47 protein-coding genes and 1 riboswitch (2 of these 48 only partly in view) are annotated in these 57,671 nt (G+C 63.1%); of the genes, 19 read left to right on the top strand and 28 right to left on the bottom strand.

The annotated features are described in order from the left end of the window. From SKZ59_RS14115 to SKZ59_RS14100, 4 genes are all read right to left on the bottom strand, one after another. Positions 1-1,612 carry the 5' portion of a response regulator gene (locus SKZ59_RS14115; protein ID WP_319992114.1) on the bottom strand. The gene continues 35 nt to the left of window position 1, outside the view, so 1,612 of the gene's 1,647 nt are visible here — the first part of the coding sequence; its start codon is at positions 1,610-1,612; the stop codon falls past the left edge of the window. A gap of 133 nt (positions 1,613-1,745) precedes the next feature. Further along, positions 1,746-3,341 (bottom strand): DUF3369 domain-containing protein, encoded by a 1,596-nt coding sequence (locus SKZ59_RS14110; RefSeq protein WP_070304557.1) that lies wholly within the window; start codon positions 3,339-3,341, stop codon positions 1,746-1,748. A 63-nt stretch (positions 3,342-3,404) separates the two neighbouring features. Continuing rightward, positions 3,405-4,496 (bottom strand): J domain-containing protein, encoded by a 1,092-nt coding sequence (locus SKZ59_RS14105; protein WP_319992113.1) that lies wholly within the window; start codon positions 4,494-4,496, stop codon positions 3,405-3,407. A 149-nt stretch (positions 4,497-4,645) separates the two neighbouring features. Then, entirely contained in the window at positions 4,646-5,797 is a 1,152-nt protein-coding gene (locus SKZ59_RS14100; protein ID WP_319992112.1) for a class I SAM-dependent methyltransferase, read from the bottom strand. Positions 5,798-5,871: 74 nt separating this feature from the next. Between SKZ59_RS14100 and SKZ59_RS14095 the strand changes: the two genes are divergently transcribed. The 3 genes from SKZ59_RS14095 to ttcA are packed head-to-tail and all read left to right on the top strand — an operon-like array spanning position 5,872 to position 8,071. Further along, entirely contained in the window at positions 5,872-6,660 is a 789-nt protein-coding gene (locus SKZ59_RS14095) for an SDR family oxidoreductase (RefSeq protein WP_230518174.1), read from the top strand. 53 nt (positions 6,661-6,713) lie between these two features. Further along, positions 6,714-7,112, top strand: coding sequence for a dihydroneopterin aldolase (locus tag SKZ59_RS14090; RefSeq protein ID WP_070304550.1), 399 nt, complete (start codon positions 6,714-6,716; stop codon positions 7,110-7,112). A gap of 5 nt (positions 7,113-7,117) precedes the next feature. Continuing rightward, positions 7,118-8,071 (top strand): tRNA 2-thiocytidine(32) synthetase TtcA, encoded by a 954-nt coding sequence (gene ttcA, locus SKZ59_RS14085; protein ID WP_413774559.1) that lies wholly within the window; start codon positions 7,118-7,120, stop codon positions 8,069-8,071. Between the two features lie 52 nt (positions 8,072-8,123). On the opposite strand, the gene SKZ59_RS14080 is transcribed toward ttcA, so the two are convergent. After that, positions 8,124-9,821 (bottom strand): methyl-accepting chemotaxis protein, encoded by a 1,698-nt coding sequence (locus SKZ59_RS14080; protein ID WP_319992111.1) that lies wholly within the window; start codon positions 9,819-9,821, stop codon positions 8,124-8,126. A 196-nt stretch (positions 9,822-10,017) separates the two neighbouring features. On the opposite strand from SKZ59_RS14080, the gene SKZ59_RS14075 reads away from it, so the two are divergent. Then, a complete protein-coding gene (locus SKZ59_RS14075; RefSeq protein WP_070304548.1) occupies positions 10,018-11,346 on the top strand; it encodes an amidohydrolase in 1,329 nt (442 codons plus the stop codon). Between the two features lie 147 nt (positions 11,347-11,493). Continuing rightward, positions 11,494-13,374: an oligoendopeptidase F gene (gene pepF / locus SKZ59_RS14070; RefSeq protein ID WP_319992110.1), complete on the top strand. Its 1,881-nt coding sequence runs from the start codon at positions 11,494-11,496 to the stop codon at positions 13,372-13,374. Between the two features lie 93 nt (positions 13,375-13,467). Here the strand turns inward: pepF and kefC are convergent, their stop codons facing one another. From kefC to hppD, 11 genes are all read right to left on the bottom strand, one after another. Next, positions 13,468-15,282: a glutathione-regulated potassium-efflux system protein KefC gene (gene kefC / locus SKZ59_RS14065; RefSeq protein WP_319992109.1), complete on the bottom strand. Its 1,815-nt coding sequence runs from the start codon at positions 15,280-15,282 to the stop codon at positions 13,468-13,470. Positions 15,283-15,366: 84 nt separating this feature from the next. Beyond that, on the bottom strand, positions 15,367-15,951 hold the full coding sequence (locus SKZ59_RS14060; RefSeq protein ID WP_051991363.1) for an SRPBCC family protein: 585 nt from the start codon (positions 15,949-15,951) through the stop codon (positions 15,367-15,369). Continuing rightward, positions 15,948-16,523: a dual specificity protein phosphatase family protein gene (locus tag SKZ59_RS14055; RefSeq protein ID WP_034753105.1), complete on the bottom strand. Its 576-nt coding sequence runs from the start codon at positions 16,521-16,523 to the stop codon at positions 15,948-15,950. Before SKZ59_RS14055 ends, SKZ59_RS14060 begins: the two co-directional genes overlap by 4 nt. Next, the gene (locus SKZ59_RS14050) at positions 16,520-16,990 is read right to left on the bottom strand and encodes a hypothetical protein (RefSeq protein WP_139143478.1); all 471 of its coding nucleotides are present in this window, start codon (positions 16,988-16,990) and stop codon (positions 16,520-16,522) included. The genes SKZ59_RS14055 and SKZ59_RS14050 overlap by 4 nt, the downstream gene beginning before the upstream one ends. Before the next feature lie 8 nt (positions 16,991-16,998). Next, a complete protein-coding gene (locus SKZ59_RS14045) occupies positions 16,999-18,126 on the bottom strand; it encodes an MGDG synthase family glycosyltransferase (RefSeq protein ID WP_319992108.1) in 1,128 nt (375 codons plus the stop codon). A 111-nt stretch (positions 18,127-18,237) separates the two neighbouring features. Next, the gene (locus tag SKZ59_RS14040) at positions 18,238-19,398 is read right to left on the bottom strand and encodes an ankyrin repeat domain-containing protein (RefSeq protein ID WP_319992107.1); all 1,161 of its coding nucleotides are present in this window, start codon (positions 19,396-19,398) and stop codon (positions 18,238-18,240) included. 119 nt (positions 19,399-19,517) lie between these two features. Next, positions 19,518-21,317, bottom strand: a complete 1,800-nt coding sequence (locus tag SKZ59_RS14035) for a M14 family metallopeptidase (protein ID WP_319992106.1) — start codon at positions 21,315-21,317, stop codon at positions 19,518-19,520. 127 nt (positions 21,318-21,444) lie between these two features. Continuing rightward, a complete protein-coding gene (locus SKZ59_RS14030) occupies positions 21,445-24,168 on the bottom strand; it encodes a TonB-dependent receptor plug domain-containing protein (RefSeq protein ID WP_319992105.1) in 2,724 nt (907 codons plus the stop codon). Positions 24,169-24,330: 162 nt separating this feature from the next. Continuing rightward, positions 24,331-25,842, bottom strand: a complete 1,512-nt coding sequence (locus SKZ59_RS14025; protein ID WP_319992104.1) for a S41 family peptidase — start codon at positions 25,840-25,842, stop codon at positions 24,331-24,333. A 123-nt stretch (positions 25,843-25,965) separates the two neighbouring features. Next, on the bottom strand, positions 25,966-29,562 hold the full coding sequence (locus SKZ59_RS14020; protein ID WP_070304537.1) for an indolepyruvate ferredoxin oxidoreductase family protein: 3,597 nt from the start codon (positions 29,560-29,562) through the stop codon (positions 25,966-25,968). Between the two features lie 300 nt (positions 29,563-29,862). Continuing rightward, positions 29,863-30,990 carry a 4-hydroxyphenylpyruvate dioxygenase gene (gene hppD, locus SKZ59_RS14015; protein ID WP_034753093.1) on the bottom strand — a complete coding sequence of 376 codons (1,128 nt, stop codon included), beginning with the start codon at positions 30,988-30,990 and terminating at the stop codon, positions 29,863-29,865. 125 nt (positions 30,991-31,115) lie between these two features. Between hppD and SKZ59_RS14010 the strand changes: the two genes are divergently transcribed. Continuing rightward, entirely contained in the window at positions 31,116-31,640 is a 525-nt protein-coding gene (locus SKZ59_RS14010) for an Lrp/AsnC family transcriptional regulator (protein ID WP_034753092.1), read from the top strand. Here SKZ59_RS14010 and SKZ59_RS14005 read toward each other — a convergent pair. The 4 genes from SKZ59_RS14005 to SKZ59_RS13990 are packed head-to-tail and all read right to left on the bottom strand — an operon-like array spanning position 31,632 to position 36,184. Beyond that, on the bottom strand, positions 31,632-32,345 hold the full coding sequence (locus tag SKZ59_RS14005) for a GNAT family N-acetyltransferase (protein ID WP_319992103.1): 714 nt from the start codon (positions 32,343-32,345) through the stop codon (positions 31,632-31,634). The genes SKZ59_RS14010 and SKZ59_RS14005 overlap by 9 nt on opposite strands. Next, a complete protein-coding gene (locus SKZ59_RS14000; RefSeq protein WP_319992102.1) occupies positions 32,342-33,454 on the bottom strand; it encodes a multifunctional CCA tRNA nucleotidyl transferase/2'3'-cyclic phosphodiesterase/2'nucleotidase/phosphatase in 1,113 nt (370 codons plus the stop codon). The genes SKZ59_RS14005 and SKZ59_RS14000 overlap by 4 nt, the downstream gene beginning before the upstream one ends. Positions 33,455-33,466: 12 nt before the next feature. After that, positions 33,467-34,183 carry a glutathione S-transferase family protein gene (locus SKZ59_RS13995; protein WP_058051110.1) on the bottom strand — a complete coding sequence of 239 codons (717 nt, stop codon included), beginning with the start codon at positions 34,181-34,183 and terminating at the stop codon, positions 33,467-33,469. 12 nt (positions 34,184-34,195) lie between these two features. Next, positions 34,196-36,184: a lytic transglycosylase domain-containing protein gene (locus tag SKZ59_RS13990; RefSeq protein ID WP_319992101.1), complete on the bottom strand. Its 1,989-nt coding sequence runs from the start codon at positions 36,182-36,184 to the stop codon at positions 34,196-34,198. A 104-nt stretch (positions 36,185-36,288) separates the two neighbouring features. Between SKZ59_RS13990 and SKZ59_RS13985 the strand changes: the two genes are divergently transcribed. Then, complete coding sequence (locus SKZ59_RS13985) at positions 36,289-36,816, top strand: 5-formyltetrahydrofolate cyclo-ligase (protein ID WP_319992100.1); 528 nt, start codon at positions 36,289-36,291, stop codon at positions 36,814-36,816. Between the two features lie 14 nt (positions 36,817-36,830). Here the strand turns inward: SKZ59_RS13985 and metF are convergent, their stop codons facing one another. The 4 genes from metF to metK all read right to left on the bottom strand — a co-directional run bounded on the left by metF (position 36,831) and on the right by metK (position 41,000). After that, a complete protein-coding gene (gene metF, locus SKZ59_RS13980; RefSeq protein ID WP_034753084.1) occupies positions 36,831-37,661 on the bottom strand; it encodes a methylenetetrahydrofolate reductase [NAD(P)H] in 831 nt (276 codons plus the stop codon). Beyond that, entirely contained in the window at positions 37,648-38,004 is a 357-nt protein-coding gene (locus tag SKZ59_RS13975) for a phage holin family protein (RefSeq protein WP_034753082.1), read from the bottom strand. The genes metF and SKZ59_RS13975 overlap by 14 nt, the downstream gene beginning before the upstream one ends. Before the next feature lie 188 nt (positions 38,005-38,192). Beyond that, on the bottom strand, positions 38,193-39,617 hold the full coding sequence (gene ahcY / locus SKZ59_RS13970; RefSeq protein WP_092713571.1) for an adenosylhomocysteinase: 1,425 nt from the start codon (positions 39,615-39,617) through the stop codon (positions 38,193-38,195). A gap of 24 nt (positions 39,618-39,641) precedes the next feature. Further along, positions 39,642-39,710: riboswitch (S-adenosyl-L-homocysteine riboswitch) on the bottom strand. Positions 39,711-39,833: 123 nt separating this feature from the next. Next, positions 39,834-41,000: a methionine adenosyltransferase gene (gene metK / locus SKZ59_RS13965; RefSeq protein ID WP_070280038.1), complete on the bottom strand. Its 1,167-nt coding sequence runs from the start codon at positions 40,998-41,000 to the stop codon at positions 39,834-39,836. A 188-nt stretch (positions 41,001-41,188) separates the two neighbouring features. Here metK and SKZ59_RS13960 point away from each other — a divergent pair, with 188 nt between their 5' ends. Genes SKZ59_RS13960 through dapF form a run of 3 tightly spaced genes read left to right on the top strand, consistent with a single transcriptional unit; the run spans position 41,189 to position 43,805 of the window. Then, on the top strand, positions 41,189-42,058 hold the full coding sequence (locus SKZ59_RS13960; RefSeq protein ID WP_034753077.1) for a lysophospholipid acyltransferase family protein: 870 nt from the start codon (positions 41,189-41,191) through the stop codon (positions 42,056-42,058). Continuing rightward, positions 42,055-42,930 carry a lipid A biosynthesis acyltransferase gene (locus SKZ59_RS13955; protein WP_319992099.1) on the top strand — a complete coding sequence of 292 codons (876 nt, stop codon included), beginning with the start codon at positions 42,055-42,057 and terminating at the stop codon, positions 42,928-42,930. The genes SKZ59_RS13960 and SKZ59_RS13955 overlap by 4 nt, the downstream gene beginning before the upstream one ends. An 11-nt stretch (positions 42,931-42,941) precedes the next feature. Continuing rightward, positions 42,942-43,805, top strand: a complete 864-nt coding sequence (gene dapF, locus SKZ59_RS13950) for a diaminopimelate epimerase (RefSeq protein WP_319992098.1) — start codon at positions 42,942-42,944, stop codon at positions 43,803-43,805. 11 nt (positions 43,806-43,816) lie between these two features. On the opposite strand, the gene SKZ59_RS13945 is transcribed toward dapF, so the two are convergent. Then, on the bottom strand, positions 43,817-45,319 hold the full coding sequence (locus SKZ59_RS13945; RefSeq protein WP_319992097.1) for a hypothetical protein: 1,503 nt from the start codon (positions 45,317-45,319) through the stop codon (positions 43,817-43,819). A 415-nt stretch (positions 45,320-45,734) separates the two neighbouring features. Here SKZ59_RS13945 and SKZ59_RS13940 point away from each other — a divergent pair, with 415 nt between their 5' ends. From SKZ59_RS13940 to SKZ59_RS13905, 8 genes are all read left to right on the top strand, one after another. Beyond that, a complete protein-coding gene (locus SKZ59_RS13940) occupies positions 45,735-46,805 on the top strand; it encodes a porin (RefSeq protein ID WP_034753069.1) in 1,071 nt (356 codons plus the stop codon). Positions 46,806-46,983: 178 nt separating this feature from the next. After that, positions 46,984-47,661, top strand: a complete 678-nt coding sequence (locus SKZ59_RS13935) for a DUF484 family protein (RefSeq protein ID WP_319992096.1) — start codon at positions 46,984-46,986, stop codon at positions 47,659-47,661. A 7-nt stretch (positions 47,662-47,668) separates the two neighbouring features. After that, entirely contained in the window at positions 47,669-48,616 is a 948-nt protein-coding gene (locus SKZ59_RS13930) for a tyrosine recombinase XerC (RefSeq protein ID WP_319992095.1), read from the top strand. A gap of 138 nt (positions 48,617-48,754) precedes the next feature. Next, positions 48,755-49,843 (top strand): GTP-binding protein, encoded by a 1,089-nt coding sequence (locus SKZ59_RS13925; protein WP_319992094.1) that lies wholly within the window; start codon positions 48,755-48,757, stop codon positions 49,841-49,843. A 481-nt stretch (positions 49,844-50,324) separates the two neighbouring features. Beyond that, complete coding sequence (gene dksA, locus SKZ59_RS13920) at positions 50,325-50,777, top strand: RNA polymerase-binding protein DksA (RefSeq protein ID WP_034753066.1); 453 nt, start codon at positions 50,325-50,327, stop codon at positions 50,775-50,777. Between the two features lie 223 nt (positions 50,778-51,000). Then, positions 51,001-51,537 (top strand): ATP-dependent protease subunit HslV, encoded by a 537-nt coding sequence (gene hslV, locus SKZ59_RS13915; protein ID WP_034783551.1) that lies wholly within the window; start codon positions 51,001-51,003, stop codon positions 51,535-51,537. A 134-nt stretch (positions 51,538-51,671) separates the two neighbouring features. Beyond that, positions 51,672-53,024, top strand: a complete 1,353-nt coding sequence (hslU, locus tag SKZ59_RS13910) for an ATP-dependent protease ATPase subunit HslU (RefSeq protein WP_034753607.1) — start codon at positions 51,672-51,674, stop codon at positions 53,022-53,024. An 18-nt stretch (positions 53,025-53,042) separates the two neighbouring features. After that, on the top strand, positions 53,043-53,237 hold the full coding sequence (locus tag SKZ59_RS13905) for a hypothetical protein (protein WP_034753063.1): 195 nt from the start codon (positions 53,043-53,045) through the stop codon (positions 53,235-53,237). A 69-nt stretch (positions 53,238-53,306) separates the two neighbouring features. Here SKZ59_RS13905 and SKZ59_RS13900 read toward each other — a convergent pair whose 3' ends face one another. Next, positions 53,307-53,921, bottom strand: a complete 615-nt coding sequence (locus tag SKZ59_RS13900; protein WP_319992093.1) for a porin family protein — start codon at positions 53,919-53,921, stop codon at positions 53,307-53,309. Between the two features lie 168 nt (positions 53,922-54,089). Here SKZ59_RS13900 and SKZ59_RS13895 point away from each other — a divergent pair, with 168 nt between their 5' ends. Continuing rightward, positions 54,090-54,875 (top strand): helix-turn-helix transcriptional regulator, encoded by a 786-nt coding sequence (locus SKZ59_RS13895; protein WP_319992092.1) that lies wholly within the window; start codon positions 54,090-54,092, stop codon positions 54,873-54,875. Here the strand turns inward: SKZ59_RS13895 and SKZ59_RS13890 are convergent. Together SKZ59_RS13890 and SKZ59_RS13885 are read right to left on the bottom strand one after the other, a co-directional pair. Continuing rightward, positions 54,848-57,106 carry a patatin-like phospholipase family protein gene (locus SKZ59_RS13890; RefSeq protein WP_319992091.1) on the bottom strand — a complete coding sequence of 753 codons (2,259 nt, stop codon included), beginning with the start codon at positions 57,104-57,106 and terminating at the stop codon, positions 54,848-54,850. The two genes, SKZ59_RS13895 and SKZ59_RS13890, sit on opposite strands and share 28 nt — an antisense overlap. Before the next feature lie 58 nt (positions 57,107-57,164). Continuing rightward, positions 57,165-57,671, bottom strand: the 3' portion of a protein-coding gene (locus SKZ59_RS13885; RefSeq protein WP_080698615.1) for a type II secretion system protein N. The gene runs 60 nt beyond the window's last position; only the last 507 of its 567 coding nucleotides appear in the window; its start codon lies off the right edge, out of view; it ends in the stop codon at positions 57,165-57,167.

Below are 57,671 nucleotides of genomic sequence, written 5' to 3'. Positions count from 1 at the left end.
CCAGGGGCTTATATTTACGCAACAACTGCTGATGCAGGCCCGACAGCACGGGCAATTTTGGGTTGCGCGGGTCCAAACGGCGCACGCCGGCGATAAATGTCAGCGCCTGCTGGCCCATGCGCTCATCCCAGCCCTCGTGCTCCAGGCATTTCAGCACAGCCACGGCCGCATTGAAGACTACTTGCGGATTATCGGGCAGGCGCGTGACGGCCTCGCCCATCAGGTCGACGGCGCCGCGGAAATCGCCCTCTCCCGCGCGGGCGGCGCCGGCCGCTACCATGTCGGCCACTTCCTGGCGGCTTTGCCGCGCCAGCGCCTTGGCCAGCTCTTCGCGTCCCGCCTGTTCGAACACGGCCATGGCGCGCGTCATGGCGGCGCTGTCGGGCGCGTTGCGCATGACTTCGCGCATCACCTCGGCCGCGCCATCCTCGCGCCCATGCGCCAGGCAGTGGCGCGCCAGTTCGGTTTTCAGCATGTTCGAGCCGCCCACGCTGTGGCGGTTGGCGGCCAGGGCCGCGTCCAGCGATTGCTGCAGGCGCTCTTCGTTGCCCGTATGCGCATGCAGCATGGCGCTGCACAGGGCGCTGCACAGTTCCGCATTCTTTTGCCCGCCCATCGACTTGTCGAGGTCGCGGATCACGGCGCCCGCCTGCAGCGGATCGCCCTTGCGCACCAGGGTCTGCACCAGGCGCACATGGTCTTCCGGATCGCGGAATTCCGAATACTTGGCCTTGCTGACCACCAACTTGAGGGATTTTTCCGCCATCTCGATATCGTCGGCCGCCAGGGCCGCCTCGCCCAAGCGGCGCAAGCGGCGCACGGCGTGCGGCGACAGGGCCACCGCTTCGCTCAGGGCCGCCTGGGCCAGTTCCGGCTTGCCTTGCGCCAGATGCGTACGCGCCAGCCAGTCATAGGCGTCGAGAAAACGCTTGTTGTTTTCCAGCAGTCCTTCCAGGGTGGCCTGCGCCGCTTCGTACTCGCCCAGCAGGAATTGCGTCTTGGCCTGCCCCAGGCGCGCCCAGCCGATGGACTTGCTCTCGTACAAGGCTGCGTAGATCGGTTCGGCGTCTGCCGCCTCGCCCAGCAGCAGATGCAGTTCCGCGCGCAGGCGCAGGAAATCCGTGGCGTAGCGCGGATACAGGCTGGCGCCCTCGGCGCAGGCGGCGATCGCCGCGCGCTCGTTGCCCACGTCGATCAATTCATACACGGGCACGAAGGCATTGCGCTTGTCCAGCGCGCGGCCGATGCGCTCGAGCATGTTGTCAGCGGTGAATGGCTTGAGGATGTAATCGGTGGGCAACAGCTCGACGGCGCTGACTACCTTGGCGAAGCTGCCTTCGCCCGTGACCATGAAGAACATGGTCGATGCGTGCATCAATTTGTGGTGGCGCAAGTCTTCCAGCATCTGCTGGCCATCCTGCCCGCCATCGAGGTCGTATTCGCACAGGATCAGATCATACGATTTGCTGCCCAGCATGCGGATCGCCTGACCCGAGCTGGCCGCGTCGTCGATCTTCGCCAGGCCGCACAGGTTGAGCATATTGTGCAGGCTGGCGCGCATGCCCGGATGCGGTTCGATGATCAGTGCGCTGAGGCCCTTGAGTTCTTTCATGTCGTGATGTCCGAAAACTCCGCGGCGCGCCACACTGGTGCGTGGCGCCGGCCAGCATGAGGCTGCCGAGTATATGACGGCGTCGCGCGCAAGGGAATGGCGGCGTGCCGAAAAGCGCCAACGAAGTTGCTGCTCAAGCCGTGGCGTGCTCCGGATGCCACAGTTGCGGCTCGTTGTCGATCAGGTCGAGCAGCGCCGCCACCACTTCCGGATCGAACTGGCTGCCGCTGCGCTGTTCGATGTATTCGCGCACCTGCGGATACGGCCACGGCTCCTTGTAGGGCCGCTCATGCAGCAAGGCATCGAAGACGTCGACCACGGCAACGATGCGCGCGGCCACGGGGATGTCGCGCCCTTTCAGGCCATTCGGGTAGCCGGCGCCATCGAAGTGTTCGTGGTGGCCGCCGGCGATCTGCGCGCCATAGGTCAGGTAGCTGACGCCGTCGACCATGTTGGCGGCCCGCTCGAGGATGGTGCGCCCGACGCTGGCATGCAGCTGCATCTGCGTGCGCTCCTCGTCCGTATGCTTGCCTGGTTTCAATAGCACGGCGTCCGGCGTGGCCACCTTGCCCACGTCGTGCAGGATGCTGGCCAGGCCGATCATGTCGAGCAGCTGCGGGCTGAGCTCGTCGGCATACGCGCCGCGCTGCTGCATGCGCTGGGCGATGGCGTCGGACAAGAGCTGCACGCGCCGCACGTGGCCGCCCGTGTCGCTGTCGCGGAACTCGGCCAAGTCGGCCAGCGCCACGACGGTCGCTTCCTGCGCCTTGCGCAGCTGGCCGAACATGTACAGGTTGTCGAAGGCGGCCGCGATGCGCTGGCAAAACACTTCCAGCAGATCGCGCTGGATCTGCGCCAGCGGCCACGGCGGCGTAACGGAGATGGCCAGTTCGCGGTTGCCTTCCGTATGGATGAACAGCACATTGGCAGGATGCTCGAACTGGCTGCGCTTTTCCGCGAACGCCTTGTCAATGGTGGGCGTGAGCGCGTGATCCGCCGGCATCGCTTCGGACTCGGCCAGCACCGCATACGTGCCCGTGGCTGCCACCACCTCGGGCCGTCCGGCGCCTCCCTGCATCAGGCACAGCACGCCATCGGCGCCCACGTCGAGGATGGCGCTGACCTGGTTCAGCACGCCGGACGCGAATTCGCGCAGGGAATGGATCTGGTACAGATTGGTGGCGCCGGCGAGGATCTTGCCCAGGCCGATGCGGCTGCGCTCGAGCATCATCAGGCTCTCGTAGGCGCGCAGGGCCGAAATGACGGTGGTAAACAGCTTCTGTGTCGTCAGTTCCGTCTTCGCCTTGTAATCGTTGATGTCGTATTCGATGATGACGCGCTGCTCGGGCGCCTGGCCCGGCTGGCCCGTGCGCAGCACGACGCGCACGATGGAGTTGTTCAGGTCGGCGCGGATGCGCTTGGCGAGGATCAGGCCTGCGTCATCCGTTTCCATCACCACGTCGAGCAGTACCAGCGCGATATCGGGCGTGTCGCGCAGGATCTCGTATCCTTCGCGGCCGCTGTAGGCGGAAAACAGTTCCAGTTCGCGGCCCTTGAAACTGACATTGCGCAGCGCCAGCCGCGTGACCGCATGCACATCGACGTCGTCATCGACGATCAGCACACGCCACAGGCGCTGGTCGGGCGCGGCCAGCCCGGAGGGACTGGCCACCGGCTCATCTTCGTCGAGCAGCCAGTTATCATCTGCATCGGCTTTGAGGTCGGTCATGAATACTCCTAAGGGATAAGTTCGATGTGGACGCTGCGTTGACGCATATCAAGCATAATCAGATTAGATGCTGCTTACAACAGGATTCTGCGTACCGCCCTCTCCCGCGGCAGGCGCTGGCGCCGGTATCGAAGCGCCGCTGCGCGGGGCGCCGCCGCAGTTGTCCTGGCCTGGCCCGACGGCCTGGTAGCGCACTTCGTACTTGCCCGCGCTGAGCTGCTCCACCGTCAGCTTGTCATTGCCCAGGATGTACAGGTAGCGCACATTCGAGCGCCGCTCCTGGTCATACAGCTTGACGAAAACGGGCGCCGTGTTGCCGCTGTTATCGATGGTCAAACTCAGTTCGTCGCCCTTGTTGCCGATCGGGAAGCCATCGACATAGCCGGACCGCGCCGGCCAAGGCTCGCCATTCGGCGCCACCAGTGTTGCCGACTCGGCCTGGCTGGCACCATCGCAGACGGGCCGGCTGGCTTTCAGGCTCAGCTGCGCCACGGCCAGCACTCGGATCTCGGGCGCCTTCGCTTGCGCGGGCTCGGCCGCATACGGCTTGCCTACCGCCCAGCTATCGATTGCCACGGCTTCGTTTTTTGCCGGCGGCGTGGCAACGCTATCCGCCGTTGCCGTGTCCGGGTGCGCCTTGCCGCCATCGCGGGCCAGGCCACTCCAGGCCGAGGCCAGCGCGGCAGGCACGGGCTGCGAGGTATCGAGCATCAGCAAGGCGCCCAGCCAGCCCAGCAGCAGGCAAACAAGCAAACTCAGCCACCAGCGCCAGTTGCGCCAGATGGGCTGCAGGCCGCGCTGCGCCTTGCCCTTTGGCGGCGGCACATCCTGCGCCCAGGCGTGCTCATGCGATTGCGCATGGCCTTTCGCGCGGCCATCGCGGGTCTTGCCTTCTTCGTGGTGGGTGCTTTCCAGCCATTCGATTTCCCACTCCTCGGCGGCGATCCACTCGTCGTGTTCCTTGCGGCGTTGTGGATCGGACAAGGTGCCATAGGCGCTGTTGAGGATCGCCATGATGCGGGCGGCCTTCTCGTCGCCGGGATTCTTGTCTGGATGGTATTTCTGGCTGAGGGCTTTGTACGCGGCACGTATGACTTCCTGCGGCGCCAGGCGCGCCACTTTCAGGTTGTCATAGTGTGTATGTATCTTTCCCATCGTTCTATCTTGAAATCGGTGCGCGGCGACGGGTTCTTGCAGGATGGAACCGTGCTGTGTCGGTCATCATATACGATATGACAAGATAATAACCACCGGCGGACAGGAAATTGCAGGGCGGCACTGCCTTGCCTTGATATTGCCGGCGCTTACAGGCGGTGACTGCGGTCACTGGACAACAGCGCTTCCGGCAACTCCACGCGATGCCCCACCACCAGCACCTTGAACAATTCTCCCATCTCGGCCGGCGACACCAGCTTTTGTACGGCGCTGGCCTGCGGCAAGTACGTCTTGACCCGCTCGGGATCGGTGCGCAGCAGCAAGTCGCCGATACCAGAGCCCAGCAGGAAGGATGCCTGGTTCATGTAGGCGAGCACGTCGAGGCCCGCATCCTGCGCCGCCACCGCCATGGCCGTAAAATCCACGTGGGCCGTTATGTCCTGCAAGCCGGGCAGATAAAACGGTTCCGCATGGGCGTGATGGCGGTAATGGCACATCAGGGTGCCCGTGGCGCGCAAGTCCAGGTAATACTCGTGCGCAGGAAAGCCGTAATCGAACAGCACGGCCGCCCCGCCCTGGCCATTCGTCAGCATCTGCGCCAGCGAGCGCATGAAGCCGCAGGCGACGCCATGAATTTCCGTGACATAACCGACGGGCAAGTCATCGGCGCCGGGCACCTGGGCGGCGATCTGCGCGGCCACGTCGGCGCCGGCCGGGCGCTCGACAAACACGAACTGGCCATCGGCAATGCTGACGTCGAGTTCGCACCAGCCGGCCGGTGTCTTGCTGATCAGGTTGACGGGCATGGCGTCGAGCACTTCATTGCCGAACACGGCGCCTTCGAAACTGTCGGGGAAACTGTCGAGCCACACCACCTGCGGGAAGGCGGCCAGCGCCAGCTCCTGGCGCGCGCGCAATTCTCCGGACAATTCGACGATCGCATACTGTTCGACCGCGATGCCGGCATTCGCCGCTTCCGTCAGGATGTCCAGGGCCAGCTTGCCCGTGCCGGCGCCGAATTCGAGGATGCGCGGGGCCGTTTGCGCCATAATAGCGGCTGCCACATGGGCCAGGGTGGCGCCGAACAGGGGCGAAATCTCCGGCGCGGTTGTAAAATCGCCATCTTTACCCAGCTTGGCGGCGCCGCCGCTGTAATAGCCGAGGTCAGGCGCATACAGCGCCAGCTCCATGAAGCGGACAAAGGGAATGGCGCCGTCATTGCGCGCGATTTCGGCGGCAATCTGGTGCTGCAAAGCATGGGACGCGGCCAGCGCGTCGCTATCGGGTGCGGGAAGAGACATTCCCGCATTGTAGCGAATCGGCGGCGCATGCCGCCAGTGTGGCGTCCACCGAATATCTCAACCATAGCAAAGACATGACAGAAGCAACGACAACGCCATTCGACAGCACTCCCCGCGTCGCCCTCGTCACGGGCGCCGCGCGCCGCATCGGCCGCGCCATCGCACTGGGCCTGGCGCGCGACGGCTGGGATATCGCCGTCCACTACCGCGACTCGCGCGAGGAAGCGCAGAGCCTGGTGGCGGAAATCATCGCGCTGGGCCGCCGCGCGCAAGCATTCCCCTGCGACCTGGCGCAGGAAGTGGCCGTGCGCCAGTTGTTGCCGCAGGCACAGGCGGCGCTGGGGCCAGTGACTTGCGTGGTCAACAACGCATCGTTGTTTGAATACGACAATGCGGGCAATTTTTCATTCACCGCGCTCGACGCCCACATGCACGCCAACCTGGCCGCTCCCATCCTGCTGGCGCAAGCGCTGTATCAGGCCACCCCAAGCGGCGGGCAAGCCGTGGTCATCAACTTGCTGGATCAAAAACTGTACAATCTCAATCCTGATTTTTTGTCGTACACCCTGTCCAAGGCGGCGCTGCTGTCGGCGACCACCATGCTGGCCCAGGCGCTGGCGCCGAAAGTGCGCGTGGTGGGCATTGCCCCCGGCATCACCATGGTCTCCGGCGAGCAGACGGAAGCGAACTTTGCCAAGGCGCATGAAAACACGCCGCTGGGACGCTCCAGCACGCCCGAGGATGTGGCCGACTGCGTCTGTTACGTGGCCGGCGCGCGCGCGCTGACGGGCACGACCCTGCTGGTCGATGGCGGCCAGCATCTGATCGGTTTGCCGCGCGACGTCATGTTTTTGACCAAATAATCAGCAGCTCTACCAAACAACCAGCATTCCAGCATCCCCGAAAAGGTAAAACTATGTCGTCCGCCCTGTACCACCCTCGCCTGGCCGATTGCCGCCGGCTGTTCCTGCGCAATTACGAAGTCCTCATCAACATCGGCGTCTACGACTTCGAAAAAAAGGGCGAGCAGCGCGTCCTCATCAACGTCGACCTGTACATTCCACTGGCCCTGTCGACGCCCAAGGATGACCAGTTGGAAGAGGTGGTCGACTACGACTTCATGCGCGAAACCATCGCCAAGCGCATGGCGCAAGGCCACGTGCAGCTGCAGGAAAGCCTGGTCGACGACGTGCTGGCCGCCATGCTGGCGCACCCGCGCGTGCGCGCCGCGCGCGTGTCGAGCATGAAACCGGACGTGTATCCCGACTGCGAAGGCGTGGGCGTGGAAGTATTCAAGATCAAGGATGAAGTATGAGCACTATGAACGACACCGCAGTTATGGAAACCGCCGTGGAAATTCCGGCCAACGTGGAAGCGCAGAAACTGGCGCGCAAGAAAGCGGAAAAGATCGCCCTGGAAAACAACAAGCTGCACAAGCGCCTGTGCCGCCTGGTGGGGCAAGCCATCGGCGACTTCAACATGATCGAAGACGGCGACAAGGTGATGGTGTGCCTGTCGGGCGGCAAGGATAGCTATGCGCTGCTGGACATTTTGATGACCTTGCGCGAACGCGCGCCGATTCACTTCGATATCGTCGCCGTCAACCTGGATCAAAAGCAGCCGAACTTCCCGCCGGAAATCCTGCCCGCCTACCTGACGGAACTGGGCGTGGCTTTCCACATCGAAAACCAGGATACGTACAGCATCGTCAAGCGTTTAATCCCGGAAGGCAAGACGACGTGTTCGCTGTGCTCGCGCCTGCGCCGCGGCATCCTGTACCGCGTGGCCGACGAGCTGGGCGCCAACAAGATCGCCCTGGGCCACCACCGCGACGACATCCTGGAAACGTTCTTCCTGAATATGTTCTTCGGCGGCAAACTGAAAGGCATGCCGGCCAAGCTGCAATCGGACGACGGCAAGCACATCGTCATCCGCCCGATGGCCTACGTGAAGGAAGAAGACACGCAGCGCTATGCGGAAGTCAAGGGCTTCCCCATCATTCCGTGCGACCTGTGCGGTTCGCAGGAAAACCTGCAGCGCAAGCAGATCAAGGGCTTGATGCGCGAATGGGACAAGAAGTTCCCCGGCCGCGTGGAAAGCATCTTCTCGGCCCTGTCGAACGTGGCGCCATCGCATTTGATGGACCCGAAACTGTTCGGCTTCAAGGACTTGAAGGCGGACGGCGTGGCCAACCCCATGGGCGACATCGCGTTTGACGAAGAGCCGTGCTCGACGCCGACGACGTTCGGCACGATTCCGCTGCAGCAAGGCTGACCCTGACGCACGGCGCCTCATGACGATGGCGCCGTTTCTGCATTAACCTGCCTTAAAACTCTTCCCAGTCGTCGCCGGCCAGCGCTTTCGCGGGAGCCGGCGGCTTCGTCTTGACGGCAATGCTGCGCGCGGCAACACGCGGCGCCGGCGCAGGACGCTCGGCTGCCGGTTGTGGCGCCGGGCGGCGCAGCAAGCCTGGCTGCTCGCGCAGCTTGAATACGCTGACCACTTGCGCCAGGCCGTACGCCTGCTCCTGCAGCGAACCGGCCGCTGCCGCCGCCTCTTCCACCAGCGCCGCATTTTGCTGGGTCACCTGGTCCATCTGGGTAATCGCCTGGTTGACTTGCCCGATGCCGTGCGTCTGCTCCTGACTGGCGCTGGAAATCTCGCCGATGATGTCGGTCACGCGCTTGACGCTGGACACCACTTCATCCATCGTCGCGCCGGCCTGGTCGACCAGTTTGGCGCCCACGCCCACCTTGCTGACGGAATCGTCGATCAAGCCCTTGATTTCCTTGGCCGCCGCCGCCGAGCGCTGCGCCAGGTTGCGCACTTCGCCGGCCACGACGGCGAAACCGCGGCCCTGCTCGCCGGCCCGTGCCGCTTCCACGGCCGCGTTGAGCGCCAGGATATTCGTCTGGAAGGCGATGCCGTCGATCACGCTGATAATGTCGACGATCTTGCGCGACGATTCGTTGATCGAACCCATGGTCTCCACCACTTCGGCCACCACCGCGCCGCCGCGGCTGGCGATACCGGCCGCCGCGATGGCCAGCTGGTTGGCCTGGCGCGCATTGTCCGCATTCTGCCTGACGGTGCTGGTCAGTTCTTCCATCGACGAGGCGGTTTCTTCCAGCGAACCGGCCTGCTGTTCCGTGCGCGACGACAGGTCCAGGTTGCCGGCGGCGATTTCCGACGAGGCCGTGGCGATGCTGTCCGTGCCGCTGCGCACCTGGCTGACGATGCCGACCAGGTTGTTGTTCATATTGCCCAGGGCCGTCAGCAGCGCCCCCGTTTCATCCTTCGCCGTCGTGGCGACGGTCTGCGTCAGGTCGCCGGCGGCCACCGTTTCGGCCAGCGCCAGCGCCTGGCGCAGCGGGCGCGTGATGCCCGTCGTCAGCAGCCACGAGCACAACACGCCGAACGCCACGGCAAACAGGGTCAGCAGGCTGATGACGGTGGTGTCATGCACGGCGGAAGCGTCGATCTGCTTGGCCGTCGCATCGATGCTTTCGCGCTGCATGGTCACCAGTTCCTGCAGCAAATCCTGGTAGACCTTGGCGGCCGGGGTGAACGCGGTGTCGAGGATGTGCGCCGCGCCTTCCACGTCGCCATCGGCCTTGGCCTTGACGGCGCCATCGCGCGAGGCGCTGTACACCTTGCGCTGCTCGAGGATCTTGGCGAACAGGGCTTTTTCCTTGTCGCCCGCGACCAGCGGCTCGATCTGCTTGAGCAATTCGGCCGCCTTCTTCACGGACGCGGCCGAGTCTTCCTTGAAATACGGTCCCAGCGCCGGGTCGCTGCTCTTGACGATGGCGGCCGTGCGGCGGATCGAGGCAAAGTTCAAGCCATACCAGTCGGTAATCAGGCGTTCCTTGGTCAGCGGTTCGGCCATCATGGCGCGCGTGGACGTCGCCACTTCATTGAGGCGCCACACGCCTACGGTAGCAATCAGAACGGTCATTGCCAGGATCAGGACAAAGCCGATGCTCAGGCGCTTGCCGATCTTGATATTTGCGATAAAGCCCATGGTGTCTTTTCTCTCAATAAGTGCATCGAAGATATATTTAATTCCATATGGAATTTTTTATATTGCAGATTATACATTGTTGAAATATATGTAGCTGATTTATTGATTTTGAGAAATGTTTCTGTTAAGTTAAAAGTCTCCTCAGCAATCACAGGCGCGCAGTGCGTGTCCGCCCGTCTGTCTCTCAAAGAAACCTATGAAATTTTCCGCATTCCCCCTGAAACAAATCACTTTCGCCGCCGCCCTCGCCTGCGCCGGCAGCGTCCACAGCGCGGCCTTGCCGCCCGCCATCGCGGCCCAGCTGGCGGCCAATTACCCGGCCGTCGAAAGCCTGTACCTGGACTTGCACCGCCACCCGGAACTGGCGTTCCAGGAAGTCGAGACGGCAAAGAAGCTGGCCGAGAAGGTCAAGGCGCTCGGTTTTGACGTGACTACCGGCGTCGGCGGCACGGGTGTCGTCGCCATCCTGCGCAACGGTCCCGGTCCCGTCGTCATGCTGCGCACGGAGATCGACGCCCTGCCCGTGCTGGAAAAAACCGGCTTGCCGTTTGCCAGCAGCGCAGTGGCCAAGAACGCGGCCGGCGAAACCGTGCCGGTGATGCATGCCTGCGGCCACGACGTGCACATGTCGGCCTGGTATGGCAGCGCCAAGCTGATGGCGGACAACCGCCAGCACTGGAGCGGCACCCTGATGCTGGTGGGCCAGCCGGCCGAAGAGCCGCTGCTGGGCGCTGCCGCCATGCTGAAGGACGGCTTGTTTACGCGCTTCCCGAAACCGGACTACGCGCTGTCCTTCCACGATGAAGCGACACTGCCATCGGGCACGGTGGGCTACCACGCCGGCTACTTCCGCGCCGCCGCCGACACCATCAGCATCACCGTGTACGGCCAGGGCGGCCACGGCGCCGCGCCGCACGACACGCGCGACCCCGTCGTCATGGCCGCGCGCATCGTGCTGGCATTGCAAACCCTGGTCTCGCGCGAAAACAATCCGATGGATCCCGTCGTCATCACGGTGGGCAGCATCCATGGCGGCACGCAAGCCAACATCGTGCCCGACCAGGTCACCATGCAGCTGACGGTGCGCACCTTCAAGGACGCCGTGCGCAAGCGCGTGCTGGCCAGCATCGCGCGTGAAGTCAAGGGTGAAGCGTTTGCCGCCGGCGCGCCGAAAGAGCCGCTGGTGGAGATTCGCCCCGGCACGGACGCCGTCTACAACGATCCGGATCTGACCCTGCGCATGGTGTCTACCCTGCAAAAATCGCTGGGCGCGGCCAATGTGACGGAAATGCCGGCCAAGATGACGTCGGAAGACTTCGCCAACTACGGCCAGGCCGGCGTAAAAGCCGTACTGCTGCATATCGGCGCCGTGGAGCCGTCCAAGCTGGCGGCGGCCAAGGCCAGCGGCAAACCGCTGGCCGGCCCGCACTCGCCGCAGTGGGCGCCCGAGTACCAGCCGACCATCAAGGCGGCGATCACGGCGGAAACGTCGATCCTGCTCGATTTGCTGGGCAAGAAGCAGTAAGCATGGAGTACGCGGGGAAGCCAGCCTTCCCCGCCACCCTCACCTTGTCCGAAATGCTTTCCTTCATCCTCCTGCTGCAGTAAGCTCGTTGTCTGCCGCCACGCCTGTGCCGGCGTCCCTTGCAACCAGACCATGAATGGATACTGTATGCCGACAACCGCGCTCAAACGCCCCGTACTGCCCCTGCTGGCCCTCGGCTTTGCCGTCTCCACCGCCTTTGCCGCTCCTGCGCCCATCGACCGCCAGGCCGACCGCTGGGATTTGACGGCGCTGTATCAGAACGACGCCGCGTTCGACGCCGACGCGAAAAAACTGTCGGCCCAGCTGCAGCAGCTGGGCGCCTGCAAGGGGCAGTTGAGCACCTCGCCGGCCCGCCTGAAAAGCTGCCTGGACTTGTACGCCGAGGCGCGCAAGCGCGTCAACACGCTCACCACCTATGCGGCGCAGTATTACGACCAGGATACGGGCGACAGCAAAGGCAACCAGCTGAACCAGCGCGCCGCCCTGCTCGGTAACGACTTCAGCCAGGCGACGACCTTTTTGCAGCCGGAGATCCTCGCCCTGGGCAGCAAGCGCATCGACGCCATGCTGGCGAAGGACAAGGGCTTGCAGCTGTATCGCTTTCAATTGAGCAACATGCTGCGCAGCGCGCCGCATACGCTGGACGCGGCCGGCGAGCAGCTGGTGGCGCAGTTCGGCCTGGCAACTGGCTCGGCCGCCAGCGTCTACCGCACCTTGGCCAATGCGGAAATCCCGTGGCCCACCGTGAAACTGTCGGACGGCAAGGAAGTGCGCCTCGACCAGGCGGCCTACACGAAATACCGGGGCGACGACCAGCGCGCCGACCGCAAGCTGGTATTCGACGCCTTCTTCGGCAAGTGGAAGGAATATGAACGCACGTTCGGCGAGACCCTGTATGGCCAGCTGAAGACGGACGCCGCATATGCGAAAGTGCGCCGCTATCCCGATTCGCAAAGCGCCGCGCTCGACGCCGACAATTTGCCGCCGGCCGTCTACCAGACCCTGATCGCGCAAACCAACGCCAACCTGCCCACCTTGCACCGCTACTTCAAGCTGCGCGCGCGCATGCTGGGTGTCAAGGACCTGGCTTACTACGACATCTATGCACCGCTGCTGAAAAGCGACCGCACGTTCCCGCTGGCCGAAGGCAAGCAGATGATGCTCGACTCGGCCGCGCCGCTGGGCCCCGACTACGTCAAGGCATTGAGCGCCGCGGTGGAGGCGCGCTGGATGGATGTATATCCGCGCCCGCGCAAGGTGGCGGGCGCCTACATGAATGGCGACGCGTACGACGTGCATCCGTTCGTGCTGCTCAACTACACGGACAACTACGAAGCCGTCAGCACCCTGACGCACGAATGGGGCCACGCCATGCACTCGGTGCTGGCCAACAAGGCGCAGCCATCGATCTATGCGCCGTACAGCATCTTTGTCGCGGAAATCGCCTCGACGACGAACGAGGCACTGCTGCTCGACGCACGCCTGAAGCAGGCCAAGGATGACGACGAGCGCCTGCTGTACCTGGGCGCGGCGCTGGAAAACCTGCGCGGCACCTTCTTCCGCCAGGCCATGTTCGCCGAATTCGAGGCGGCCATCCACGGCAAGGTGGACCAGGGAGTGTCGCTGACGGGCGAAGAGATCACGGCCATCTATGCCGGCATCCTCAAGCGCTACCACGGCGAAGCGCAGGGCGTCATGACCATCGATCCCGCCTACGCACTCGAATGGGCTTACGTGCCGCATTTTTATCACGGCTTTTATGTGTTCCAGTACGCCACCTCGATCGCGGCGGCGCAGGATTTCGCGCAGCGCATCCTCGACAAGGAACCGGGCGCGCTGGCCGCCTACCTGAAGATGCTCAGTGCGGGCGGCTCGGCCTATCCGTATGAGCTGGTGAAGGCAGCCGGCGTCGACCTGGCCTCGCCGAAACCGTACCAGGCGCTGGTGGCGCGCATGAACGGCATCATGGACCAGATCGAGGCGATTGAAGCGAAGCGGGGGAAGTAAATCCGGGACGAGGCGTAGGTCGGCTTAGCGCAAAGCGCGTAAGCCGACACCACCAATAATGCCAACAAGGTGTCGGATTACGCGGCTTCGCCGCTAATCCGACCTACCGTTTTCCACTTCCGCCGCCGCAAACGCCGCCGCATCGCTTTCGAACATGTCTTCCAGCTCCTCGCGCGCCTGGCGCGTGAGGGACATGACTTTTTGCTGGTCCTGGAAGTGCGGCGCCACTTCCAGCAAGGTCTTCAGGTTATGCCGGCCAAAGATGCCGGCCGCGCGCTGCGCCCGCTCTTCGCTGAAGCCCACCTGGCGCAAGGTCTGCTCGCCCAGCAGCAGGGCCGCGGCAAACGTCTCCCGCTCGATCAGGGTCACGCCCCGCTTCATCAATTCATAGTAATGCGTGACGTTGCGCGCGCGCGCCAGTATCGTCAGTTCGGGCAGGCGCAGGCGCACGGCGTCGACCAGGGCCAGGCTGTCATCGACATTGTCGATGGCGATCACCAGCGCCCTGGCCTTCTCGATGCCGGCCGCCACCAGTAAATCCACGCGCGTGGCGTCGCCATAAAACACCTTGAAGCCGAATTTGCGCAGCAGCTCGATCTGGTCCGGGTCGTGATCGAGCACCGTCACGCCGATCTTGTTCGCCGCCAGAAGGCGGCCGATGATCTGGCCGAAGCGGCCGAAGCCGGCGATGACGATGGGATTGTCCTGCGCCTCGATATGGTCGTCGGGACGGCGCTTCTTGTCGCCCTGCAGGCGCGGCGCGACGAATTTGTCGTGCGCCAGCAGCAGCAAGGGCGTGGCCACCATCGACAGGGTCACCACCACGACCAGCAGCGCGGCCGTCTCCGGCGCAAACACGTGCGCAGCCTCGGCGGCGGCAAACACGACGAAGGCGAATTCGCCGCCCTGCGACAGCAGCAGCGCAAAGAACAGCTGCTGGCCGCGGGGAATGTCGACAAACTTCGACAGCAGGTACAGCAAGGCGATCTTCACCACCAGCAGCCCCGCCACCAGGGCCAGGATCAGCAAGGGCTGGGCGCGCAGCACGCCGAAATCGACGGACATGCCCACGGCGATGAAGAACAGGCCCAGCAGCAGTCCCTTGAACGGTTCCAGGTCGCTGATCAGCTCATGCCGGTATTCGGAATCGGCCAGCAGCACGCCCGCCATGAAGGTGCCCAGCGCCATCGACAGGCCCACCGATTCCATCAGCACGCAGATGGCGATCACCAGCAGCAGGGCGAAGGCCGTGAAGATTTCGCGCAAATCCGTCCGGGCGATGAAGCGCAGGATGGGGTTGACGAGGAAGCGCCCGCCGATCACCAGCGCCGCCAGCACGGCGGCCAGCTTGGCCACGCGCAGCCAGCCCGGTTCGCCGCTATGCGTGACCAGCCCGCCCAGCAGCGGCACCAGCGCGATCATGGGAATGGCGGCGATATCCTGGAACAGTAGAATCGAAAAGCCGGCGGAACCGGCCGGCGTGCTCATTAATTTACGCTCACCCAGGGTGGCCAGCACGATGGCCGTCGACGACAGCGACAGCCCCAGCGCGCCGACCAGCGCCGTGCGCCAGTCCACGCCAAACGCCATGGCCACGGCGCACAGCCCCGCGCTGACGACGCCCACCTGCGCCCCGCCCCAGCCGAAAATCGGCCGGCGCAGCAGCCACAATCGCCTCGGCTCGAGCTCCAGGCCGATCAGGAACAGCAGCAGCACCACGCCGAATTCGGAAAAGCTGAGGATCACCTCGACATTCTTGATCAGGCCCAGGCCCCACGGTCCGATGACGACGCCGGCCACCAGGTAACCCAGCACGGCGCCCATGCCCAGGCGCTTGGCCAGCGGCACCATGATGATGGCCGCGACCAGGTAAAACAGTATGTTGATGAGAAAGCTGTGGTGTTCCATGCGGATTCCGGGCAGATGTGTGGATGAGACAACATCATGCCTGAAGTGGCGCGCCAGCGTGAAGTGGCTGCCACGCCATGCCGGCTATTTGCGCGCAGCCACCCGCGCCCGCAGGGCATCGAACATTTTCGGGATGCTGTCACGGCTCATGCTGTCGACGATCCAGCCCAGGCCCATCGGTACCGGGCCCGGATCCGTGTACACCTGGTATTTGACGGCGGCACCACCCGCGTCAAACGGATCAGGCGACAGCTGCCAGTAGCCGCTGGTGTCGGCGATGGTGTCTTCCACCTTCAGGCCCTCCATCGGCACCAGCTTCCAGGCCAGGCTGCAGCTGGCGTCGAGCACCTTGGGCGTCATCTTCAGGCGGTACTGCTTGATTTTCCCCATCGGCAGCTTGAGCGTGACGTCGACCAGCGAGGCGCCGCCGCCGGCGGCCGTCACCTTGATCTTGTCCACGTTGGGCATGAACTGCGGATAGGCGGCGAAATCCTGGATGGCCGCGCAGACGGTAGACACGCTGGCCGGCATGCTGGTCGCGGCGGCAAAGGTCTTGCCGGGCATGCCAGCCTTGCTGACGTCGCGCACCTCGAGCGCCGGCGCGGCCGCCAGGGTGGCCAGCGGATAACAGGCGCAGCAGGCGGCAAGGGCGAACAGCAAGGTCTTCATGGTTTTTCCTGCTCGATCTGCGCGCGCAGTGCCGCCACGTCGACGCGTTTGAGGTAGCTTTCGATATTTTTCCACACGGCGTGGTAGCCGTAACCGCCGTTTTTCAGCTCGTCGATCGCCTTCTCGCGCGGCCAGCCCTGGTACAGCATGCGGTACATGGCGGCCATCATGCCCGTGCGGTCGGCGCCGTGCAGGCAATGCAGCAGCACGGGTCCCTGCTGCTCTGCGGCGCGGATACTGCGCATGGTCTCGACCACGTGCTTGTCGCGAATGGCCCAGGTATTGATGGGAATGCGCACGGCGCGGATGCCGCTGCCTTCGAGCACCTGCGTGTCGGAATGGAAGGAGCGCAGGCTGATCACCGTCTTCACGCCCAGCGCCTGCAGCTGGGCCACGTCGCTGCTATCGAGCTTGGCGCTGCGGTACAGGACGGGCGTGACCTGGTGCAGGTTCGACACCTGCGGCAGCGGCGTGGCCCACTCGGTATTGCGCTCGGGCGGCAGGGGCGCCTGCGCGCCGGCGGAACCGGCCGCCAGGGCCAGGGACAACAGCAGGAGATACGGCAAGGTCATGACTTCCTCTTGTATGAAAACCACAGTAGTACGCCAGCCAGCAGCAGCGATACCCAGTAGTCGGTCGGTGCCCACCACAGCCAGTGCTTGTGCCAGGCGATATGGGCCGGATTGAAGTGCGCCACGCCATAGGCGGGGTTGAGCACGAACCACAGATAATCCTCGATGATCCAGAACAGCATGATGCAGCCGATGGCGCGGCACTCGAGCCGCAGCGACCATTGCGCCAGGAAGATCATGGGGAAATGGAAAAACAGGGCGATGAAGGGAAAGACCCAGGCATGGTAGCCGGTCATCGGCCGCCCGCCCCAGAAGATATCGAGCAGCCAATGGCTTTCGATACGCCAGGTGGGCAAGTTCGCGGCCCAGCCGGCCGCCCCTTCGATCTGGATTTCCACCTGCGCGAAAAATAATCCCAGCAAGGCCACCCAGGCCAGGGTCAGGCCGATCTGCCAGGGTTTTGCCACGGCGCCCGTCAAGCCAGCACCTGCGCCAGTACCTCCAGGGCGGCGCGCGGACGGCCCAGGGCCAGCGCTTTCGCGCGCATGGCTTGCAGCTGCTCGGGATGGTCGAGCAACAGGCGCACGCGGTATTCCAGGGTGACGGCGTCGAATGCCTTCAGGGCCACGCCCTGCTCCAGCAGATAGTCGGCATTGCGCTCTTCCTGGCCGGGAATCGGCGAGTTGACGATCATGGGCAAGCCCAGCGCCAGGCATTCGGACGTGGTCAGGCCGCCCGGCTTGGTGATCACCAGGTCGGCGCACGCCATCAGGCGCTCGACTTCACTGGTAAAGCCTTGCGCCAGCAGACGGCCCGGATACTGGCCGGCCAGCGCCTGCAGCGCCGCCAGCGCGGCGGCGTTTTTCCCTGCCAGCACGATCAGCTGGAAGTCGCCTGGCAAGGCCAGCAGGCGCGCGGCAACCGTTTCCAGGCTGCCCAGCCCCGCCCCGCCGCCCATCAGCAAGATCGTCGTGCGCCGCGGGTCGAGGCCAAACGCCTGCGCGCACTGCACGCGCTCGGGCAGCTGCGCGAACGCGGGCATGATGGGAATGCCCGTCACGTGGATGCGCTCGGCGGGAATGCCTTCGTGGCGCATACGGAACGCCACTTCGTCGGTGGCGGCGAAATAACCTTCCATCTGCTCGTGCACCCACATGCGGTGCAAGTCGAAATCCGTGACCTGCACCCACACGGGGCAAGCCAGCTGGTGCTGGCGCAGGGCGCGCGACAGCAGTTCGGCCGGCAGGAAATGCGTGCAGATGATGGCGTCGGGCTGGAAGGCGGCGATCTGCGTCATCAGCGCGCGCGTGTTGAGGCGCTCGACGGCGCGGCGCAGGCGCTGCATCGAGCTGTCGCGCGGCGCATCGTGGGTGGCGTGATACAGATAGCCCCACAGCGCGGGCGCCTTGTTGACCAGCTTGATATAGAAATCCGTGTACAGCTTGCGGAAGGCGGGCGTGACGAAATCCATCACGTCCAGATGCAGGGCCAGCGCCGCAGGGCCGCCACCGCCATCGCGCGCCGCATACGCCTCGATGGCTTGCGCCGCGCGCATGTGGCCGGCACCGGCCGAGACGCTCAGGAGAAGAATTTTTTTTGTCATGGAAAACCGATGCGTGAAACGGGTTGGCGCGGACGCGGAAAATTTATTGGCAGGATAACATTGCTGCAAGCGGTGCGGCTTGATCTGGTCATGCGCGCGTGCATGCCGGCGCTAGCCAATCACGGGGATGGGCAAGGCCGACACTTTCCAGCTCCCCTTGAGCTTGCGCTCGATCAAGGCCGGCAAGGCGCTGGCGCCGGGCGCGCCTTTTTTGGTGAACGCCACCGGCACCAGCAGATAAATGGTGACCTTGTCATCGTCGGCAATGTCGTCTTCTTCCGGCGCGGGGTTCCAGCGCTTGTCGATGGCCAGCAGCGCATCGACGCCGTCCGGCCAGGCCAGGTCCGCCAGGTACGGATCGTCGCGCCGCAGCAGCACGCCCGCGGCCAGGCTGGCCTGGTCGAGCGTGCGCCGTCCCAGGCGCGCCAGCAGCGCCACGGGGAAGCGCCATGGGCTGTGCTCGGCGAAGCCGTTGACGGTCAGCGGCCAGCGGGCCGGCAGGCAGATGGCCAGTTCGGTCATCGGCGATTGCCGGAACAGGCCGGTGGTAAACAGCAGCTTGAAATCGAACAGCTTGAAATCGCGCTTGCCGCCGATGCAGCTGATGCCCAGCGAAAAGCGCGCGTCGCCGCTGTCCGGGCTGAACACGGCCGGCAGCACCCAGCCGGCGCTGTTGTGCATGAAGGTGCGGATCGCTTCCTGCGGTGACACGGCCGCCTGCTGCGGCACGTCGAGTATGCTGACGCCGCCGGCGGCGGCCAGCAATTGGGCGATCGCGGGAAAACCCCAGCCGGTGGCGATATCGACCGGCGCCTGGTTCCAGCGCGTATGCAGGCGGTTCGGATTGGCGCCCCGCTGCAGCAGCAATGCGACCACGTCCTCATGGCCGCCAACGCAGGCGCTGTCCAGCGGCGACAGTATATTGTCCGGCAAGCCATCGACGGCAGCGCCCTGCTCGAGCAGCCAGCGGCAGGTAGCGAGGTGGCCATGGCTTGCCGCCGCGTCCAGCGGCGTCAGGTTGCGGTAACCGGGCAGGGGCAGGTCGACGTCCATGCCCAGCGACACGAGCAGCGCGCAGACCTCGCGGCTGCCGCCGGCCGCGGCCAGGTGCAGCAGCGATTCGCCGTCATCCATGTTATAGCGGCGCAAGGTCAACAGCAGCGGCGTGGCCTCGAGCATGCTGCGCACCTGTTCCACCTGATTCTCGCCGACGGCGTCACAGAGGCGAAAAAACGCCTCGCGGTGCTGGTTAAAGAGTGTCTTGTTGACCATGCATGTTCCCTGCTCGTGGTGGCGGCGCCATCATCGAGCGGAGAATAGCATTTTCTTTCGATTAATCTGCGCGATTTGACAACTTCGGTGTGCACCGTGCGGCGACGCGCGTATTGGCGTTACAAATCCATGAAACTGACAGGCGCCACGTCGACGCGCATGACCGGATACAGATTCAGCCGCTCATCCCATGAGGCGTGGCGGCGGGCGAAAAACTCCAGGCGCGCGCGCGGATTCTTTGCAAACTCGGGCTCGTCAGCCAGCTTCTGCCGGAACTGCGCCGCCAGCGCCGGGTCGGCCGCCAACTGCGCGCGCGCCACATCCTCGGCCACATAGTCCTCCATGTATTCCTTGCGCTCGAACGCCGTGTTGAAGCTGCCCCAGGCCAGCAGCGAATCGGGCGCGCGCGGTTCGAGCAGGGCCATCACCAGGCGCGCCTTAGGCTGGTTGACGGGCACGTACAGCACGCAGCTGTCGATCAGGCGCACTGCCTTTTCCCATTCGCCCTGTACCGCGGCCGTCTGGCGTCCTTCGAACGACTGCGCGCCGAACTTCACCTGCGTGGCGCGGAAGATTTCCACATTCTGCCTGGAGAAAAAGCCGGTCATTTCATTGTAGGCGATGCCGTGCTGGCGCAACTTGGCGCCTACCATCTTCGCCTGTGCACATGGCACCAGATAGCCGGCCTTTGGCCCGGTCACCTGCAGGTCGGGCACGATCTCGTCGCGCAGCGGCACGTTCCAGATTTGCGGCGTCTTTTCGTCATAGCGCGTCATCAGGGCGCCCGACACCTCGGACGGCGTGCGCGTATACGCATAGCCGCGAAACGCGATCATGCGGCTTTTCTCCGTGGTCTTGTAGCTGAGGGGCAGCGCACTGCCGGCCAGCTGCATCGCCCGCTGGTCCGCTTCCATGGCGGTTTGCCGCCATGCGGCGCCGTGCTGCGCCATCTGCGACAGCAGGGAAATGATGGTGTTGCGCGTGATGCGTACGCGGGTCGGATAGTCCTTCCACGAGTGGGTTTCCACCAGCACGCCGAAACGGTTACGCAACAAGAAATAGCCGTGCGAAAAGCGCGGGTTCGGCGTCGAATCGACAAAACCCGACTGCGGATTATCTTCTTCGGCAAATGACATGTAGAACGGCTTCGGATCGGAACCCTGCTTTGCCAGGTCGGCCAGCACACCGTCGCGCAGCGCCGTTCCCGCCGCGCGCAAGGCGGCATCGCCCGCATGCACGGGTTCGACCTGGATCGAGATATCGGGTTCGAACTGGGCGCCGTCGGTGACGTGCAGGTCGACATAGGCCAGCGGATCCCAGGCGTTCACCAGCGCCAGCATGTGCTGCATCTCGGGCGTATCGGCCTTCATGTATTCGCGGTTCAGATTGTAGTTTTGCGCCGTGCTGCGCCAGCCCATTTCCACGGGGCCGCGCTGGTTCGGACGGTTCCACTGGCCAAAGCGCTCATGGCCATCAACGTTAAACACGGGCACGAACAGCAGCACCTGCTTGTCGAGCGCGCCGGGCGCCGCCTTGCCCTCCAATACTTCGCGCAGGGCCAGGAAACCCGCATCCTTGCCGTCGATTTCCCCCGCATGGATACCACCCTGCACCAGCAGTACCGGTATCTTGCGCAGCTTGGCCGCGTCCGGTGTCAGCGCACCCGTATTGGAAACGGCCAGCGCCAGCATGGGGCGGTTTTCCGGCGTGCGGCCAAATTCAAAGCAGCGCACCTGTTTCGGACGGTGCTCCTCGAAGCGCCGGCACAAGGCTTCCACTTCCTCGTAGCGGCCCGTATTCTTGAAGCCCGAGTACTCGGCCACCGTCTTCAGGGAAAACAGCCGCATATCGCGCGCGGCATGTGCATGGACGGCAAACAGGGACAACAAGGCGGCGGACAGCAGGGCGTGGCGTAGCATGGGTCAAACTCCATCGAGAGAGAACAAGCGGGCAATTATAGGGGTGGTGGCGCGTGTAAAACTGCAGCGGAAAATAAAAAAGCCGGAACAGCGTCAGCTGCTCCGGCCTTGCTCTGGCAAGCGTGGATTATGAGCCAAAGTGGTAGTTGAATTCTACCCAGCCCTGGCGTCCCTGCGGGCTGTAGCTGCCCACCGGGTAGTACGGCCAGCCGCCACTGTCGTCGCGCTTGATCTTGTCGAACACGTTGTTGACGATCAGCGACAAGGTGGCACGGTCGTTGATGCGGTACACGGTGCTGATGTTGGCCAGCGCCGTCGGCGTCAGGTAGCCGGTGCCGGCGGCGTTCGGGATCTTGCTGTAGCGGCTGACCAGCAAAGTATTCGACCAGTCGCCCGCAGCCCAGTTGACGCTCAGGTTCAGCTTGTCGCGCCAATCCGAATTGTTCAGCGATTTGAGCTCGTCGATTTCTTCGTCGCCGACAAATTGCTGCGATTTATTGCTCAGCACCTTGGCGTAATTGGCCTTGAAGGCAAAGCGGCCATAATCCGCCGTGCGCAGCAAATACTTGACGCTGACGTCGATGCCGCTGCTGCTTTGCTTGGCCGCATTGATCGGATTGACGGTGATGGTCTTGATCTCGCCGGCGCGGTTCAGGGCATTGGCCGCGAAACGCTCGACGCGGCCCAGGGTATCGGCGCAGGTAGGCGAGTTGATGTCGAGCTTGCCCAGGCGGCAATCGGCTTCGTCGCGCAGTATCTTGTCGGCGCTCAAATTCGTCACCAGGTCGTCGATCTTGATGTTCCAGTAATCGACGGAGACGTCGAAATTCGAACTTGGCGACCAGACGGCGCCCACGCCGAACGACTTGCCCTTCTCCGACTGCAGATCCTTGCTGCCGTTCTGCACATAGTCGGCGCCCGGCGATTTATTTGCGTAGTCGCAGTCCTCGATGGCCTGTCCGGCAGCGCCGCAGCGGTAGTAATCGGTGGTACTCGAATAGTAACCGGTGCCGCGCGCCTTGTAGATGTAGTTCATGTCCGGTGCGCGGAAGCTGGTGGCGTAATTGGCGCGGAACAGCAGCTCCGGCGCGGGACGCAGTTCCAGGCCGCCGTTGTAGGTGAACTTGCCATCGCTGCGGCCGGCAAAGTTGTAGCGGTCATAGCGGCCAGCCAGGGTACCGGTCAGCTTCTCGTGCAGCGGCAGGTTGATCTCGGCACCCAGCGCATAGCGGGTACGCGTGCCGGCCGTGATATCGGATTTGGTGGCGACGTTGAAATAACCATCGTTCAGGCGCGCATCGGGCACATTGCTGAAGCCCTGCTTGCCCGCTTCGGCGATGGTGGCGATCTTCGCCACGCCAGCGGGCAGCTGGAACAGGTCGCCATTCGTGGCCAGGCTCAGGGTATTCGTCCAGGCCTTGTCGTCGCTGTCGGAATTGCCCGTGATGCTGTCGAATTCGGCCGCCGTCACGCGGCGCGACAAGCGGGCCGGGTCCGGTGCGTAGATCGGCACGCCGGCGGTGTCGGTACCCAGTTTCGGCCCCAGGAAGAAGCTGTCGATATTGGCCAGCGCGCGCGGCGTATGGCTTTCGCTCTTGTACACCGAGGCGTTGTAGTTCGCTTCATACTGCCACGACGACGTGCCGGGAATGCGGCCCTTGGCGCCCAGCGAGATGGCCGTGGCCAGGTCATCCCACTTGCGGTTGTAGCGCTCCACGCCGCCCATTTCCTCGGGCGAGATATAACGCGTCCACGCTTCGTAGCGGTTCGTATTCTGGTTGCGGAAATAGCTGCTGCCCGTCGACGACGACGTCCACGTCGGGCCGCGCGTATTGTTCTCGGTCGAATTCTTGCCGATCAGGAAGTCGGCGAACAGCGTCGTTTCCGGCGACAGCTCATAGTTGGCGCTGCCGAACACGTTCTGGCTGCGGTTCTTGGTTTGCGTGGTCCAGTAAGTGGGGCCGACTTTCGGGCTGGCGCAATAGCTGCCGTTCTTCGCCTGGTACTTGACGACGCTGCCGCCGAACAGGTCGCCGAACTGGTTGCAGGTGTCGCCCAGGTCCACGTAGCTGCCCGAGGTGCCCGCCTGTACCACGCGGCGCGAGGCGATATTCGTCGGCGTGCCCGAGCGCGTGGCCATGAAATCGCGCTGCAGGCTCGACAGCGGATCGCGCTGGCTCAGCTCCACGCTGAACAGGGTATGCAGCTTGTCGAAATTGCCGCCGCCCGTCAGCTGCACGCGCTGGTTGCCGGCACCGCCGCGCGAGGTGCCGCCCACCTTGACATTGATATCGAAACCTTCCGTCTGCTTTTTCAGGATGACGTTGACCACGCCGGCGATGGCGTCGGAACCATAGATGGCCGAGGCGCCACCGTTGAGGATCTCGATGCGGTCGACTATGCTCGACGGGATATTCGCCAGATTGGTGAAGTTGACCGTGCCTTCGTAGGCGACGGGGAAGTCGGCCAGGCGGCGGCCATTAAGCAGGATCAAGGTGTGGTTCGGGCCCAGGCCGCGCAGGCTGATGGTATTGGCCGACGGCGTGAACGTATTGCCGAAGTCCTCGCCTTGCGTAAAGCCGCTGTTCTGTACCTGGTTGGTCAGCGCATCGAAGACGTTCTTGTACCCTTGCTTGGTGATTTCATCGCCCGTCAGGATGGTGACGGACGATGGTCCTTCCAGGCTGGCGCGGGGAATCCGCGAACCGGTGACCACGACGGCTAGCGGGGTGGCCGCCGGCTGCTGATCCGCTGCGGGCGCTTGCGTTTGCGCGTGCGCCTGCCATGCGGAACCGCCCAGGATGGCCAGTACGGCGACGGTGAGCGGTGGTAACTTGAATTGTATAGTCATCTTTGCGCTTCTCAAGGTTAGGGAGAAGGCGAAAGATATCAAAATGCCAGTAATTGCAGAACGAATGGATTCATCTTTCTATATATCAAAATTGTTATATAGAAATATTTCTGAGCAGAAATCTCCCCCTCCTTCGCCCAGGAAGGGGAGCACAATAGGGCTTTAGCGTTTCAATACAGCAATTTCCTTGTAGGCCGGGCGCAGCAGCCGCGTGGCCATGTCGGCCGGATTCTCCATCGAACTCAACAGCCTGGTCGCGCCCGTGGCCGGGTTACAGCTGCCGCTGCTGCGGTAACGCAGCGCCGCCGCCAGCATGCCTTCGGCAGGGTCGCCCAGCTGGTTCTGGTAATCGTCGGCCACGTCGCAGGTCGGCGCCATGCCATCGGCGAAGTCGCCAAAGCCCTTGGCGTTGACGCCCTGGAACTGCACGGCGAAATACGTGGTGCCACAATTGGGCGTGGGATAGAAACCGTAGGGTTTGCCGCACGTTGTGCCACCGATCAGGTTGACCTGCACGTCCACGCCGCGCAAGCCGTTGATGATGGCTTCGCTGGCCGAGCAGGTATTGCCCGTCGTCAGCAAGGTCACGCGCTTGAGGCCCAGCGAGGGCAGCGGTGTGCCCTTGGGCAGAGGGTTCGGCCCGGCAAAGCCCAGGCTTTGCGCATGGAATGGCACGGGCGCCGCCGGCCGCGTCTTGTCATTGGCCAGCACCTGCTCGAAGGTCTTGCCGGTGGTGACTTGCGGACCGGCAATCATGTAGGCGAGCTCGCTGGCGACATCGAGGTAGCCGCCGCCGTTATAGCGCACGTCGAGCACCAGGTCGCTGATGCCGGCCGCCTGGAAGCGGCCCATGGTCTCGGCCAGCTGGCGCTCGGACACGTTGTTGTGGGTGTTGAAGGTCAGGTAGCCCACCTTGCCCGTAGGCGTGTCGATGATGCGCTCGTTTTGCACGGAACTCGTGCTGACATCCACCGCCTGCAGGCTCGCGGAGATGGGCGCGCCATTGCGGCTGAACGCCAGCGTGTGCGTGCCTTGCGCCGAAGGGAACAGGCCCGCGTTGATGATACCCACGCTGGCAGTGTCGGGGGCATTGACGAAATCGACGCCATCGACGGTTTGCAGCTCATCGCCGCGCCGCAAGCCCGCCAGTGCCGCAGGCGAGCCTGGCTCGACGATCGTGACCACGGCCTTGCGCGGCGGCGTGGTGCGCGTCAGCGCCAGCAGCATGCCGTAGCCCAGTTCGACGCCATTGAGCGAGGCTTCCCATTCGGCCGTCGTATACGTGAAATGGAACTGGTCCTTCGGCTTGCCGGACGCCGTCGTGGCTGTTGTTTTGAGCACATCGAAATACGCCTTCGCCGTGGCAAAGCTTTGCGGCAGGTAGGTGGTTGGCACTTCGCGGTACCACAGATACGTTTCATCGATCCAGCTGCGCACCCACGTCTGCTCATCGAGCAAGGTGCCCGGCTTGTCGATGCTGCTGCCGCTGCGCGGTGCCTCGCAACGGTTCGCCACCGTGGAGGAAGCGACCAGCGCCGTCGGCCCGGTCGGCCCGGTTGGCGTCAAGGGCGGCACGACGGGCGCGCTGTCGCTGCTGCTACCTCCTCCTCCGCCGCAGGCACTCAACACGAATCCGAGGGAAACAACGAGGCAACGCAGGCGCAGGGAATGCATGAGAAACTTTCCAAGAAGAAATTATCGAAAAATTATAATGCGTTTTGCCAGCAAGCGTTGTTTTCTTTGACACAAAAAAATGGCGCCCGCAGGCGCCATTGCTACAAGGTCATACGCAAACCGTTACGCCACGGTGGCCGCCACGGGTGCTGCCACGACGGGCGGCAGCGGCGTCGGCGCGTTGAAGGCGATCAGCAGACTCGCTTCCTTCTCTTTCGCCGCCTTCAAATGACGCTCCTTCACGTGGCCATAGCCGCGGATGTCTTCCGGAATGCTGGCAATAGCCACGGCTTGCGCAAGCTTGGCCGTCGTCAGTTTCGGCAGCAAGCCGCCCACCGTCGCGCGGTATTCAAGAATCAGCGCGCGCTCCATCTTGCGCTCGGCCGTGTGGCCGAAGATGTCAAACGCCGTGCCGCGCAAGCCCTTGAACTTGGCCAGCACGCCGAACGCCTTCATCATCCACGGGCCGAATTCCTTCTTCACCAGATGGCCCTGGGCATCCGTTTTCGCCATGATGGGCGGCGCCAGGTGGAACTTGAGCTTGATGTCGCCTTCGAACATGGACGCGATCTTTGCCTGGAAGGCGCCGTCCGTGTACAGGCGCGCCACTTCGTACTCGTCCTTGTACGCCATCAGCTTGTAGAAGTAGCGGGCCACGGCTTCCGTCAGGCGCAAGTGCGGGCCATTCAGGGCGCTTTCGGCGGCGCGTACCTGGCCGACGAAATCGATGTACTGCTGCGCATAGGCGCGGTCCTGGTAGGCCGTCAGCAGGGCCACGCGCTTTTCGATCAAGTCGTCGAGCGTGTCGATGCGCTTGAATTCCACCACCTTGGCCGGTGTGGTCATGCGCACCAGGCTGGCCGCGTCATGCGCACCGGCGCGGCCCCAGTTGAAGGCCGCCTTGTTGAACGCCACCGAGACGTTGTTCAAATCGATGGCCTTCATGATGGCCGCTTCCGACAGCGGCACTTTGCCCTTTTGCCAGGCGTAGCCGAGCATGAACATGTTCGTGGCGATCGAGTCGCCCATCAGCGCCGTGGCGATCTGGCCCGCGTCGATGAAGTCCACGTGGTCGCTGCCGCACGCTTTTTCGATTTCCATGCGCGCCGAAGCGCCCGGGAATTGCCAGTCCGGGTTCTTCACGAAGGCGGCCGTCGACGAGCTGGTCGAGTTGATCATGGCCCAGCTGCGGCCTTCCCCCATGCGAGACAGGGCGTCGCGGCTGGCCGTGACGATCAGGTCGCAGCCGATCACCAGGTCAGCCGCACCGGTGCCGACGCGCGTCGAGTGGATATCTTCCTGGCGGTCCGCCAGGCGCACGTGCGACATGACAGGGCCGCCCTTTTGCGCCAGGCCGCTCATGTCCAGCACGGAACAGCCCTTGCCTTCCACGTGCGCCGCCATGGCCAGGATCTGGCCGACGGTGACGACGCCCGTGCCGCCGATGCCGGTGACCAGGATGCCGAACGGCTCGGCCGTCGAAGGAATCTGCGGTGTCGGCAAGGCCGGCGCGGCTGGCGCATCCTTGTCGGCGGCAGCTGCCTTCTTCGGCTTTTTCAAGCCGCCGCCTTCCACCGTCACGAAACTGGGGCAGAAACCCGTCGTGCACGAGAAATCCTTGTTGCAGGACGACTGGTTGATCTGGCGCTTGCGCCCCAGTTCCGTTTCCAGCGGTTCCACCGACAGGCAGTTCGATTGCACGGAGCAGTCGCCGCAGCCTTCGCACACGGCTTCGTTGATGACGGCGCGCTTGGCCGGGTCCGGGTATTCATTGCGTTTCCGGCGGCGGCGTTTTTCCGAGGCGCAGGTCTGATCGTAGATCATGGCCGACACACCGGGCATGTCGCGCAGTTCGCGCTGCACGTCCATCAGTTCCGAACGGTGGCGCACGGTGACGCCTTCCGCCCAGGCATAATCGTCCGGGTATTTTTCCGGTTCGTCCGTGACGACAATGATGGGGCCGACGCCTTCGGCGGCGATCTGGCGCGAAATGATGGCCGGAGATAATGGACCGTCGAATTCCTGGCCGCCCGTCATGGCCACCGCATCGTTGAACAGAATTTTATACGTGATGTTCACCTTGGCCGAGACGGCCGCGCGGATGGCCAGGATGCCCGAGTGGAAATATGTGCCGTCGCCGAGGTTGGTAAACACGTGCTTCTCGTTCGTGAACGGCGCCTGCCCCACCCAAGTCACGCCTTCGGCGCCCATGTGGGTAAACGTCGACGTTTCGCGGTCCATCCATAGCACCATGTAATGGCAGCCGATGCCGGCCAGCGCGCGCGAGCCTTCCGGCACTTTCGTGGAACTGTTGTGCGGGCAGCCGGAGCAGAAGAACGGCGTGCGGTCTTTCTGCGGATCGGGTTTCACGCTGATCGCTTTCAGCACATTCTCTTTGGCTTCCAGGTAGGCGATGCGTTCCTTCACGCGCTGCTCGACCGGGTGGCCCGCGTAGTAGCGCGAAATGCGGCTGGCAATGGCGCGGGCAATCATGGCCGGGTTCAGCTCATACGTGGCCGGCAGCAGCCAGTCGCCGTGGCCGGTACCCTTCTGGTTGCTCCATTCGCCCGTATCGTCGAACTTGCCGACCACGCGCGGACGCTCGCCATCCTTCAGGTTGTACAGTTCTTCCTTCAGCGCGTATTCGAGGATTTGCCGCTTTTCTTCCACCACGAGGATCTCGTCGAGGCCCTTGGCGAATTCGTGCACGCCATCGGCTTCCAGCGGCCAGGTCATGCCGATCTTGTACAGGCGGATGCCGATGTCGGACGCCGTCTGCTCGTCGATGCCGAGGTCCGCCAGCGCCTGACGCGTATCGAGATACGATTTGCCGGCCGTGATGATGCCGATGCGCGCCTTCGGGCTGTCCCAGATGATTTTATTGAGCTTGTTGGCACGCGCATACGCCAGCGCCGCATACCATTTGTAGCTGTTCATGCGCACTTCTTGTTCCAGCACCGTGTCGGGCCAGCGGATGTTCAAGCCGCCGGCCGGCATCTCGAAGTCGGTCGGCAAGGTGATCTGCACGCGGTCCGGGTCGAAATCGACGGCGGCGCCCGACTCGATGATGTCGGTCACGCATTTCATCGACACCCACAAGCCCGTGTAGCGGCTCATGGCCCACGCATGCAAGCCGTAGTCGATATATTCCTGCACCGACGACGGATAGAGCACGGGGATGCCGCAGGCGTTCAGGATATGGTCGGACTGGTGCGCCGTGGACGAGGATTTGGCCGCATGATCGTCGCCGGCCAGCACCAGCACGCCGCCGTGCTTGGCGGAACCGGCGTTGTTCGCGTGCTTGAAAACGTCGCCGCAGCGGTCGACGCCGGGGCCCTTGCCGTACCACATGCCAAACACGCCATCGTATTTCGCGTCTTCGAACAGATTCGTTTGCTGCGTGCCCCAGACGGCCGTGGCGGCCAGATCTTCGTTCAGGCCCGGGTGGAATTTGACGTGGTGTTCATCGAGATATTTTTTGGCCTTGATCGCCGTCATGTCGACGGACGTCACAGGCGAACCGCGGTAACCGGTGATGTAGCCGGCCGTATTCAGGCCAGCCTTCAGGTCGCGCTCGCGCTGCAGCATGGGCAGGCGGATCAGCGCTTGCGTGCCCGTCATGAAGGCGCGGCCACGCTCGAGCGTATATTTGTCGTTCAGGGAAATCTCGGACGCGTGCGCGCCCGGCTCAAGACTCGAGCCCTTGATTGGTGCATTCATTACTTGTCTCCATTATTCTCTGTGCTACGCGTGCAAAGTCGGTTGAACTCACACGTACCGGCCGCGCTTTGTGGGCAATGCCGGTGCGGAAAAATGACTTGTTTGTCGTAGACTACCACAGGAAGGCGCACAGTTCTTTTGCTGCACTGCACTCCTGCGTTCGTACCTTTTGCTGCTTTTTAGTGCTTCTTTTTGCGGCATGTCGGGTTACGCCATTCTGGCTAACCCGACCTACATTACTGGCACCAGTTGTAGGTCGGATTAGCGCAGCGTAATCCGACATCCCGGGTATAAGTCAGCTTACGCCGCGCTCGTATCTTTCAACACGCCGCGCTTGATCTGGTCCAGCTCGATCGATTCGAACAGGGCGCGGAAATTGCCTTCGCCAAAGCCCTGGTCGCCCTTGCGCTGGATGATCTCGAAGAAGATCGGGCCGATCACCGTCTGCGTGAAGATTTGCAGCAGCAATTCGCGTTCGGTTTCCGTGCTGTGGCCATCGATCAGGATGCGCAGGCGGCGCAGTTCTTCCAGCTGCTCGCCGTGGTTCGGCAGACGGCGGTTGACCAGCTCATAGTAAGTTTCAATCGTGTCCTGGAAATCGATACCAGTATCACGCATGCCTTGCACGGAGCCATAGATATCATCGGTACCCAGCGCGATATGCTGGATGCCTTCGCCGTGGTACTGGTCCAGGTATTCGGCGATCTGCGACTTGTCGTCCGACGATTCATTGATCGGGATGCGGATCTTGCCGCACGGCGAAGTCATGGCTTTCGACTTCAGACCAGTATGCTTGCCTTCGATGTCGAAATAGCGCACTTCGCGGAAGTTGAACAGGTTTTCATAGAAACCGGCCCATTCCTTCATGCGGCCACGGTGCACATTGTGGGTCAGGTGGTCGATATAGGTCAGGCCATGGCCGACCGGGTTGGCGACGGCGCCGGGAATGGCGACGAAGTCGACGTCATAGATGCTGATGTCGCCGATACCGCCCGGAGCGGCCGCGTCCGGCTTGTCGGCGCCCTTGCCGCGCCAGCGGTCGACGAAATACAGCAGGGAATCGCCCACGCCCTTGATGGCGGGGATATTCAGCTCCATTGGGCCTGTTTTATTGTCGAAACCCCAGGCGCCCAGTTCCAGCGCGCGGCGGTACACGAAAGCCGCATCGTCGACGCGGATGGCGATGGCGCACACGGACGGGCCATGATGGCGGGCAAAACGCTGCGCGAACGAATCTTGTTCGGCATTGATGATGAAATTGATGTCGCCCTGACGGTACAGGGTCACATCCTTGTGGCGGTGGCGCGCGATGGCCGTGAATCCCATGTTCTCGAACAGCTTGCCCAATGCTTTTGGGTCTGGTGCTGCATACTCGACGAACTCGAAACCATCGGTACCCATCGGGTTATCCCAAGGCTGAAATTGCATGATGTCTCCTCCAAGAAGTAGCGCACAGTATAGGCGCGGTCTGTGGGCATTAAATGCCAAAGATCTCCCGAACATCCATGATTTGCGCAATAATATTGCGTGAAACACGAACCACCGGAGGAAGCATGAGCAAAATTACGCTGGATAAAACGGACCGCAAGATCCTCGCCGTCCTGCAGGCCGATGGCCGCCTGTCGAATCAGGACGTGGCCGAGCAAGTCAGCCTGTCGCCGTCGCCATGCTTGCGCCGCGTCAAACGGCTGGAAGAAGCGGGCGTGATCCGCCAGTACGTGGCCCTGCTGGACCCGGAAAAGATCGGCCTGGGGCTATTGGCTTATGTCAACGTGCGGCTGGAAAAGCACAGCGACGCCACCGCGCACAGCACGGCAAGAGTGCTGGCGCCGAATCTGGTGACGAACACGTCGCCGCGCGCCGACTTTGCCGTGGCGGTGGCGCAATGGCCGGAAGTGGTGGCTTGCTACGCGATGACGGGCGAAATGGATTATCTGTTGCGCGTGCACGTGGAAGACATGGAGCACTTTTCGCGCTTCATGATGGCGACGCTGCTGCGCCACCCGGCCGTGCTGGACGTGAAATCAAGCTTTGCCCTGCAGCGCATCAAGGATACGACGGCCCTGCCCTTACTGTGACGGCGGTGATGGCGGCCCGGGCTTCTTCTTGCGCCCTGGCAAGCGGTCCCACAATTTGAACGCGGCGCGCGCGTTGGCCTTGAACGTGTAGTCGAACATGGCGAACTGCTCCTGCACGGCTTCCTGCAGCATGCTGCTCGGATTCGGCGGCAACAGTTTCAGATAGGCATCGGCTTCGCCATAGTCGCGCTGGATTTCCATGCCCGCCTTCTTGGCGATATGCATCATCGTCTTGTTCGACGACAAACAATGCATGTACAGGGTATCGACATCGTTGTTGCGGCAGTGGATCGCCGCCCGCTCGAACAGTTTTGACCCGACCCCCATGCCGCGCATGGATTTCGATACGGACACGCCAAACTCGGCCACCTGCTCCTTGTCCGTCACGACGCTTTTCGCCGGCGACGTGTCCTTCGGCGCGAACGCCAGATGCCCCACGCCCACCAGCTTGAACAGGCTGTTGTAGACGCCGTAGACCATGTCGCGCGAGAAATCCATCTTTTGCACGTACTGGGCGACGAGCTCATCGGGCAAGGCGCTGCCGAAGCGCAGCAACCGGTCGCTTTTCTCCAGATTCAGGAAATGCTTCATCATGCGGCGCCGGTCGCGCTCATGCAATTGCTTGACGAGCACGGTCGGACGCCCGCCGCCGCTGCGGCTGAGCCAGCGGCGAAACGGGTTCTGGAACAAGTTGGGCAGGGTCATGGCAGCTCCGTGCCGCTGATCGCGTTCGTGACGGCTTCGACCCGCGCCGCATGGATGAGCTCGGGAATGCGCTTCGGTTCGTGTGCGCAAGCTTGTGCCAGCGCGCTCGCATCGACGCCGCGCACGGCCGCCAGCATGGCTTGCAGCCAGGCGGACTGGGGGAACACCGGATTGTGGACCTGCACGTCGCAGGCGATGGCGTCCAGCATCTGCACGAAGCGCTGCGGCTTGCGCAGTCCGTCGCAGCGTTCGCACAAGCGCACCAGTTCCTCGGCGCTCAAGGCCAGCGCACCGGCAACGGCAGCCTGCTCGCGCGCCGCCATCACGGCCAGCTCGCGGCAATCGTTGGGCACGCGCAGGCGCTCGCTGAGCACATTGATCTGCTCAAGCGGCACGGCCAGCATCAGCACGGCAAAGCGCACGCACAGTGCGTGGCCCGCGCCCGCCGCCCTGTCGATCACGCGCAGCAGATGGTCGTTGATGGTCAATTCCGGCAGGATGCGCGCCAGGGCGCCGCACTCGTGCAGCACCGTCAGCATGCGCGACGGCCGCGCTTCCATCAACCCTTTCGCCACTTCCTGCCACACGCGCTCGGCCACCAGGGCGTCGACTTCGCCATCGCCCACCATCCGGCGCATCAGTTCCATGGTGGCGGGCGCCACCGTAAAAGTATCGAAACGGGCGGCAAAGCGGGCCAGGCGCAAAATGCGCACGGGATCTTCGCCGAACGCGTCGGAGACGTGGCGGAACACTTTGTTTTGAATATCGTCAATGCCGCCGAACGGGTCGGTCAACGTCCCGTCCTCGGCCTGGGCGATGGCGTTGATGGTCAGATCACGGCGCACCAGGTCTTCTTCCAGGGTGACGTCGGGCGCCGTGTGGAAGACAAAGCCCCGGTAGCCGGGGGCAGTCTTGCGTTCCGTGCGGGCCAGCGCGTATTCTTCCTGCGTCTTCGGGTGCAGGAAGACGGGAAAATCCTTGCCTACGGGCCGGAAGCCCCGGCGCAGCATGTCGTCCGGCGTGGCGCCGACGACGACGTGGTCGTGGTCTTTCACGGGCAAGCCCAGCAGTTGGTCGCGCACCGCGCCACCGACCGTGTATATCTTCATAACACTCTTTTCTTAATCAGGCAGTTCCGCGTCGTGCTTGGGCGCCGTTTCCGTTTCCGCCAGCGCTTCCGCGATCCAGCGGGCCACGGCCGGGTGCGCCTGCACGCGCTCGCAATACGCGTTCAGGGCCGGCGCCAGGCTCACGCCATACGTGCGGAAACGCATCACGACGGGAGCAAAGTACGCATCGGCGATGGAAAAGTCACCGAACAGGAACTGGTGGTGGCCAAAGCGCGATAAACACTCTTCCCATATTTCGCTGATACGGCCGATGTCCGCCTGCGCGGCGGCCGTACGGCCACGCCCCGGCAACTTCGCCTTGATATTCATCGACATGTCCGTACGCAAGCCCGTGAAGCCGGAATGCATTTCCGCGCAGACACAGCGCGCCATGGCGCGCGCGGCCACGTCTTGCGGCCACATGTGTTTGTCAGGGAACTGCTCGGCCAGGTATTCGCAGATGGCCAGGCTGTCCCAGATCGTGATCTCGCCCGCCAGCAGCACGGGAACCCGGCCGCAGGCCGAATACTCGGCAATTTTGGTGGCCGTGTCGCTCTGGTCGAGCAGCACGCGCACTTCCTGGAATGGAATGCCGAACGCCGTCATGGCCACCCACGGGCGCATCGACCACGATGAATAATTCTTGTTGCCGATGATGAGGGTCAAACCTGGCTCGCGCGCGGCGGCCAGGGTTTGCGTCAGGCTGGGATCAAGGATGGTCGTTTGCATGGTCGGCTATCTTTAGTTGGATGATGGCAAGTCGGCCGCGATGGCGCTGTTTTTTGGGCCGACGGTACCCAGGCGCGCTTTCAGCGACTGCGGGCTCTTCTCGAACAGGGCCGCGTAATACGTGGCGTTGGCCATCACGTTTTTCACGTAGCCGCGCGTTTCCGTGTACGGAATGATCTCGGCGAAGACGGCGCCTTCCAGCGGACGCGTCATGGTGGCGCGCCAGATGCGCAAGCGCCCCGGTCCCGCATTGTAGGCGGCGCTGGCCAGCACTTGCGAACCGTCCAGGCCGCCAAGCACCATGTTCAGGTAATTCGTGCCCAGCAAGACGTTGGTGCGCACGTCGCTCAAGGTTTCCGTGACGAAATCGGTGAGGCCGATCTTCTTGGCCACATAACGGGCCGTCGACGGCATCACCTGCATCAGGCCGGACGCGCCCACGTGCGACTGCGCATCCATGATGAAGCGCGATTCCTGGCGGATCAGGCCATATACCCAGGCTTTGTCGAGACCGAGGGTTTGCGTGGCCGGGTGCATGACGTCGTCGTGCGGCGTCGGGTAGCGCTGCGTATAGTCCACTTCCAGGCGCGTGCGGTCCGAGGTGTTGACCATGCGGTCGAGCACATTGTTCTGGCGCGCAAATTCCGCAGCCGCCAGATGCTGGCGGTCCGTCATCGAACGCAATTCCCAGTTCCACTCGCGCGTGCCTTCGAAGCGCAAGCGCATGTTGAAGAATTTCAAGGCGCGCTGCAAGCCCGGATTGGCGGCCATGGCGGCGATTTCCGCCGGCGTGATGGGCTGGCCAGGCGGCGGCAAGACCAGGTGGTTGCCCAGCTCTTCATTGGCCAGCAAGCCATAGAAATTCGATTGTTCACTGATCGTGCGGTACAGGGCATCCGCTTGCGCGTTCGGGCGGCCCGGCGTTTCCGCCTGCTGCGCGCGCGCCAGCCAGTAGACCCAGGTAGGATCGGCGCGCAAGGACGCCGGCATGGCCTGGATGGACGCCTTCACCACAGGCCAGTTGCCTTCACGCAAGGCGATACGCGCCTTCCACTGCATCTGTTCCAAGGTCAATGGCGCGCCATTGGTTTTTTGCCAATACTCGAACGCTTCCGGCGCCAGCGAATACGACGCTTGCAGGGCCAGGCTGGCCCAGCCGATGGCCTGTTCCTGCGGCGTCAGCTGCGCGCTGGCCTTTTGCAGGGCGACGACGCCCAGCTTCAAGGTGCTTTTCGCCATGCGGCCGACAGCCACCAGGTACATCTCGTGGTCGGCGCGACTTAGACCCGCGCCCTTGGCCAGCACCAGCGCCGGCAAGTCGATCGCTTGCGCCATCTTCGCGTCGGACGCGCCCAGCAGCAGCGCGATGCGGCGCGCCGGGCCCGTGGCGTTGGTCTGGCCCGCCAGGCGGATCTGCGCCCACAGGTCGTTCGTGTCGAACTGGCCGTTTTGCGCCAATGCCGCGATCAGGCTGCCGCACGCTTCGCCATAGCCGGGCGGCGAGACGAGCAGGTTGCGCGCCTCGGCCGCCACGTTCTGGCCCTTGGCGGCGCGCGACATCAGCGCGTAGCACTTGAGCTGGGTATCGTCGTCGAGGGCGAATTGCGGGTATTGTTCATCGAACACGACCCAGTCGCGCTTGCGGCCCAGTTCCAGCAGCCAGTCGTTGCGGAAACGGTCGGCGATGGCGCTGCCCTTGTAGCGGTTCAGGTAATCGCGAAATTGCGCCTCGGTCAGCAGTTTGATGCGCGGTTTCAGCCGATAATAGTCAACATACGATGGAATCTGGTAATTCGTCAGGCGCCCCGCATAAAAGTCGGCTTTTTCGGCGTCATCCTTGCGCGCGGCGTCGCGCAGCAGCAGGAAGGCATCGTCCTCGCTGCGCGTGTCGGGGGCGGCTGGGGATACGGTGGTGGAAACCTGGGCCAGGGCGGCCAGGGGAGACAAGGCCGATGCAACACACAGCATCGTGCCGGCAATCCATTTCAGTGGGGAAATCAATGTACGACTCTCAATCTTAACTTGATGGTGATATGAATAGCGACCCTAGAATAACATGCGATCCGGCTACACGGCCACCCATTGCGCCACAGGAAAAAGCCGGCTTGCGCAAAGCCTTGCTGGCGGCCCGGCGCGCCTTGCCCGACGCCACGCGAGTAACGTGGGATGCGGCCATCGCGCAGCGCCTGCTGGACTGGTGCGCACAGGAAAACGTCAAGGAACTGGGCGTGTACTGGCCCCTGCATGGCGAGCCGGACTTGCACGGTGCGTATGCGCAGCTGGCCGCGCGCGGCGTGGCGCTCAGTCTGCCCGTGGTGCTGGAAAAACATGCGCCGCTGGCCTTTTCCGCCTGGACGCCGGGCGAACCCATGGTCAAGGATGGCATGGGCGTGGCCGTGCCGGCCCGGCTGCGACTGCGCCCGGCGCCCGCCACCCTGCTCGTGCCCTGCCTGGGTTTTAATGAGCAACGGTACCGGCTCGGCTATGGCGGCGGCTATTACGACCGCACCCTGGCGGCCGTGCCGCGTCCGCGCACGCTCGGTATCGCCTATGCCTGCCTGGCGGCCAGCTTTCCCAACGGCGAATACGACATCGCCCTCGATCACATCGTGACCGAGGGCGATCTGCACTGACGAGTCAGGACGGCTTATTTCACCAGGCGCTGCCACAGTGCGGTCGTGGGCGCCGCCTGGTTCATGCTATAGAAATGCAAGCCTGGCGCGCCGCCTTCCAGCAAACGCTCGCACAAGCCCGTCACCACGTCCAGGCCGAAGGCCTTGATGGACGCGCTGTCGTCGCCGAAGCTGGCCAGTTTCAGACGCACCCAGCGTGGAATTTCCGCACCGCACATGTCCGAAAAGCGCATCAGCTGCGTGTAGTTCGTGATCGGCATGATGCCGGCCACGATGGGCACGTTGATGCCCATCTTCTGCGTCTGCTCGACAAACTGGAAATACGCGTCGGCATTATAGAAGTACTGGGTGATGGCCGCATTCGCGCCAGCCTGCACCTTGCGCGCGAACGCGTTCAAGTCGTCCTGCGGCGAACGGGCTTGCGGGTGCACTTCCGGATAGGCGGCCACTTCGATATGGAAATGGTCGCCCGTCTCGGCGCGGATGAATTCCACCAGCTCGTTGGCGTAGCGAAACTCGCCCGAGGCGCCATAGCCGCTGGGCAAGTCGCCGCGCAAGGCGACGATACGCTTCACGCCTGCCGCCTTGAAGTCGGCCAGCACGGCGCGGATCGATTCGCGCGAGCCACCGACGCACGACAGATGCGGTGCGGCCTGTTCGCCGGCCGCCAGGATCTCGCGCACGGTGTCCAGGGTACCTTGCTGCGTGGTACCGCCTGCGCCAAAGGTCACCGAGAAATACTTCGGATGCAATTCAGACAACTTGACACGCGTGGCGCGCAGCTTTTCCGCCCCTTCCGGGGTTTTCGGCGGGAAAAACTCAATACTGAAATTATGCTTTTCCATCGTCATTACTCAAAAGTAAGGTCGACAGGGCCCAGGAAATGACGCTGTACAGCAATGCACCACCCACGGCCGACCAGAAACTGGCGACATGGAAACCATCGATCACCTGCGCCACGAGCCAGAACATGAAGCCGTTGATGATGAAAATGAACAGGCCCAGCGACAAGAACGTCACAGGCAGGGTCAGCAGGATCAGCAAAGGACGGATCAGCGCATTGACCAGCCCCAGCACGGCGGCGGCCAGCAGCGCGGTCCAGCCGCTGCTCATCGTCACCGAGTGCATCAGGTAGGGGACGGCAAACAGGGCTGCCGCATTGATAAACCAAATCAGTAGCAAGCGCATTTCTCTAGCCTGTCAAAGAAAGTCAGGCCGGCAACAGCCGGCACAAAAGATATACCGATCAGTCTTGTTGCCTCAGGAACCGTAGCGAGCGGATGCGCGGCGTGGCCGAGAAGCGCAGCTGTGCTTTAGCACAGTGAGCATCGCCGGCCGCGCCCCGCGCCGCGCAGTAGGTTCATGAGGCAACCATCTTAATAACGGTAGTGCTCTGGTTTGTATGGACCTTCCGTGCGCACGCCAATGTAGTCGGCTTGCTCTTGCGTCAGTTCCGTCAGCTGCGCATTCAACTTTTTGAGTTGCAGGCGGGCGACTTTTTCGTCCAGGTGTTTTGGCAGGGTGTACACGCCGACCGGGTAGTTGGCCGTGTTTGCGTACAGTTCGATCTGGGCGATCGTCTGGTTGGCGAACGACGAGCTCATCACGTACGACGGGTGGCCCGTGCCGCAACCGAGGTTGACCAGGCGGCCTTCGGCCAGCAGGATGATGCGGCGGCCCGACGGGAAGATGATGTGGTCGACTTGCGGCTTGATGTTTTCCCACTCGTATTGCTTCAGCGAAGCGACGTCGATTTCATTGTCGAAGTGACCAATGTTGCAGACGATGGCCTGGTCTTTCATGCGCGTCAGGTGATCGTGCGTGAGGATGTGATAGTTGCCCGTGCAGGTGACAAAGATGTCGCCGTGTTCGCAGGCGTAATCCATGGTCACGACGCGGTAGCCTTCCATCGCCGCCTGCAGTGCGCAGATCGGATCGACTTCCGTCACCCACACTTGCGCCGACAGGGCGCGCATGGCTTGGGCCGAGCCCTTGCCGACATCACCGTAACCGGCGATGACGGCCACTTTGCCGGCGATCATCACGTCGGTGGCGCGCTTGATGCCGTCGACCAGGGACTCGCGGCAGCCATACAGGTTGTCGAATTTCGATTTCGTGACGGAATCGTTCACGTTGATCGCAGGGAAAGCCAGCTTGCCTTCCTTGTGCATCTGATACAGACGGTGCACGCCGGTCGTCGTTTCTTCCGTCACGCCGAGGATTTCCGGCAGACGCTTCGAATACCAGGTCGGGTCCGCCAGCAAGTGCTTCTTGATCGAGTTGAACAGGCAGATTTCTTCGTCCGAACCAGGGTTGGCCAGCACCGACAGGTCGGTTTCCGCGCGCACGCCCAGGTGCAGCAGCAGGGTGGCATCGCCGCCATCGTCGAGGATCATGTTCGAGTAGACCGCCTTGCCGTCCACGTTCGGCCATTCGAAGATGCGGTGCGTGTATTCCCAGTAGTCGTCGAGCGACTCGCCCTTGACGGCGAACACAGGCGTGCCGGCGGCGGCGATGGCGGCAGCGGCGTGATCTTGCGTCGAGTAAATGTTGCACGATGCCCAACGCACCTGCGCGCCCAGTGCTTCCAGGGTCTGGATCAGCACGGCGGTCTGGATGGTCATGTGGATGGAACCGGTGATGCGCGCGCCTTTCAGAGGCTGCGCTGCCGCGAATTCTTCGCGGATGGCCATCAGGCCAGGCATTTCCGTTTCAGCAATCTTGATTTCTTTGTCGCCCCATGCGGCCAAGGTGATATCGGCGATGGTGTAGTCGTGTTGCGATTTGAGTACGGCGTTCATCACGCCCTCCTTTCAGTTGAAAAAGGTACGTGAGCGCAGTTGCAGGATATTCCGAGCCTGGCGAATTTCTTCGTCGCAACGCTCCTCGGACGGGGGATTTTAACATTGTCAAGGCCGGTACGCCAGCTTGTTCGCCATGCATTGCCATGTAACAACACATAAAAAAAGCGCCCGCGGCCAGATGGCCGGGGCGCTTTTCTTGCAATTTTAACTAGATTACTTCAGGCCGGCGGCGTCGCGCAGCAGGGCGACCTTGTCCGTACGCTCCCACGTGAATTCCGGCTCTTCGCGGCCGAAATGGCCGTAGGCGGCGCTCTTCTGGTAGATCGGGCGCAGCAGGTCGAGCATTTGCACGATGCCTTTTGGACGCAAATCGAAGTGCGCCAGCACCAGCTTGGCGATTTCCGCGTCGGGAATCACGCCCGTGCCTTCCGTGTAGACGGTGATGTTGATCGGCTTGGCCACGCCGATGGCGTAGCTGACCTGCACCTGGCATTGGCGCGCCAGACCGGCCGCGACGATGTTTTTCGCCACGTAGCGGGCCGCGTAGGCTGCCGAACGGTCGACTTTCGATGGGTCCTTGCCCGAAAACGCGCCGCCGCCGTGCGGGGCTGCGCCGCCGTAGGTGTCGACGATGATCTTGCGGCCGGTCAAGCCACAATCGCCTTGCGGACCGCCGATGACGAAACGGCCCGTCGGGTTGACGAGGAATTTGGTTTCCGCCAGCCATTCGCGCGGCAGGATCGGCTTGATGATTTCTTCGATGACGGCTTCTTCGATCTGCTTGTGCGAGATTTCCGGCGCATGCTGGGTCGACAGCACGACCGTGTGCACGCCGACGGGGCGGCCATCGACGTAGCGCAGGGTCACTTGCGATTTCGCATCCGGACGCAGCCATGGCAAACGGCCATCCTTGCGCAGCTGCGACTGGCGCTCGACCAGGCGGTGCGCGTAGTGGATGGCGGCAGGCATCAGCTCGGCCGTTTCATCGCAAGCGTAGCCGAACATCAGGCCCTGATCGCCAGCGCCTTGATCCAGGTCAATGCCCGCACCTTCATCGACGCCTTGCGCGATGTCGGGCGACTGCTTGTCATAGGCCACCAGCACGGCGCAACCCTTGTAGTCGATGCCGTATTCCGTGTTGTCGTAACCGATGCGTTTGATGGTTTCGCGCGCAACTTGAATATAATCCACATTGGCGTGCGTGGTGATCTCGCCAGCCAGCACCACCAGACCGGTGTTGCACAGGGTTTCGGCAGCCACGCGGGCGGCTGGATCCTGGGTCAGGATGGCGTCAAGGATGGCGTCGGAAATTTGATCGGCAACCTTGTCGGGATGGCCTTCCGAAACGGATTCGGAAGTGAAGAGATAGTCGTTTGACATTGCAAGCTCCTGTTTACTATGTGAATGTTCTGTCGCAGTAAAGAGGATTTTGCCTGCGACGCTTTAGCGATATTTATATTCCGCTTCGCAAGTTGTCTATTAACTCAGCGGTTACTGCATACGTGGTATTTTACGCTTCTTAAAAAATTTTGGCACAGCAACACGCCATTCCTGGAAACCGCTTATACATGTTAGTCCCAATTTTTCGCTTCTTGTCCGTCTTTCCCCTGCCCGTCCTGCATGGCCTGGGCGCTGCGCTCGGCTGGGTGATTTACGCCATTTCGCCGTCCTACCGCCGCCGCATGCGCGAGAACATGCAGGGTGCGGGGTTTTCGCAACACTTGCACACGGCCGTGGCCGAAGCGGGCAAGAGCGTGCTGGAATTACCGTTCATCTGGTGCGCACCGGCCGAGCGCGTGGCGCGCCATGCGACGGTGGAAAACTGGGAACTGGTGGAAAAAGCGCTGCAGCACGGGCGCGGCATTGTCTTCCTGACACCGCACCTGGGCTGCTTTGAAATCGTCGCCCAGCAAATCGCGCTGCGCACGCCGCTCACCGTGATGTACCGCCCGCCCAAGCGCGCCGCATTGAAACCGCTGATCGAAGGGGCCCGCGCGCGCGAAAACCTGATGCTGGCGCCAGCCAATATGTCGGGCGTGCGCATCTTTGCCAAATGCCTGAAAAAAGGCCAGCCCATCGGCCTGCTGCCCGACCAGGTGCCGCAGGAAGGCGAAGGCGTGTGGGCCGATTTCTTCGGCCGTCCCGCCTACACCATGACCCTGCCGGCCAAGCTGGCGCAGATGGGCGGCGCCGAAGTCATCATCACCTACGCGGAACGCCTGCCGGGCGGGCGCGGCTATGTCGTGCATTTCGTGCCGTTCACCGAATCGCTAGCCAGCACCTCGGCCGAGCAGGCCCGCACCATCAATGCGGCCATGGAGCAATTGATCGCGCGCAGTCCGGCGCAATACCTGTGGAGCTACAACCGCTATAAAGTACCGCGCGGCGCACCGCCGCCCACGCCGGCCACGTCCGATGCCGCCGGGGAGCAGGCATGAGACTGCTGATCGCCTTCATGTGGCTGCTGCACTGGCTGCCTTTACCCATTCTCGGCCGCTTCGGCGTGGCCGTCGGCAGCGTGCTGTTCCTCGCCATGCCCACGCGGCGCAAGATCGCCCTGACGAATCTGCGCCTGTGCATGCCGGAATTGACGGAACAACAGCGCGTGGCGCTGGCGCGCCAGCATTTCCAGGCCTATTCGCGCAGCGTGTGGGAACGCAGCATCCTGTGGTGGTCCTCGGAAGCGCGCCTGAACCGTCTGATCAAAAAGGTGCCCGCCTTCCCGGGCCAGCAGATCGCGGCCAAGCCCACCATCCTGCTGTGTCCGCACTTCGTCTGCCTCGACGTGGCCGGCGCCGCCACGGCCATGGAAATTTCCGCCTCGTCGATGTATGTGCAGCAAAAGAACGCTGCCTTCGACCAGGCTTTGCGCAACGGCCGCTCGCGCTTCAAGCCGCCCAAGCTGTTTACGCGCCAGGACGGCATCAAGACGATTTTGCGCGCGCTGCGCGACGGCTTGCCGTATTTCATGCTGCCGGACATGGATTTCGGCGAAAAGGATGCGGAATTCGTGCCCTTCTTCGGCGTGCCCGCCGCCACCCTGACGGCCACGGCGCGCCTGGCGCTGGCCGCCAAAGCGCAAGTGATTCCCGTCATCGCCACCTTCCTGCCCAACTACCAGGGCTGGCAAGTGACGTATTACCCGGCGTGGGACGATTATCCGGGCGACGACATCACGGCAGCCACGCGCCGCATGAACGAGTTCATCGAGGAGCGCGTGCGCGAAGCGCCGGCCGAGTATTTCTGGACGCATAAACGCTTCAAGACGCGTCCGGAAGGCGAAGCGTCGTTCTATAACCAGCACAAGTGATACGGCAGACCATGAAACTCCACTTTACCAAGATGCATGGCGCCGGCAATGACTTCATCGTCATCGACGCCATCAACCAGGACATAGCCTTCACGCCGGCCCAGTGGCAGCGTTTGGCCGACCGCCGTTTCGGCATCGGCGCCGACCAGATTCTCGTCGTGGAAAAGCCGCGCCTGCCCGGCTGCGACTTCCGCTACCGCATCTATAACAACGATGGCGGCGAAGTCGAGCAATGCGGCAACGGCGCGCGCGCCTTCGTCAAGTTCGTCAGCGAAAAAGGGTTATCCAGCAAGGCCAGCATCCGCGTGGAAACCATGGCCGGCGTCATCGCGCCGCGCCTGGAACTCGACGGCAGCATCACGGTCGACATGGGCGCGCCCGTGCTCGAGCCCGCGCTGGTGCCGTTCGATGCGGCTGGCTTGACGGGCGTGGCCGAAGGCACCGATCTGCTGTGGCCGCTGGACCTGGCACTGCCGGGCCAAACCTCTCCCGTGCTGGTGTCCGTCGTCTCGATGGGCAACCCGCATGCCGTACAAGTGGTCGACGATGTCGACGCCCAAGACCTGGAAGTGACAGGGCCGCGCATCGAGCACCATCCGCGCTTTCCCCGCAGGGTCAACGCCGGCTACATGCAGGTCGTCAACCGCCAGCACGTGAAACTGCGCGTGTTCGAGCGGGGCGCCGGTGAAACACTGGCGTGCGGCACGGGCGCCTGCGCCGCCGCCGTGGCCGGCATCCGCCGCGGCTTGCTCGATTCCCCCGTGCGCATCAGCGCGCGCGGCGGCGAACTGTCGATCGCCTGGCAAGGTCCCGGCCATCCCGTCCTGATGACGGGCCCGGCCGTAACCGTGTTCGAAGGCACGATCGAGCTGTAATCAACGCTGCATCATGCCGCCAGGAACTGCTGTTCCTGCGTGGCATCGAGCTCGGCCAGGTAGCACTTCAGGCGGTACAGACGCTGCCGGTAATTGCCTTCCGGCCCCGTCACGCTGCAATCGACGCGCTCGAACAGCCGCACCACCTGGTCGAGCAGCTGGCGCTCCTGCGCCGTGCGGATCAGCACGAGGCGCCGCTTGCCGCGCCCATGCGTGGCACTGATATCGATCAACAGGCAATGCCCCTGGTCGGCCGCATGGATATCGAGCAGCAGCGCCTCGGCACGCGACAGATGAAAGCAGCGTGCCAGCGCCAGGCGCGCCGCCAGCAGGGGGTGGCTCTGGCCCAGCTGGCGCAAATGTTCATCGGCGTGCATGGCGGCGCACTGGCCCCAGTCGCCGGGCTCGCCTTGCGGCGCGATTTTCGCCAGCGCCGCTTCCGCTTCACTGCTGCCTTGCGCCTGCGCCTGCAGCAGCCAATACGCGGCACGTACATCATTGTTGACACCGTCGCGGCGGTTACGCCACGCATGCATGCCGCATTCGAGCTGCGCCGGGCCATGCCCCAGGTCGGCAGCACGCTCCAGGCAGAAATGGGCTTCGACCACATTGCGCTGGGAAAATTCCGGTTTCGTATAGATGCGCGACAGCACGAACCAGGCTTCGGCCAGTCCCTGCTCGCCCGCCTGCGTCAACCAGCGCACGGCACGCTTGAAATTGGCCGCGCCATTGCGCGTGGCCAGGCGCCGGCCATGCGCATCCATGCGCGCATAGCCGAGTCCCAGCTCCAGCTGCGCCGTGCGGTCGCCGCCATGCGCGGCCAGCTCGCAGCACTGCCAGCCTTCGGCATCGCCGCCAGGCGCCAATGCCTGGGCGCAACGCGACAGCAACAGCACCTGCTGCGCGTCGAGGGCGATCGTGCGCGTACCGGCCGCCGCCTGGCGCTGCAGCAGCTCGCGCGCCAGCGGCAAGCCTTGTGACAGGAAGCCCGCATGGTTGCCTTGGCTCCACGCCTGCTCCAGCCAGGCGTGCAGCGGCGCGTCGCCATCGATGGCTTGCTCGCCAGCGGCGCTGGCGTCCTGCCCGGGCGCCGCCGATGATCTTTCTTGCAGGGACAACAACCATTGCGCATCGGGCAAGCCGGCGCGTACGGCGGCGTCCAGCGCCACGCGGGCCTTGGCGCGCAAGGCTTCACTGCTGCTGGCGGCGTTGCCCAGCACCAGTTGCGCCAGCACCAGGCCCGCCTGTACCAGACCCGCATCGAACGCTTGCGCGTAATACGGGATCAGCGCCTTGGCTGCCGGTTGCGCCACTTCGAAAGGCACGTGCGTGCCGATCAGCAAGCACGCTTCCTCGCTATCCTCCTGGGCCGCCCGCGCCAGCCAGTGCAAGGCGGTCGGCAAGCTTTGCGGCACACCCTGCCCAAACAGGTACACCCGTCCCAACGCCAGCTGGCAAGCCACATCGCCAGCACGTGCGCCCTTGATCAATCCTAATGTTTCGCGATTTGCCATCGATTCTCGATATTGAGTCAATGATTCTAATAATAGTGAGCCATCTCCAGACCCATCCTTGCAGGCCATCCCTTAGTGTAACGTCCTTGTGTCGTAAATCCGCCAAAGCGGCCTCAAGAACTTGATTCAACGCAACAATGTCCTGTTCCCAACATGCCAAGATGACACGGCGCCGCGACGGTGGCGATGGGAAAACGCCGGCCATCGGCGCAGGACTGGCAGAAACCGCGCGTTACAAAAATACAACAGGGGTATGCAGTTATGCCGCTTTTCACCAATCTTTTCACGCATATTTGACCAATCCCGCACGTCTTGCGCGCCGACGAATTAAGGTTCATTCATCGAAACGCGACAGTTAGCGCATTTCAATCTGCTCGGATCTCGGACGGAACTCACTTTTAATAGGGAATAAGACATGAAAAAATCACTCGTTGCCCTCGCACTCTTCGGCGCCTTTGCCGCAACCGCACAAGCGCAGTCGTCCGTCCAAATCTACGGCACGATCGATGCAGGCCTGGGCAAAGCGACTGGTTCGACCACCGCCGTCACCAAGCGCGACAACAACAAACTGGGTTTCAAGGGCACGGAAGATCTGGGCAATGGCTTGAAAGCTATTTTCCAACTGGAAATTCGCTATGAATCCGACACCGGCACGCTGGAAAGCAATGGCGCCCGTCCGCTGTTCCAGGGTCAAAGCCGCGTCGGCCTGCAAGGTGACTTCGGTACCGTACGTCTGGGCCGTGGCCTGACCGCTTTCCAGGAAACGAGCACCGGTTTCGAACCATGGTCGGGCATGCCTACGCCAGCCGGTTTCCAGACCGACCTGACCGTCGCCGGCTACACCAGCGATCCGCTGAGCCCAGCTGGCAACTCGCGTAACCGCTTCTCGAATGCCGTGTTCTACAACTCGCCAGTCATCAGCGGCTTCCAGTTCAACGCCACCGTGGCCGCCAAGGAAGCGAACAACAACGCCGCCGTTGCAGCGTCCGTGCGCAACCTGACGACGAATGCCTCCGGTAACTACTTCGTGCCAGGCAATGTGGCGCCGGCATCGAATCCATACTCGGTATCCGTGACGTACTCCTCGCCAGGCTTTGCCGCCATGGCCGCCTACGAGCGCAATGGCCTGCAAGCCAAGCTGTGGTCGGTCGGTGCGTCGGTCAATCCGATTCCTGAGCTGAAAGTCATGCTGTCGATCCAGCACCAGAACGATGAAGAATTCAAGATCGTCAATACCGGCACCAAATCGTGGGTGCTGGGCGCCAACTACGACGTCGGCCCAGGCAAGATCCGCGCTGGCTACGGTCAAAAAACGCCGGATGGCGTAGTCAAAACCAAGCAAGCATCGCTGGGCTATGACTACAATCTGTCGAAACGTACCTATGTGTACGCAGATATTTCGAACAAGAAAGCTGCCAGCACGACCAACTACAACGTTTCGAGCACGACCAACTACATCGGCGTCGGCGTACACCACAACTTCTAATGGCCCGCCTGTCACCCTCCGCGGGTGACAGCTGACCAGGAAGACAAGGCGGCATGGGCAACCATGCCGCTTTTTTTATGGGCGTGCGGAAAATGCACGGGCGCCGCGCCCTTTGCGCCTATGCCGCCGCACTCTCGGTTAGAATGAAGCGTTCAACTTTCACTGACAGATATTCTCAATGACCGCCACACTCGATTCCAGCACCGTCGCCCAGTACCTGAGCGAGCATCCGAATTTCTTCGAAGAGCATACCGCCCTGCTCGGTGAGGTCAAGCTGAGCAGCCCGCTGACGGGACGCACCATCTCGCTGCAGGAGCGGCAGATGGAAGTGATGCGCGACAAGTACAAGGCGCTCGAGCTGCGCATGTCCAAGCTGAGCCGCGTGGCCGAGGAAAATGGCGATATCGCCAGCAAGTTCCACGGCTGGAACCAGGCCATGCTGCAAGTACGCAACGATGCGGACATGCCGCACGTGCTGGTCGATGCCTTGCAAAGCAATTTCGACGTGCCCTACGTCAGCCTGCGCCTGTGGCAAGTGCTGCCGGAACACGCCGACGGCTGGTTCACGGAAGACGTGACGGCCGACGTGCGCATGTTCGCCAACAGCCTGCAAACGCCGTACTGCGGCAGCAACCGCGATTTCGAAGCCGTGCACTGGTTGCAAGCTGACAAGATCGAATCGACCGTCATGATCGCCCTGCGCGCCCCGAACACCACGGGCACCTTCGGCTTGCTGGTGCTCGGTTCGCCCGACAGCGAACGCTTTACGTCAAGCATGGGCACGGACTTCCTCGTGCATATCGGCGCCACGGCCAGCGCCGCCCTGGCCGCGCTGCGCGCCGGCTCGCCTGCCTGAATACGCCATGAATGCGGCGCGCGGCAAGGCCGAGTGGCTCGACGCCTACCTGGCGCAGCTTGCCACGCAGCGCAAGCTGTCGCCGCATACGCTGGACGCCTACGGGCGCGACTTGCGCGCCTTGCTGGAACTGAGCGGCGATACGCCGTGGACGGCGCTCGCGCATAACGAAGTACGCCGCTACACGGCCAAGCTGCACGCTGGCGGCCTCGACCCGCGCTCGATCGCGCGCAAGCTGTCGTCGTGGCGGGGCTTTTTCAACTGGCTCAGCGGCGAGACCACCCTCGACGCCAATCCCGTCGACGGCATCCGCGCCCCCAAGCGGGCCAAAACCTTACCCAAAGCCTTGTCGGTGGACGACGCCGTGCGCCTCGTGGCGCCCGCGCAACACCAGCAAGGCGCCGCCGAGCCGGAGCAGCTGTGCAACCGCGCCATGTTCGAGCTGCTGTATTCAAGCGGCTTGCGCGTGTCCGAACTGACCAGCCTGGACACCCATTACTGCAAGGCCGAGAACGGCCGCGACGCCTCGCTGGGCTGGCTCGACATGGCCAGCTTCGAAGTCATCGTCACGGGCAAGGGCAACAAGATGCGCAAGGTGCCGGTCGGCAAGGCAGCCCTCGTGGCCCTGACTGCCTGGCTGGGCGTGCGTCCGCCGGCGGCCGATGGCAGCGCCGCCCTGTTTTTAAGCACGCGCGCCACGCGCATCTCGCCGCGCGTGCTGCAGCTGCGCCTGAAGGCGCACGCGCTGGCGACGGAAATTCCCGCGAATATGCATCCGCACGTGCTGCGCCACTCGTTCGCTTCGCACGTGCTGCAATCGTCGGGCGACTTGCGCGCCGTGCAGGAAATGCTGGGCCATTCCAGCATCACCTCGACCCAGGTCTACACGGCCCTCGATTTCCAGCACCTGGCGCACGTGTACGACCAGGCGCACCCGCGCGCCAAGGTCAAGTAGGCAGCCGCGCCCGTTGGCCAGCCTGATCCATATCAAGCGGATCGGCGCGCATTTGCAAGCTTTTGCAAAATTCCGGCATAATCGTCCGCATTCTTCCGCTTGCGCGGCGGCACCACCGATTACAGCATAGGCATCTTCATGGCACTGATTCCAACCACCATCCTCACCGGCTTCCTGGGCGCAGGCAAAACCACCTTGCTCAACCGCATACTGCAGGAAGACCATGGCATGCGCATCGCCGTGATCGAAAACGAGTTTGGCCAGGAAAACATCGACAATGAAATCCTGGTGCAGGATAGCAACGAACACATCATCGAGATGAACAACGGCTGCATCTGCTGCACCGTACGCGGCGACCTGATCGTGGGCTTGACGGAACTGGCGCGCAAGCGCGACGCCGGCCTGCTGGCATTCGATCGCGTCGTCATCGAAACGACGGGCCTGGCCAATCCCGGCCCCGTGGCGCAAACCTTCTTTGTCGACGAGGAAGTGGGCAGCCACTACATGCTCGACGCCATCATCACGGTGGTCGATGCCCGCCATGCAATGAAGCAACTCGATGAATATGAGGAAGCCCAGCGGCAAGTGGGCTTTGCCGACAAGCTGCTGCTGTCGAAAACCGACCTCGTCAGTGAAGACGACGTCGCCGCCCTGACGCGCCGCCTGAAGCGCATCAATCCCCGCGCACCGATCGCCAAGGTCGATTTCGGCCGCGCGCCGCTGGCCGAAGTGCTCGACATCCGCGGTTTCAACCTGAATGAAAAGCTGGAACTGGACCCGGATTTCCTGGCCACGGAAACGGCGCACGTGCACGATCACGACCATGCACACGAGCACGAGCACGGTCATGAGCACAAGCACGCACATGAGCACACCGAAGCCTGCGCCACCGATTGCGGCCATGCCGACCACCACCACGCGCAGCACAGCGACGATATCGCCGCCTTTGTTTTCAAGAGCACGCAACCGTTCGACAGCGCCAAGCTCGACGAGTTCCTCGGCGGCCTGGTACAAGTGTATGGCCCGCGCATGCTGCGCTACAAGGGCGTACTGCTGATGCAGGGCGCCGAGCGCAAGGTGGTCTTCCAGGGCGTGCACCAGCTGATGGGCAGCGACCTGGGCGCCAAATGGGGCGAAAACGAAGTGCGTGGCAGCAAAATGGTGTTTATTGGCAAAAATCTACCAAAAGACATTTTTATTCGCGGACTCGAACAATGTTTGGTATAAACTAGCCGGGTTTTGCAAAGTATCCGTTGCAAAGCAGAAACAAAAGGGAAAGTTAAGCACGCTTTCCCGCTGTCCGACACCCATCTTGCTGGTATAAACCAACAAGTAGCCGTCTCTGATCGGCTAGTCAACAAATCGGGATGGCAATATAAAGCAAAGCGTGCCAAAATCAGCGACGAAAACGGCCCATGTCGTTAGCCTGTCATGAAATGCTGGCAAACTGCCGCTGGCCGCATGCCAGGCATGCAACCGATCCACCCAACACGCCTGTTGACGCGCGCATAGCGCGACTGGCATAGAGCGGTAAAAAGTTATCAACATGGCACCTTAGCCGGCCGGTAATCCTGGCTTACGCCGGCAAGCCAAGGTCGCACGCAGTACAGCGGGACAGCAATGCCAAGCGGAACCTGTACAGTTGCTCGGTATCGCCGCATCAACTGATCAATTTGAAAACTCTGTCGTATCGAAGGTAAGCGAAGTTATGACCAAAACTAATAAATCGACCCCGGCCGCCAACCAAGACATCCCTCTCATCAGCGAAGATCAAATTCGCGCCATGAGCGAAGATGACTACATGAATCCGGCACAACTGGCATTCTTCAAGGCGCGCCTGCAGCAGCTCGAAAAAGACCTGCTGAAAAACGCCGGCGAAACCACGGAACACTTGCGTGAAACCGTGCTCGTACCGGACCCTGCCGACCGCGCCACGATCGAGGAAGAGCATGCGCTGGAACTGCGCACGCGCGACCGCGAGCGCAAATTGCTGAAGAAAGTACAGCAATCGATCGCCAGCATCGACGCCGGCGACTATGGCTGGTGCGAAGAAACGGGCGAGCCTATCGGCATCCCGCGCCTGATCGCCCGTCCGACCGCTACCCTGTCGCTGGAAGCCCAGCAACGGCGCGAACTGAAGCAAAAACTCTACGGCGACTGATCGTCCCTCCCCTTGCGCGGCCGCCCCGGCGGCCCCGCGATGGCGATAAAAAAAGCACACAACCCCGGTTGCGTGCTTTTTTTTCGTCCCGCGCCGACTACACTGAAGCAAGCACGGCAGCGGCAAGTGCCGCTTGCAATTGCCTTTTCCATCCCCACTTTTGAAGCATGGGCGGGCAATCGCATGGCCTTGCACGCATCGGCACGAATCTTTTGAGGTCACTATGGAACAATTTCACGGCACCACCATCCTCTGCGTCCGGCGCGGCAAGCAAGTCGCCCTGGGCGGCGACGGCCAGGTAACGCTCGGCAACATCGTCATGAAGGGCACGGCCCGCAAAGTGCGTAAGTTGTATCAGGGCAAAGTCCTGGTCGGCTTTGCCGGCGGCACCGCCGACGCTTTTACCTTGCTCGACCGTTTTGAAGGCAAGCTGGAAAAACACCAGGGCAATCTGCTGCGCGCCTCCGTCGAACTGGCCAAGGACTGGCGCACCGACCGCGTGCTGCGCCGCCTGGAAGCGATGCTGCTGGTAGCCGACAGCGAATCGACCCTGGTCATCACGGGCAATGGCGACGTGCTGGAACCGGAAGACGGCATCGGCGCCATCGGCTCGGGCGGCACCTACGCCCAGTCCGCCGCCAAGGCGCTGCAGGAAAACACGGACTTGTCGCCGGCCGACGTGGTCAGGAAATCGCTGACCATCGCCGCCGAGCTGTGCATCTACACCAACATGTCCCACATCATCGAAACCCTAGACTAAGAGTCCCCGAGAAAACGCCCATGGCTGCGTTGCATGGCCTGGGCGTACAAAAACGTACTGCCTGCGGCCACGCGCCTTGCCCTGAACGTTTTTCGGGAACTCTACGCAAAGAAGACAGAAAGCCAATTATGATCATGAACATGACCCCGTCGGAAATCGTCACTGAACTCGACAAGCACGTGGTGGGCCAGGCCAAGGCCAAGCGCGCCGTCGCCATCGCCCTGCGCAACCGCTGGCGCCGCCAGCAGGTGGCCGAGCCCCTGCGACATGAAATCACGCCAAAAAATATCCTCATGATCGGTCCTACGGGCGTCGGCAAGACGGAAATCGCGCGCCGCCTGGCCAAGCTGGCCGAGGCGCCGTTCATCAAGATCGAAGCGACCAAGTTTACCGAAGTCGGTTATGTGGGCCGCGACGTCGACACCATCATCCGCGACCTGATCGACATCGGCATCAAGCAGACGCGCGCGCTGGAAATGAAGAAGGTGCGCGCACGCGCCGAAGATGCGGCCGAAGACCGCGTGATCGACATCCTCGTACCGCCGGCGCGCGACTTCGGCTTCACGCCGAATACGGCCGCGGCCGTGGACACGGGCAGCGGCGACAGCACGCGCCAGACCTTCCGCAAGCGCTTGCGCCAGGGCGAGCTCGATGACAAGGAAATCGAGATCGAACTGGCCGAGGCGGGCCCGCAGATGGAAATCATGGCGCCGCCGGGCATGGAAGAAATGACGGAACAGATCAAGTCCATGTTCTCGGGCGTGGGCGCGCAGCGCAAGAAGGCGCGCAAGGTCAAGATCAAGGAAGCCTTGAAACTGCTGGTCGAGGAAGAAGCGGCCAAGCTGCTCAACGAAGATGAGCTGAAACAGAAGGCCATCCAGAACGTCGAGCAGAACGGCATCGTCTTCCTCGATGAAATCGACAAGATCGCCTCGCGCTCGGAGTCCGGCGGCGCCGACGTTTCGCGCGCGGGCGTGCAGCGCGACCTGCTGCCGCTGGTCGAAGGCACGACCGTCAACACCAAGTACGGCATGATACGCACGGACCATATCCTGTTCATCGCTTCGGGCGCGTTCCACCTGTCGAAGCCGTCGGACCTGATCCCGGAACTGCAAGGGCGCTTCCCCATCCGCGTGGAGCTGGAATCGCTGTCGATCTCGGACTTCGAGCGCATCTTGACGAGCACCGACGCCTGCCTGACGATGCAGTATGAAGCCTTGCTGGCGACGGAAAACCTGAAACTGCAGTTCGCGCCGGAAGGCATCACGCGCCTGGCGGAAATCGCCTATTCGGTTAACGAGCGCACGGAAAACATCGGCGCGCGCCGCCTGCACACGGTGATGGAAAAGCTGCTGGAAGAAGTGTCGTTTACGGCCAGCGAAGGCAGCAGCAGTTCGGAAAACCTGCTTGTGATCGATGCCGCGTACGTCAATGAACGCCTGGAAGCGCTGTCGGTCAACGAGGACCTGTCGCGCTACGTGCTGTAAGAAAGAGGGGGGAAACCGATGGCAAACAAGGCATTGGCGACGCGGCAGAAAATGCAGTTCCGCGTCGAACCCTCGCAAAAACCGCGCAACCCGGTCGCCACTGCAGCCCTGCAGCGCGCCGCCGGAGCGCACGTGAAAACCGTATCAGGCCAGCGCCAGCAGGAAAAACGCCTGCTGGCGAAACTGCTGTTGAAAGTAGAAACGGACAAATAGGCCGCCCGCGGACACCCCTTTTTACAGGGCGTCCGCCATCAGGCCACTCTCTGCCGCGGCATCATCCCCTTAGAAACGGTAGGACGCGCCCAGCGAAAACATGTCGACCTTGGTCGTTTGCTTGGTGTTGTACTTGACGGGCACACGGTCCCAGTCGAGGTGCAGCGACCAATTCTTGTTCAGCGCATACGCCGCGCCGATGCCGTAGGTCAGGCCGATCTTGCTCTTCTTGTCCGAACCGCCGCTCAGATAATCGACCTTGCCCTGCGTGTAGGCCGCACCGGCGCGGCCGCTCAGTGTAAACGCGTCAAACTGGTAACCGAGCACGCCCTGCATGCCGAGGCCCGTGAACTTGCCGCGGCCAGCGCGCTTGCCGGCGTCCGTGTCGAAGCCGGACTTGACCTCGCCCCCCATGTACCCCACCAGTTCAATCGAAGGCACGGCCACGCCGCCCTGAAACGGCAGCGCGTCGAAACTGTAACCCACGTAGGCCTTGCCATTGCGCTTGCTGCTTTTGTCGCAATCGCTTTGTCCGGCGATGCAATCGAGGCCGCTACTGGCGCGAAAGCCATAGCTGGCGCCCGCATAGATGGGGCCCGGTGCAGCTTCGGCTGCGTTGGCGTGCAAGGGAGCGATGGTGGCCAGCGCCAGCAGCGCTGCGGGGAAACGGAAAGATGGGAACATGGATAACCTCTACAAGTGGATGGATTGCCTGGTTGTAGCGCGCTGCGCGAGCCACAAGCGGGAGTGTCATCGCTTTTGCCAAAAAGTACTATCACCTTGTGCAAAGTGCCATTAACGGCTACATTCGGTACCGTTACCCGCTACCAAACTTGTAAAAAAGGATATCCCGTGAGTTCACCTGAACTGGTTTTGCGCGTGCTGCGCACCCAACTGCGCGCCGCCGGCATCACGTACAAGGTATTGGCCGAACGCATCGGCATGAGCGAGTCGAGCGTCAAGCGCATGTTTGGCCAGCACGACATGTCGCTGTCGCGCCTGGCCCTGATCTGCAAGGCCTCGGGCATTGCCATGGAAGACGTGCTGCGCGGCGCGGCCGACATCACGCCGCATGCCGACACGCTCACCCTGGTGCAGGAAAAATCGCTGGTGGCGCATCCGCGCCTGCTGCTGGTGGCGATCTGCTGCCTCGGTCACTGGAGCCTGGAGCAGGTGGTGGAAACGTATGCGCTGACGCAGGCCGAATGCATCGGCTGCCTGGCCGAACTGGACCGACTGGGATTGATCGAACTCAAGCCGCTGAACCGCTACAGCCTGCGCGTCTCGAACGCCTTCCACTGGCTGGCCGACGGCCCGGTGCAGCAGTACTTCCGCGAACACGTGGTGGCCGATTATTTCAGCGGACATTTCGACGGCGCCGGCGAAACCCTGATGTGCATCCCGGCGCGCCTGTCGCTGTCGAGCGCGCAGGAGCTGGTGCAGAAGATCCGCCAGCTGGCCGAGGAACTGGCGCGGTTGCACCAGAACGACCGGCGCCTGGCACCCGCCGAGCGCGATGGCTTTACCCTGCTGCTGGGCTTTCGCTCATGGGAATTTGCCGCCTTCACGGCCCTGCGCCGCAGTACGGCATCCACCGCCCCGGTGGCGCCCTACCAGACCGGTCCCAGGAACAGATAAAACGTGCTCTCGCCGCCCTTCGATGCGCCCGAGGCCACGTACACGGGACCGAAGCGCGTATCGACGGAAATGAAGGCGCTGCCGGCTTGCGTGAACTTGGTGGATTTCCAGCGCTCGCTCTGATCGAAGCCGCCGCCCATCTCCAGCGAAAAGCCGGCCCGCACGGCGCCGCCCAGGGTGCTGGGCAGGGAACCGATGCGGCGCGCCATCACGAAGCGCGCCAGGGCTACGCTGCGCCCCGTCACCGACTCGAACTGCGTGCCGGACAGGCGCAGGAAGCCGCCCAGGCTGAGCGGCGCCTCGCCGCGCTGCGCGCGCGCCCATTCGCCATACACGTGGCCGGCCCAGTTGCCGCGGCTAAAAGCCTGCATGCCGGTGATGGAAGAGCGGCCCAGGGCCGCTTCGCCCGAACCCGTGCTCGAATCGCGCGTCCAGGTGGCGTCCACCAGCATGCCGCGCGTGGGGAAACCCGGTGAATCGAGCGTATCGACGCGGAGCTGCACAAACTGCGTGGTGCCCAATGCGCGCGATTCCGGCAGCGTAGGGTCGGCCGGAATCGCCAGCTTGCCCTTGACCTCCGTGCGCGTGACGCCAAACCGCAGATCGCCCCAGGTACCGAACTGGCGTCCCAGTACCAGCGCCGCCGTCTGGCCGTTATATGTCACACGGGAGCTGCGCCGGCCCTTGTCGAACAAATCCATCGCCGACGAGCTGTACTGCAGTTCCGGCGCGATATACCACGGGTTGCCGGCCCCAAGCGGCTGCCAGAACTGCACGCCATAACCGCGTTCATTGCCGATCTGCGCCATGCTGCGCAATTCTCCGCCCCAGCTGTTCAGGTTCGAGCGCACGTGCAGCAGCTTCAGGGCAAAGGTATTGCTGTCCCTGAAATCGCTGGCCATTTCCAGGCCCACGCGCAGCCGGTTGCTGGCCCATGGCGCTTCGACCGCCTTGATGTTGACCGTGCGCTGGTCGCCCGCGTCGACCACTTCCGTCTCCACGCGCGCCACGTCGCCACGGCCATACAGCCTGGCGGCCGCCTTGAGCACATCTTCCTGGCTGACCGGCTGCCCTTCCACCAAGCCCGATTGGGCCTGCAGGATGCGCGGATTGATATCGCCTTCGCTCTCCACGGCCAGGCGCGTGAGCGGCAGGGCCACATCCAGCAGGGCCGGCGCCGCCAGGCGCAGCTGCTCGCGCGCCGCATACTGCTCCGGCGGCAGGGCCAGCGGCGCCAGGCGGGCGGCCAAGGCTTGCGCCGCCTGTTCGCCGGCGCGCATGGCGCGCGCATAGTTTTCAAAGTCGAGGAAACTGACACCCGTCAGGTCGGGCGCCACGAGGATATCCTGCGATTGCAGCTCCTTGAGCGAGCGCTGCACGTTCTGCTCCGTGAGGATCTGCAGCATCTGCTGCGCCACGCCGATGGCGCTGCCCAGCTCTTTTTCCGGCGCCAGCGGCGTGCCCACGTTGACGGCGATGATGACGTCGGCGCCCATGGCGCGCGCCATGTCGACGGGCAGGTTGCGCACCAGGCCTCCATCGACCACCAGCCGGTTATTCACGCGCACGGGCGCGAAGACGCCCGGCACGGCCAGCGAGGCGCGCATCGACAGGAACAGCGGCGTGTCGACCAGTTCCACCAGTTCGCCATTGACCAGGTCCGACGCCACCGAGCGGAAGGGCAAGGGCAGCTGGCTGGCCGGGCGGTCGCGCATGCCGGCCGGCAGCAGGCGGTTCAAGGCCATTTCCAGCGCCGCATTGCTGGCTGCCGCCGGCGGCGTGGAAATGCCGTTGCGGCTGGCGCCAAACTCGATGCGCGACGGCAGCAGCAAATCTTCCTCGCGGCGGCGGAACGCCAGTTCGTCGCGCGGCGGCCGGTCGGCCACCACGCGCGCCCAGTTGGTCTCGCGCGCCATTTTTTCCAGGTCTGCCACGGAAGCGCCGGCCGCATAAGCGCCGCCCACCACGCCACCCATGCTGGTGCCAACCACCATGTCGATCGGCACATGCAGCTCCTGCAGCACTTTCAAGACGCCGATATGCGCGAGGCCGCGCGCGCCGCCGCCCGACAGCACGAGGGCGATGCGCGGGCGCGCCGGCGCGGAGGCAGGAATGGCCACGGTGGAAACGGGGGAAGGCGTGACGGCGGGAACGTCGGCTGCGGCGCCGGCTTGCGGCAAGGCGCACAGCGCCGCCACGCAGCCCGCCAGGACGGCACGGATCGAGAACATGAAGACTCCAGTCGCGATGGCGGCACGGCGCCATCGGCAAAATACGATAAGAACGGCGTTAATTCGACGGCGGCGTGCTGGTGGTGGTCACCTGCGGCGCGGCCGGCATGACGGTGGCCGGACGCTGCTGCTCCATCGGCAGCGGCGGCGGCACCAGATTCGATGCCGGCGCCGGGGCCGGTGCAGGTGTTGGGGTGGCGGACACGGGCCCCGGCAAGGCCAGCGCCTTGTCGTCGGCCACCAGGTCGATGCGCTTGCTCACGCCGCCATCGCGCAGCAGCACGTGGCGCGCATGCACTTCCAGCACCGTCACGCCGGGCACCACCTCGGCGCCTTCCGGCAAGGCCACGGACGGCTTGCCATCGGTCGAGATGATGGCCACGCTACCGCGGCCATTGCCGGCGGCGACCACGCCCTTGAGCTGGTAATTGCTGGCCGTGGCCACGCTGACCTGGCCGCCGAACAGCGAGGCGCCCGCCTCCACACTGGCATCCTGTACCACCGGTACGGCCGGCGGATTGATGGGGCGCTGCGGCGCCTTGAACAGCTGCATGGCCCAATAGGC

This window comes from Janthinobacterium sp. GMG2 (assembly GCF_033949445.1).
GTDB classification, from domain to species: domain Bacteria; phylum Pseudomonadota; class Gammaproteobacteria; order Burkholderiales; family Burkholderiaceae_D; genus Janthinobacterium; species Janthinobacterium aestuarii.
Note: the sequence above shows the minus strand (reverse complement) of the source record. Positions and strands in the feature narration are given on the sequence as shown.

What these genes read in the sequence shown, in the direction of transcription:
- SKZ59_RS14110 (WP_070304557.1), bottom strand. Translation starts at nt 3,341, where the DNA reads ATGACCGACCTCAAAGCCGATGCAGATGATAACTGGCTGCTCGACGAA.
- SKZ59_RS14105 (WP_319992113.1), bottom strand. Translation starts at nt 4,496, where the DNA reads ATGGGAAAGATACATACACACTATGACAACCTGAAAGTGGCGCGCCTG.
- SKZ59_RS14100 (WP_319992112.1), bottom strand. Translation starts at nt 5,797, where the DNA reads ATGTCTCTTCCCGCACCCGATAGCGACGCGCTGGCCGCGTCCCATGCT.
- SKZ59_RS14095 (WP_230518174.1), top strand. Translation starts at nt 5,872, where the DNA reads ATGACAGAAGCAACGACAACGCCATTCGACAGCACTCCCCGCGTCGCC.
- SKZ59_RS14090 (WP_070304550.1), top strand. Translation starts at nt 6,714, where the DNA reads ATGTCGTCCGCCCTGTACCACCCTCGCCTGGCCGATTGCCGCCGGCTG.
- ttcA (WP_413774559.1), top strand. Translation starts at nt 7,118, where the DNA reads ATGAACGACACCGCAGTTATGGAAACCGCCGTGGAAATTCCGGCCAAC.
- SKZ59_RS14080 (WP_319992111.1), bottom strand. Translation starts at nt 9,821, where the DNA reads ATGGGCTTTATCGCAAATATCAAGATCGGCAAGCGCCTGAGCATCGGC.
- SKZ59_RS14075 (WP_070304548.1), top strand. Translation starts at nt 10,018, where the DNA reads ATGAAATTTTCCGCATTCCCCCTGAAACAAATCACTTTCGCCGCCGCC.
- pepF (WP_319992110.1), top strand. Translation starts at nt 11,494, where the DNA reads ATGCCGACAACCGCGCTCAAACGCCCCGTACTGCCCCTGCTGGCCCTC.
- kefC (WP_319992109.1), bottom strand. Translation starts at nt 15,282, where the DNA reads ATGGAACACCACAGCTTTCTCATCAACATACTGTTTTACCTGGTCGCG.
- SKZ59_RS14060 (WP_051991363.1), bottom strand. Translation starts at nt 15,951, where the DNA reads ATGAAGACCTTGCTGTTCGCCCTTGCCGCCTGCTGCGCCTGTTATCCG.
- SKZ59_RS14055 (WP_034753105.1), bottom strand. Translation starts at nt 16,523, where the DNA reads ATGACCTTGCCGTATCTCCTGCTGTTGTCCCTGGCCCTGGCGGCCGGT.
- SKZ59_RS14045 (WP_319992108.1), bottom strand. Translation starts at nt 18,126, where the DNA reads ATGACAAAAAAAATTCTTCTCCTGAGCGTCTCGGCCGGTGCCGGCCAC.
- SKZ59_RS14040 (WP_319992107.1), bottom strand. Translation starts at nt 19,398, where the DNA reads ATGGTCAACAAGACACTCTTTAACCAGCACCGCGAGGCGTTTTTTCGC.
- SKZ59_RS14035 (WP_319992106.1), bottom strand. Translation starts at nt 21,317, where the DNA reads ATGCTACGCCACGCCCTGCTGTCCGCCGCCTTGTTGTCCCTGTTTGCC.
- SKZ59_RS14030 (WP_319992105.1), bottom strand. Translation starts at nt 24,168, where the DNA reads ATGACTATACAATTCAAGTTACCACCGCTCACCGTCGCCGTACTGGCC.
- SKZ59_RS14025 (WP_319992104.1), bottom strand. Translation starts at nt 25,842, where the DNA reads ATGCATTCCCTGCGCCTGCGTTGCCTCGTTGTTTCCCTCGGATTCGTG.
- SKZ59_RS14020 (WP_070304537.1), bottom strand. Translation starts at nt 29,562, where the DNA reads ATGAATGCACCAATCAAGGGCTCGAGTCTTGAGCCGGGCGCGCACGCG.
- hppD (WP_034753093.1), bottom strand. Translation starts at nt 30,990, where the DNA reads ATGCAATTTCAGCCTTGGGATAACCCGATGGGTACCGATGGTTTCGAG.
- SKZ59_RS14010 (WP_034753092.1), top strand. Translation starts at nt 31,116, where the DNA reads ATGAGCAAAATTACGCTGGATAAAACGGACCGCAAGATCCTCGCCGTC.
- SKZ59_RS14005 (WP_319992103.1), bottom strand. Translation starts at nt 32,345, where the DNA reads ATGACCCTGCCCAACTTGTTCCAGAACCCGTTTCGCCGCTGGCTCAGC.
- SKZ59_RS14000 (WP_319992102.1), bottom strand. Translation starts at nt 33,454, where the DNA reads ATGAAGATATACACGGTCGGTGGCGCGGTGCGCGACCAACTGCTGGGC.
- SKZ59_RS13995 (WP_058051110.1), bottom strand. Translation starts at nt 34,183, where the DNA reads ATGCAAACGACCATCCTTGATCCCAGCCTGACGCAAACCCTGGCCGCC.
- metF (WP_034753084.1), bottom strand. Translation starts at nt 37,661, where the DNA reads ATGGAAAAGCATAATTTCAGTATTGAGTTTTTCCCGCCGAAAACCCCG.
- SKZ59_RS13975 (WP_034753082.1), bottom strand. Translation starts at nt 38,004, where the DNA reads ATGCGCTTGCTACTGATTTGGTTTATCAATGCGGCAGCCCTGTTTGCC.
- ahcY (WP_092713571.1), bottom strand. Translation starts at nt 39,617, where the DNA reads ATGAACGCCGTACTCAAATCGCAACACGACTACACCATCGCCGATATC.
- metK (WP_070280038.1), bottom strand. Translation starts at nt 41,000, where the DNA reads ATGTCAAACGACTATCTCTTCACTTCCGAATCCGTTTCGGAAGGCCAT.
- SKZ59_RS13960 (WP_034753077.1), top strand. Translation starts at nt 41,189, where the DNA reads ATGTTAGTCCCAATTTTTCGCTTCTTGTCCGTCTTTCCCCTGCCCGTC.
- SKZ59_RS13955 (WP_319992099.1), top strand. Translation starts at nt 42,055, where the DNA reads ATGAGACTGCTGATCGCCTTCATGTGGCTGCTGCACTGGCTGCCTTTA.
- dapF (WP_319992098.1), top strand. Translation starts at nt 42,942, where the DNA reads ATGAAACTCCACTTTACCAAGATGCATGGCGCCGGCAATGACTTCATC.
- SKZ59_RS13945 (WP_319992097.1), bottom strand. Translation starts at nt 45,319, where the DNA reads ATGGCAAATCGCGAAACATTAGGATTGATCAAGGGCGCACGTGCTGGC.
- SKZ59_RS13940 (WP_034753069.1), top strand. Translation starts at nt 45,735, where the DNA reads ATGAAAAAATCACTCGTTGCCCTCGCACTCTTCGGCGCCTTTGCCGCA.
- SKZ59_RS13935 (WP_319992096.1), top strand. Translation starts at nt 46,984, where the DNA reads ATGACCGCCACACTCGATTCCAGCACCGTCGCCCAGTACCTGAGCGAG.
- SKZ59_RS13930 (WP_319992095.1), top strand. Translation starts at nt 47,669, where the DNA reads ATGAATGCGGCGCGCGGCAAGGCCGAGTGGCTCGACGCCTACCTGGCG.
- SKZ59_RS13925 (WP_319992094.1), top strand. Translation starts at nt 48,755, where the DNA reads ATGGCACTGATTCCAACCACCATCCTCACCGGCTTCCTGGGCGCAGGC.
- dksA (WP_034753066.1), top strand. Translation starts at nt 50,325, where the DNA reads ATGACCAAAACTAATAAATCGACCCCGGCCGCCAACCAAGACATCCCT.
- hslV (WP_034783551.1), top strand. Translation starts at nt 51,001, where the DNA reads ATGGAACAATTTCACGGCACCACCATCCTCTGCGTCCGGCGCGGCAAG.
- hslU (WP_034753607.1), top strand. Translation starts at nt 51,672, where the DNA reads ATGAACATGACCCCGTCGGAAATCGTCACTGAACTCGACAAGCACGTG.
- SKZ59_RS13905 (WP_034753063.1), top strand. Translation starts at nt 53,043, where the DNA reads ATGGCAAACAAGGCATTGGCGACGCGGCAGAAAATGCAGTTCCGCGTC.
- SKZ59_RS13900 (WP_319992093.1), bottom strand. Translation starts at nt 53,921, where the DNA reads ATGTTCCCATCTTTCCGTTTCCCCGCAGCGCTGCTGGCGCTGGCCACC.
- SKZ59_RS13890 (WP_319992091.1), bottom strand. Translation starts at nt 57,106, where the DNA reads ATGTTCTCGATCCGTGCCGTCCTGGCGGGCTGCGTGGCGGCGCTGTGC.